This is a genomic window from Campylobacter concisus, assembly GCF_015229965.1.
Classification (GTDB): domain Bacteria; phylum Campylobacterota; class Campylobacteria; order Campylobacterales; family Campylobacteraceae; genus Campylobacter_A; species Campylobacter_A concisus_BD.
The window spans coordinates 1-57671 of record NZ_JAAKZB010000011.1 but is presented as its reverse complement, the minus strand read 5'-3'; the positions used below and the strand labels follow the sequence as shown (position 1 = coordinate 57671).

The following is a 57671-nucleotide window of genomic DNA, read 5'->3' as shown; positions in this document are numbered from 1 at the left end:
AGCACGGACTAAAGCAAGAGCGCTCACTCTTTAGATCAGTCGAAAAAAGAAAACCATATCTCATAGGTGACTTTGAGGTCGAGTGGATACACATCACGCACTCTATCATCGATGCCTCAGCACTTGCGATCACGACAAAGGCTGGCACGATCATCCACACAGGCGACTTCAAGATCGACCATACGCCGATAGATGGCTACCCAACAGACCTTGGCAGACTAGCGTATTATGGCGAGCGTGGCGTGCTTTGTCTATTAAGCGATAGCACAAACAGCTACAAAGAGGGCTTTACGAAGAGCGAAAGCAGCGTTGGCAAGACCTTTGACGCGATATTTTCAAAGGCAAAAGGTCGCGTCATAATGAGCACATTTAGCTCAAATATCCACCGCGTCTATCAAGCGATCGAGTGGGGTCTAAAATACAACCGCAAAGTCTGTGTCATCGGCAGATCAATGGAGAGAAATTTATACACTGCTATGGAGCTTGGCTACATCAAGCTTGATAAGAAAATTTTTATCGATGCAAATGAGGTTGGCAAATTTAAAGATGACGAGGTGCTTATCGTCACTACTGGCAGCCAGGGCGAGACTATGAGCGCGCTTTACCGCATGGCGACAGATGAGCACAAATATATAAAGATAAAGCCGACCGATCAGATAATCATCAGCTCAAAAGCGATCCCAGGCAACGAAAACAGCGTCTCAACGGTGCTAAATTTCTTACTAAAATCAGGCGCAAGCGTCGCTTACCAAGACTTTAGCGAGATCCACGTCAGCGGCCACGCAGCGCAAGAAGAGCAAAAGCTGATGCTTCGCCTCATAAAACCAAAATTTTTCTTGCCAGTGCATGGCGAGTACAACCACATCGCAAAGCACAAAGAGACGGCCATTAGCTGTGGTGTGGATGAGAGAAATATCTATCTAATGAGCGACGGCGATCAGATGGAGGTTTGTCAAAAGTACCTAAAACGTGTAAAAACAGTAAAAACCGGCAAAGTCTTCATAGACAATCAAATAAATAAACAAATCTCAGACGATGTCGTCATCGATAGACAAAACCTTGCTGAAGCAGGTGTCGTCATGATAATCGCTCAAATTTCACGTCACGGCGCAAAACTCATCAACAAGCCTCGCGTCATCAGCTACGGCCTTGTGGGCGACAAGCAAGACGCTGAGTTTAGAAAAGAGATGGAAGGCGTGCTAGAGCAATACCTAAGCAACGTCAAAGAGGAGCTTTTGAAAGATAGCAGACTACTCGAGTCACAAGTGCGTCAAGTTATCAGAAAGCACATATTTAGAAAGGTCAAAAAGTACCCAACTATCGTGCCGATCATCTATCTAATGTAAGGAAAATTTATGCAAAAAGCCAACCAAATCGCTGCTGAAGTCTTAGAGATAGAAGCAAACGAGCTTTTAAGACACGCTAAAAGCGTAGAGATAGAAGATGCCGTAAATTTGATATTTAATGCAAAAGGCAAAGTCATAGTAACAGGCGTGGGCAAGAGCGGTCATGTGGGCGCAAAGATCGCTGCTACGCTTGCAAGCACTGGCACGCCAAGCTTTTTCTTACATCCGACAGAGGCCATGCATGGTGACCTTGGCATGATAGAAAAAGACGACATCTTGTTAGCCATTAGTTTTAGTGGCGAAAGCGATGAGCTTATCAAAATTTTGCCTCACGTAAAGCGCTTTGGCGTAAAAATAGTCGCCATGGCAAGAAGCAAGACAAGCTCGCTTGGTAAATTTAGCGACGCTTTTATAGATATAAATGTAGAAAAAGAGGCGTGCCCACTAAATGCCGCTCCAACGGCATCAACCACGCTAACGTTAGCTCTTGGCGATGCGTTAGCTGTTTGTTTGATGCAAAAGAGAGGCTTTAAAAAAGAGGACTTTGCAAATTTTCATCCAGGTGGCAGCCTTGGCAAGAGGCTATTTTTAAAGGTCAAAGATGTGATGAGAAGCGAAAATTTACCGATGGTTCGCTGGGATGCAAGCCTAAAAAGTGCGATCGATACGATGACGCATGGCAAGCTTGGCACGGTTTTAATAGTTGGTAAAGATGGCGTGCTAGACGCTCTTTTGAGTGATGGCGATCTTAGGCGCGCGCTTATGAGAGAGGACTTTGACTTAGACGAGCCAGCGATGAAATTTGCAACACTGCATCCAAAAGAGATAAATGACAAAGAGATGTTAGCCGTAGATGCGTTAGCTTTAATAGAAAAGTATAAAATTCAGCTTCTAGCTGTCGTAGAAAATGGCGTGCCTGTGGGTGTTTTACACATCCATGACCTTGCAAATTTAGGACTATAAAATGGAAAAAACAAGACTAAATAAATTTATCTCACATAACACAAACTACTCACGCCGTGAGGCAGATGAGCTGATAAAAGCTGGCAAGGTTAGCATAGCAGGGCGTGTGGTTAGCGACCTTGCCACAAGCGTGGATGAAGATGACAAAGTGCGTATAAATGGCCGTTTGATAAAGCTAAAAAAGGAATTTACCGTTATCGTTTATCACAAACAAAAGGGCGAGCTAGTTAGCAAAAAAGATGACCGCGGACGAAAGACGATCTACGACACGTTAGATAAGAAATTTGCAAAATTTGTTAGCGTGGGACGCCTAGACTACGCAAGCGATGGGCTACTTTTACTAACTGACGCTCCAGCGATCGCCACAGCACTCATGAATAGCGACTTAGAGCGCGAATACTACCTAAAAGTAAAAGGCGAAGTGACAAAAGAGGTGATAGAGGCGATGACAAATGGCTTTTTCGCCAAGGACGCCACCAAAGGCGCGCACGCAAAAACCACTATAAAATCAATGGAATTTAAGCCATTTCTAGCCTATAAAGTCTTTGGCTCAAGCGGCGGCTATACAAAACTAAAGGTCATCATCAACGAGGGTCAAAACAGAGAGCTACGCCGCTTCTTTGGCTACTTTGACCTTGAAGTGATGGATCTAAAACGTGTTAGCTTTGGGCGTGTTAGCCTTGATATGCTAAAGCCTGGTAAATGGCGCTACTTCGAAAATAGCGAATACGAAGACTTAAGAGACTTTTTGAAAGTCAATAACATTAGATACTAACATTAGGCTTGTTTCTATAACAAAGAGACAAGCTAAATTTATAAATTATGAAAGAGAAATGAAAAAGATTGTTCTTTTATCCGTGATCTTACTAACTACTGGCTTCTCTAAAGATCTTTTCGAGCTTGGGCTTGAAGCTTACGACAAGGGCGAGTTTGATAAAGCCGCCAAGCAATGGCAAAAAAGTTGTGATGGTGGGAATATTGATAGTTGCACTAATTTAGGAACTTTATTTGAAAACGGTCAAGGTGTGGCACAGAACTATAATAAAGCAGCCGCCTTATATAAACACACTTGTGATAGTGGAGATACTACTGGTTGCCATAATCTAGGCGTTCTTTATGAAAGAGGACAAGGAGTAGAGCAAGACTATACCAAAGCTGCCAAACTATACAAACAAGCCTGTGATGATGGAGTTAATGATAGTTGCTCTAATTTAGGACTTTTATACGAAAACGGTCAAGGCGTAGAGAAAGACTATTATAAAGCAGCTCAATTATGGCAAAAAGGTTGCGGCGACAAATTTAGCATGAGTTGTTACAACTTAGGGACTTTATATAATAAAGGTCAAGGTGTAAAACAAGACTATTATAAGGCGGCTCAGTTATGGCAAAAAGGTTGTGATAGTAGAGATGATATGAGCTGTTATAATCTAGGAATTTTATATGAAAATGGTCAAGGCATAAAACAAGACTACCACACTGCAAAAGAGTATTTTGGTAAAGCATGTGATTTGGGGCTTCAACAAGGATGCGATGCCTATAAAAAACTAAACGAAAGAGGCTTTTAATACCAAAAACAACTTAGCGAGCTCTAACAAATTTAGAGCTTCTCTAAATTTATATCTTATTTTCTGAAAGTAGGATGTTTATGTATGGATTTAGCAGCGTTTCGCCGCGTGCTGCGTAGAGCAAGACCTCTTTAAAGTAGTTGTCGTTTATGCCATACGTGTGAAACTCATACGCCCCTATGCCGTATCCCATGGGAGTTATATCGACCCTCGAGTACCAGGCATTTTGTGCTGGGATGTAGCGGTTTGTATCTCTTGAATAGACATATAGCTTGATCTTATCTTTGCTCTTTTGCGCCATATACCAGATGAAAGAATTTGTGATGTCGTTAAAGAAGTAGATGTCGCCATTTGACATGATCGCCTGAGCTGTGTCGTTGTTATCAGCGATGAGCGTTCTACTCTCATAACATATAAATTTATTTGGCGTAAGCTGCTCTATGGGCTCAGACTTGCCGTTATTTAGGACTAAAATTTTATCATCGCTTATGTCGGCATTATAGGCTAGCACAGCTAAGACTAGAGCCAACAAACAAAGAGAAAAAATTTGCTTTATCAAAATAAAAATCCTCTTAATAAATAGTATTTGAGCACGTAAAGCGAGCAGATCAGCACGCAAACACTCAGCCAGATCGATGAAAATTTGAGCTTGTGCGAGTAGTTTGTCTTTGTGATGATCTCCACAAGATATGGCATAAGGCCGTAAAAAACACCCAAAAACAAACTGCCCCAGATAAGGTAGCCAACGTAAAAATAGTCGCTTCTTAGCATGCAGTATGGGCACTTGTGATTTGGCTGCTCATAAACGTAAAGACCAAAAAAGTAGGTGATAGCGTAGTAGCTAAGCACTAAAAATAGCAAATTTGCCACAAAGCTTGCCATGCTTTGCTTTAAGAAATTTAGCACCAAAATGACAAAAAATAGCACGAAAAATACGCTCACTAAGCCAAAATTTGTATAGCCAAAAGGGAGCTTTGGAGCTTGAAAAGTGACAGAGCAGCAAAAGACTGGCACTTTTAGCGGGATGTTATAAAAAAACGAAATTTCTATGCCAAGCTCGAGCAGTATCATCACAAAAAGGCAGATGAAAATGGCATATTTTTTCTTTAGATATGGGAAATTTAGAGCCTGTAAGTCGAGTTTATTTATAACCAGCCAGATACCAAGCCCAAAGATCAGCAAAATTTTAGTGAGCATCAAGATGCCGCCAAATTTATTTGAGCCAATCACGCCAGCTGAGCACATAGCCCCTGGCACGATGTCAGAGAGCTCGTTTAGACAAAGTGCGAAAAATATAAACAAAACGATCTTTGTGCAGACACTAAAGAGCAAGATCGTATTTACAAGGTAGTTTTGCTTTTCAAGTGAGTATTGAAGCGATGTTAGCGCGTTATAGTCCCATGATCTTACGATCCTAACGACATAAAATAGCGAAATACCCATCAAAACTAACAGCACAAACTCCGCTAACAAAAAGGCGATAACGGCGTTTGATAAAAATACGCTCATACTATCTCTCCGTTTTGCAAGCTAACCACCCTATCTGTGGCGCTTAGCTCGTCAAAAATGCTATCGTGAGTGGCGACTATGACGCTTTTTTTAAGCGCTTTAAATGACTCGAGTAGACCTAAAAATGCACGCGAATTTTGCCTATCTAAATTTGCCGTTGGCTCATCAGCCAAAATGATATCAGCACCCATTGACAAAGCCCTAGCCACCGCACATCTTTGGCGCTCGCCACCGCTTAAATTTGATACATTTTCATCTCTTTTGTGAGAGATATTTGCGAGGTTTAGAGCCTTTTTTATCATCTCTTCACGCACGTTTGCTTTGAAATTTGTTAGAGCAAACGGAGCTAACAAATTTTCATAGACGCTTAAACCCTCAATGAGGTTAAAATTTTGAAAGACAAGCCCAAGCCTTTTGTGTCTAAACTCAGAGCAAAATGCGTCAGGCAACTTTGCTATGTTAGTGCCATCTATCAAAATTTCTCCGCTAGTTGGCTTTTGAAGTAGGGCTATGAGCGAGAGCAGTGTGCTTTTACCACTTCCGCTAACGCCTTTTAGTATCACTAACTCGCCGTTATTAACGTCTAAATTTATATTTTTTAGAGCGCAAAACTCGTTTTGTTTGCCTTGGTTATAGACTAGGCTAACGCCTCTTACATTTATCATTTTAGCCCCTCATTTATGTCGCCACACGCCACACGCCACGATGGGATAAGGACAAACGCCAAAAATGGTATGACGCCAAAGACAAAGATCAAAAAGAGCTTATCAAACTCCAAAATAGGCGTGAAATTTGTAAAATTTAAAAGCTCGTCGCCTAAAAATATCCCCTTTAAAAATGGAGCATTTAAAACAAACACAAAGAGATAAGCTAACATAACGCCAAGCAAAAAGGCGCTAACGCTAACGATGAAATTTTGTATAAATTTTAAAAAGATGATCTCTTTTATACTAAAGCCGATACTTCGCAAAATAGCTATCTCACGCTTTTTACTGCCATAAGCAAGTGAAATTTGGTTTTTAAGTAGCACGAAAAATATCAGCATAACGCTAACATAGATGCTCATAAAAATTCCGCCCTTATAGTAGTAAAGATGCCTAATGTTTGCCACCTCATCTTCTATACTAACGGCAAATGAGTTTGGATATAAATTCTCTATTTTCAAGGCCACTTGGCTGATCTCTTCGCTATTTGGCACATCGACATAGAGCTTTGTGTACTCTTCGTCTTTTAAATTTAAGATAGCTCGCAAAGTTTTTGGATGCAAAAATATCGCATTATTTGTGATAAGTCCGCTTTGTTTTGGCATGGTTTTTAGAATTTTTACCGGTATCATGCGCTCTTCAGTTAAGAAGTTAAAGCTCTCATCGTAGTAAAGCTCGTTCATAGCAGCTTTTACGCCCTCGCCAACGATCATCTCGTCCTCTTTTAGGCTATCATCCTCATATAGATGAAACCAAACTCGCTTTTGCACGAAGTAATACTCCCCATCAACCACGCCCCTAACGTCAGCCACGCCATCGATCTTTGAGATGTCGTAGATGTAGCCAGGGTGCATGAGATCGTTTTTACCAGCACGAAAGGCGCTAACAACGATGCTTGATCTATCTTTTACCAAATTTATAAGATCATGCTGGATCGAGCTAGAGATGAAAAGCACAGAGCTTAACACGAAGATAATGAGCGCAAATAGATAAAAGCTAAAAAGGTGGTCCTTTTTGTCTTTAAAGAGCAGGACCACAGCGTAGTTTATGAAATTTCTACTTATCATAGACAAAGCCTTTTTGCTCTTTTAGGCTAAAGCTAGAAGCTAAATTTGCCCTTGTTATCTTTGAAATTTCTCTTAGCTCATCTTGCTTTGCTTTGCGGTCAAAGCTAAGGTAGTGCGCCGCTAAAAGCGTGTAAGAGAGTCCAAAAAATAACGCCAAAAATGCTAGAAATTTCACTTTATTTACCGATATAAGTCTTTATCTCGTCAAATTTTATGACACCTTTGCCAGCGTGATCTTTCATAAAGCTATTTGCCTTTGCTTCGTCTTTAAACGGGATAAACTCCTCGCCCATTGGTCCAAAAACGTTTGAGCCATGAACGTAAAACGCCTCTTTTGCATCAAGCTTTTCAAGTGTGTAATAATCACTCACGTAAGCCTCTTTCGCCACCTCATCAGCAAAGTAAAAGTGCGCCATATCTTTTACACCGTCAAAGTAATAATCCTTACCACCAGCTTTTATAAGTGTCGCCCACTGCTTGTTTTTTATAGGCATACCACACACTGCACATCTTGCATCCTTTGGTAGCTCGATGCGCTCTTTTGCCCCTTTATAGGCATTTATGTTTGCCTCACTCGTTAAATTTCCAGCCCACAAGGCAAAAACCGCACTAAGCAACAAAGCTATAAATTTCATCTTATCTCCTTTAGTTTCTCTTTTTCTAACTCGCCCTTTTCATAGAGCTTTTTTAAGATCTCATCATCAAAGTCTATCTCGTAGTAGCCCTTTACAAACTCGCTAAATTTCGCAAAATCATCAAAGGCATATCCAAGCAGCCAGCGTCCGCCGTTATTGCCACCGACTAAATTTTGATGCTCCGCCCCGTCATACCAGATAAAAAAGGTCGTCTGCTCTATCTCATCTGACAAGAAGTAAGAGCGAAATTTAGCAGCCTCGCCACTATAAATTTGCTCTATCACGCTTTTATCTGCCATGCTAAGCGCATTTAGCTCATTTTCATGGTCAAACCCTCTAACCAGCACCGTCTCACGCGTAAATATAACGTCGAGTAGATCGCCCTGCCCGTTATCTACCACGTATCTTAGGATATTTTTATCCTCTTTTTTAGAAATGAGCCGTAGATACTCTTCATCTGGCTCTAAAAAGACACTATCTAGCAGATAAAGCGCCTCTAGGCTTGCCTCTTTATTGCCCCAGTTTTTAAAACTCATCAATTCTTTCCTAAAATTTCTAAATTCTCACACGCCTCTTTTAGGCCATTTTTACAGCTTTTAGTGAAAATTTCACGTGCTTTTTCCACATCTTCTTTCACGCCTTTGCCTTCAGCTAGCATGATAGCGTAGTTGTTGCAGCCTTTTTCATAGGCGTATTTGCACGCTTGCTCGTAAAGTTTTGTCGCTTTTGTTAAATTTTGATCGACGCCTTGGGCATAGACATATAAAAAGCCAAGGTTGTCACATCCTATGCCAGCTTCGTTCGCACAAGCCATCTCGTAGTTTGCTTTAGCTTTTGCGTAGTCTTTCTCGACGCCTTCGCCCTGAGCGTATAGGTAGCCAAGGTTGCTACATCCCATGCCATCGCCTGCTTTGCAGGCCTTTTCATAAAGCTCTTTTGCTTTTTTTAGGTCTTTTTCCACGCCGGTGCCGTTTGCATAAAGCAAGCCAAGCTCCGTGCAGCCCTCGTTGTCGCTACATGCTTTTTCATAAAATTTAGCTGCTTTTGCTAGGTCTTTTTCTACGCCTTTGCCCTTTTCATAGACGTAGCCAAGGTTGCTGCAAGCCATAGCGAAATTTTGATCGCAAGCCTTTTCATAAAGCATAGCCGCCTTTGCCTCATCCTTTTTGACGTTGCCATCACCCCTGCTGTAAAGCACAGCTAAGTTGTAGCAACCTGATGCCTTTTTCTCTTTGTCACAAGCATCTTCATAAATTTGCGCTAGTTTGTTGTGATCATCTTTTGCACTTAAAGCCTCTTTGATGTAGCCAGCATTTAAAACGCACAAACTAGCAGCCAATAAAACCAAACTCTTCATCATATCTCCTAAACTACTTTTATATCTCTACCGCGGTAGGCTAGGGCGATCAGCAAGGCAAGAGCTGCTAAGATCAAGTATATCAGCCCAGAAACGCCAAAGCTCTCACCATTTGCGTATGAGTGAAGTCCGCTAAGGTAGAAATTTACTCCAAAATATGTAAAAAGCACCGAAGCAAATGATAGCACGCTAGCTGTTAAAAAGGTAAAAACGCCCTTTAGCTTTGGTATAAACCTTAGATGAAGCACTATGGCATAGACGATGATCGTGATGTATGACCAGCTCTCTTTGCTGTCCCAGCCCCAGTATCTGCCCCAGCTCTCATTTGCCCAGACGCCACCTAAGAAATTCCCGATAGTTAGCAAGCTAAGACCTATGATGAGGCTTAGCTCGTCGGTGGCGGCTAGGTATCTTATCTGCTCGCTAAGCTTTTGCTCATTTTTGTCATTTTTTAGAGCCATTAATATAAGTCCCACAAGACCTAGCACAAAGCCAAAGCCCAAAAAGCCGTAGCTTGCGGTGATGACGCTTACATGCACGCTAAGCCAAAATGACTTTAAAACTGGGACCAAATTTGTTATCTGTGGGTTTATAAAATTTAGATGAGCTACCAGCAAGCTAACACTTGCAAAGAGCGAAGCAGCGCCTAGTGCGAAGCTTTGATGCTTGAAAAATAGCACTCCAGCTAGCACGCTTATAAGCGAGATATAGACTAAACTCTCATAAGCATCGCTCCAAGGTGCGTGACCTGAGATGTAAGCGCGTAGGGCTAAATTTAGAGCATGCACCGCAAAGGCAGTGAAAAATGCAAGGCTAAGCGCTCTTTCAAATCTAAATTTCCTCCCAAAAAATAGCCTATAAAAGCCAAGAGCGAGCGAAGCAAGAGCTAGGATCATGTAAAAATAGATAAGAAATTTAAATATCTCCATTTGGTTATAAAGCACTTCAAGCTCCACCTTTGCCTCGCTTGGCGCAAGAGAGCCTAGAGTGCTTCTTTGATAGTTTGAAATTTGCTCCAAGCATTTATTGGCGCTCGCGCACTCGCCACTTTTTACGCAAAGGCTTAAATTTTCTATGTAAGCGCCTAAAACGCTTTTAAACTCGTTTGAAATTTCATCTTTGCTAAAGGCTTCATTTACGCCTAGCCACTTGATCACTTCACCTTTTTTAGCGGGGATAAATTTTAAAATTTCGCCCTTTAGCGCAAGGTATAAGACATTTAGCCTCTCGTCAAATTTAATGACGTCGTTATCAAATTTATCTCTTTTTGAGGCGGATTTTTCATTGGCAGCTTCTACAAATTTAGCCAGCTTATACTCGCCATTTTCGTTAAAAACGTCATTAAAGCTAGCAAATTTCTCACTAACGCCAAGAAGCTCACCCACGCGCTCACTCGTGATCTTTACCATCCTTTTATCCATCCACTCTTGTGGCGAGATGGCAAAAGAGAGCATCAGCTCATCGCTACTAAGCCCAAAGAGTGTGGTTTTGGTTGAAATTTTGCTTATTACTGCCCTTGTGTAAGAGCTAGCTGGGGCGATCCTGCTATCAGTTTGAACTAAAATTTTGGCAAATTTATCTGCGTGAGCTTTAAAATTTATGGCTTCATCGCTTGCGAAATTTGGCGTGGCGTTTAGCAAAAGCAGGGCTAAAAGTGCAAACTGCGTGCCTTTTATGAAGTTACAAAGTCTAAAAAATCGGCTCTTTTTGCTAAATAAATTTCCCACAAAGCCAAGGCAAAGCAGAAAATATCCGATGTAAGTTGGCACTTTGCCAGGATCAAAGCTGATCTCAAAGGCGCTTCCAAGCTCGTCAGCATCGTATGATGACTGAAAAATTTTATAGCCCATGATGCTTATTGGGTGATTTAGCGAAATTTCATGCTCGCTGCCTGCGATGCTTACTTTGCTCGTGTAAGATGATGGGCTATTTAGCCCTGCGTAGCGCTCTAGGATAAATTTATCAAGCCTTAGCGAAAATGGTAAATTTATAGCCCTTGAGCTAAAGTAAAATTTCGCCTCTTGTCCATCAAAGCTCAAAATGCTTGGCTCAAGATCGTATCCAGCGCCACCTTTTAGCTTGGCGGTTTTGCTCTTTTGCCCAGCAAAGCCAGCCTCTATGCTAAGCGTGGCTGGAGCGTTTTTCTCATCTTTTTTGTAGCCAACTATCTTTATAATAAATTCTTTGCCGTTTATATCTTTTTTGAAGCCAAAGTCGTTTTTGCCAAGCAGGCTAAGTTTTAGTGGATATTCAAAGCTTTCATTTGAAATTTGCACTCTTAAATAGGGCTTTGTGCTTTGCATAGAGTTGCCACTCTCGCCTACTCTAAGATGCATAACGCCCTCTTCGCCAAAGTATCTTGTAAGAGCAGCACCGATGAAGATCAGAATAAAAGCAAGATGTATCAAAAATGCGCCAAATTTCTTATACATCTTGGTTTTTACGATGCTAATGGCTAAACAAATAGCACAAGCTGCCATGACGCACTCGTACCAGAGCGCTTCATAAACAAGCACTCTAGCCGTCTGTGTGTCATAAAAATTTTCCAAAAAGGTCGCCACCCCTGCACCAAAAGCAAGGATAAATAATAATATTAAAGACAAGCGATAAATGTTTAAAATTTTCATCACCTGCCCTTAAGCCTTAAATGCTATAAGTCTGTCCTGCATAAAGTATAAAAACCCTAAGCAATAAAACGCCAACGACTGCTGCAAACGAGCCAAGGTAGAAGCTAAATTTCATCTTGCCAAGCGCGAAATTTAAAACAAGAGGCAAGACAAAGCCAACTAAAACAACCCCAAGCCAAAAGAATTTAGCCCAAACGCCACTATAAAATGCAACTGCTGCTTCTTGCTGATAGCTTGAGCCAAGCAAAAGTGAGACAAAAAGCATTAAAATGAGTAAAATTTCAGCGCATAATACGTAAAACTCCACGCCATGAAGCGAGCTAAGGTCGCTTGAGTGTGGATCTTCTTTGAAAAATAGTGCCGCTATCAAGCTGCTACCACTTATGCCAGCACTAAGCCCTGAAGCTATGAAAAGCGCTGGTAAAACGGCGGTGTTTAAAAGTGGAAATCTAATGAGCACCGAGATCAAAAAGCCTGTATATGCGCAAATGATAACCGCAAAAATCAGGCAAAGCGCGCTTAAGAGCGGATAAAGTGGCGATAAAATTTTCATCACGCCATCAAAAAAGCCACAAAATGACTTTAACTCCGCATTAAAAGCATATAGACACATCAAAAAGCTAAGCGGTATAAACACGCAAAGCGCGGCTACACCGATAGACATAACCGATGTGAAGTTGTAATTAATCAAAATTTTCCAAAACAAAAGTGGCTTTTCAAGGTCAGCTATCAAGCAAACCATACCAAGCATGATGCTAACAAAGGCCAAAAGCGAAGCAGCCTTGAAAAATGGACTAAAGCCATCTTGCCTTTTGTAGCGCTTTAGAACTATAGCAGCTATTAGCGCTCCGCCACTCATACCAGCTAGCAAAAGATAAACAGCGATCGGCCAGCCCCACTCAACTGCGTGCGAAAATGTCGCAGTGAAATTTAATGCACCATCCATCTTACACCCCCGCTTTTACTTTAGGAATATATCTAAGGCTTGGTTTTGTGCCAAGTTCTGCCCTTAGCCTTATGCTATCTTTGACAGCTAGAAGCTGGCTAATGTGCGAGCTCTCATCGTTTAAATCGCCAAATACCAAAGCCTCATATCTGCACGCCTCGACGCAGGCCGGATCTTTTTTATCCTTTAAATTTGTATCTATGCAGAAGTTACAGCTTTGGGCTGAGTGATTGACTTTGTCGATATATCTCACGTCGTAAGGACAGGCTACGATGCAGTATTTACAGGCGATGCAGTCATCTATGTTTGTAGTCTGGATGCCAGTTTTTATGTCCTTGTGACAGGCTTTTGTTGGGCAAACAGCCACACAAGGCGCATCCTCACACTGCTGACAAGATACTCTTACATATCTTTTATCAAGCAAATTCTTTGGATCAGTCTTATCCTCTACAAAAAGTCTCATCTGTCCTTTTGGGACTAAATTTACCTTTTTGCATGCCACTTCGCAGTCCGTGCAGCCAACGCATTTGTTTTGGTCAAATATCATGCCAAAATGTGGTTTTTTCGCACTCTCTTCACTCTTAAAAGCAAAACCACTACTTGCCACGCTAGCACCAGCAGCCACAACTGCCATGCGTTTAAAGAAGGCTCTTCTGCTATTTTGATTTTGCATTTTTAACTCCATTTATGCCTTAATGAGGCTTTTTAATGCCCTCATTTTGCTCTTTTTCATGAATTTTTCTTGCCGCCTCAGCTAGTTCGCCAGGCTTTAAGACCTTAATAAGCTCTATCTCAAAAACGATAGTCTCGCCACCAGGTATCCCCTCCATGCCGCTATCGCCGTATGCAAGCTCAGGCGGGATGACAAATTTAAACTTCTCGCCCTCTTTCATAAGCATAAGTCCCTCTTCAAGACCAGGGATCAAATTTAGCATCGAAAGATGAGCTGGAGCCTCTTTTGTCTCGTCAAAGACCTTGCCACCAGCAAAGCTTGCTTTATAATTTACTATGATGATGCTCTCAGGCTTTGGTGTAGCCCCTTTTGAGCTACTTTTTATGATCTCATATTGTAAATTTGATTTTGTTGTTTTTACATTTTTGTTTTTTGCATTTTTTTCCATATAGGCTTTGCCTTGGGCTAAATTCTCTTTTAGCTTGGCAGCCTCTTTTTCTTTTACTATCTTCTCTAAGCTTTCAGCTCTTTTGTTTAGTAGCTTTGCTATCTCATCATCACTTAGTTTTAGCTCGCTCTTTAGCGCATCGCTAAAGCCTTTTATCACTGCATCAGCGTCATAGCCAACACCTAGTTGTTTTTGATCTAGCAGTCCTTTTAAAACATATCCGCCACTTGTTGCGCCTATGGCATAAGAGTCGTTTGTATCGACATTTGCTAAGAGGCTAGCCACGCTTAGGCTAAGAAGTAGCGAACATTTTAAAAACGCATTTTTCATTTCAAACCCTTAAGATTAAAGGGGCTAAAACTAGCCCCTAAATGCTATAAATTTTTGTTTAGAATTCTCTGAGCTTCTTTTATATACTCTTTAGATGCATCTAGTCTTTGTTTAGTAAATTTAAATCCGTGCATACCCCACGAACCATCTTTTTCGACCATATCGATGATCTCTTGAGCGTTTTGGACAAGCTCATAAACTCTTGCTTTATCACTTGGATCTAGCTTTTTAGTCTCTAGTAGTGAGTAAATTCCCTCGATGCCTATTTTGACCTCTGAGAATTCATTTTTAACTGGAGTTTGCCATCCCATAACCTCATCATAAACTTGTTTTTGGTTTTTAAAATGAAGTGTTGGTTTTAGCTCAGATAGCACTGGGCTATGGCAGCCTTTATTATCTTTCATGTCTTTATCAGCCCAAGATGTTCTAGCGCATGCCCACATCAAATCAACATAGTTGTGACCATTTTTATCTCTCTCAAAGTGCCAATCTTTAGCATCTCTTGGACCTTTAGCAGCGTCGCCTGGGACAAGAGATTTCTCTTTTGGATCGACCATGATCTTCCAGATGTGAGAGCGTCTTTGAGTATCAAAGCCAGCGTTGTCTTGGAACTGAACAGCGTAGAAATTCTCACAACTCATCATAAATGGCATGTGGCAAGATGCACAAGTGTTGTTTTTGTGTGTATCTGCTTTTGATGCGATATATGCTTGAGTTTCGTGACAATCTTTACAATCTTTTTTGATCTTTGGTTTAGTGTAGAATGCACTTAGATAGCCTTGATCTGGGTTATAGTTCATACCAGTTACGCTCTTATCACCTACAACGTTACCTGTGTTGTCGTGTGGATCGTGGCAAGTGACGCATCTCATGCCTTTATCGTAGTGAGCGGTAAAGTATGATTGTGAGCCTTCTGAGCCGCATCCTGGTCCCATTGATTTAAATTTAGAGCTTAGTGAGAGATCAAGCTTGCCGTTATTAAGTGGGTTAGCTCGCATTAGATCTGGGCTAAAGTTAAATCTTTGGTGACAGCGTTCGCAGTTTGATGTTCTAAAATTTGTAGCTCCATCAAGGTGACCGCCAGCTCCGTGGCACTCCTCACAGCTTACGCCTTTTGAGATAGTGTGTTTTTGAAGCTCTTTGGCGTTACCAAGTGCTGCGTAAAATTCTGCTTTTGACTTAAAGTCAAATTTAACTGGGTGGCAAACCTCACAATATGATGAGTTTGCTTGGAAAAACATCGACTTTTTATGTTTTGCAGCGTATGAGGCAAGACCACGTACGTATCCGCCATTATCGCCATACTCTTCAAGAGTGCCAGGAAATTCTGGGACGAGCTCTTTTATCTTTTTAACAGTTGCGTCGTCTAAATTTAACGCCCATGTTCTTTGCCATTGGTTACCGCCAGCTACGATCTGACCTGTGCCATCTCTTAGCAAACCACCCTCAACGTAGTAAGTACCACGAAGTAGCCATGCATCGACGTAGCCCATCTTGGTTCTTAAGTGACCAACGGTTGCATAGATGACATCTGGAGTGATACCTTTTGGAAGGATAGACGCTGTATCTTTGTCAAATACTGGCTCAGTTAGGTTGTTATTGACCTCTGGGTGCTCGCCAGGGAAGCGCATAGTAGTTGCGTGGCGAGATCTGCTCCAGACCTCATACTGAGCTGGGTGACACTCACCGCACTTTTCTGGTCCTACAAATTTATTAGGAAACTGAAGCGATGAGGTGGCTGGAATTCTATACATCATAGAGCTATAGCCCTTACCACCATCTCTTTTACTAAGCTTTGACATATCAAAGCCATGTCCCTCGGCAAGCCACTCTAAGCCACGGTCATGAACGACCATTTTGCCGACGGTTTTGCCACCATACTTTGTAAAAATAGGGTGGTTTTTAAATAGCCAGTTATACATCTCTTGCTCTTCTACGACGTAGTCTTGCAAGGAGACAACACCTCTACTTTGCAGTGTGCCTTTAGGATTTGCGATAACATCACGTGCTTTATCGGACATCTGCATATTATGCTCTTCGCAACAGGCTTGTGAAGCAAAGATACTAACACCCATGAGTAAGCCTGCTAAGGCTTTGTGTAAGTTTCTCACGTCTCCTCCTTTGAATTTTTATCCTAAAATCAAAATGATTTCATACTGATAATCTTAACACCAAAAAAGGGCAGAAAAGGGGGAAAATTAACAAATTATAAATTTTCGAAACTAATTGTAAATGCAACGTGGTTTTCATCCACATTTTTAGCAAAGATTAGGGCGTTGTTTTTGCGAGCGATAAGGCGGCTCATATATAGCCCAAGCCCGCTACCGCTCTCTTTTGTGCTAAAGTGTGGCTCAAAGATGACCTTTAAAAATGAATTTTTTATCGCTCCTGCGTTATTTTGCACGCATAAATTCTTGCGATCATCTTTTAAAAAGGCGCTTATCTTTATCACTCTTGGCTTTGTGTAGCTTTGCTTAAATGCGTCTTTTGCGTTGTTTATGATGTTTATTAAAATTTGGATTATCTCATTAAAATTTGCAAATACCTCAAAATTTTCTCTCACGTCTAACTGCACTTCGATCTGATACTTTTTAAGAGTTGCGTTTAAAATTTTTATCGTTTGATTTATTACTTCAAGCACTTTAAACTCTTTTCTCAAAGTATTTGGACTAAAGAAATTTTTAAAGTCATCAACGGTTTCTGACATGAAATTTATCTGCTTGCTAGTCTCTTCTATAAATTCATAAATTTTCGCCTCATCAAGCTTTTTTCGCTCTTGATAGAGTTCTAAATTTATCAAAGATGAGCTTATCTGCGCTAGCGGCTGCTTCCACTGGTGCGAGATATTGCCTATCATCTCGCCCATAGAGGCTAGGCGGCTTTGATGTATCATCAGCTGCTCAGTCTGCTTTTTGCTCTCTTCGCCTCGCCTATGCATCTTATAAACAAGTAGCAAAAATAGCCCAAAGATAAGCGTTATAGCGCCCATTATGACGATGACCTCTTGCAAGTGGTAGGTAAAAATGGCGCGGATTGGGATCTTAAAAGAGATCATCGCAACCGTTTCATTCACATCTGGGATCTCTATGCCCTCCATGCCGTATTTTTCTAGCATTTGTTGTGGGGCATTTGCACTGCTATGACAGGCTAGACAGCTTGGACTTTGGTTTTTTATAGGCAGACCCACAAAGAGCTGTGAGCCATTTTCATCTTTTATTATCTTTACAAATTCTTGAAATTTATTCTCTTTAAAGCCATGCAAGACGCTCGATTCAAATTCATTTGGCTCGTGAGCTTTATTTAGCGGAGCGATAGCAACTAGCTTGTAGTCAAATTCAAGGTTGTATTTTTTCTTTTGGATGTTGTAAATTTCACGGCTTATATACGAAGATGATAGAAGTCTCTCGTCAAAAAAGTCCTCTTTTAAGATGCCCTGCTCTTTTAACTGCTCGATTAGTGGGCGCTGAACTCCAGCTATGTACTCTCTTACAGAATTTATGCCCTCTAAAACATAATACGCCTCTTTTTTAGCGTCTTTCATCGCAAGATCGTTGTAAAAATTTAAAACAAGTGCTGAAACTAGCAGATAGACAAAGATAAAAGCACCGACAATTAGCTGAAATTTATATCTCACAAAGATAGCCCACGCCGTATAAATTTTTGATCACATCTTTACCTAGCTTTCTTCTAAGCTCTTTTACGATCGTCTTTATCGCCTCTTTTGTGGGCTGCTCGTAGTCCCAGATGTAGTCAAAAATTTGCTCATAAGTGATAGTTTGGTTTTTGTTGTTTAAAAAGTACTCCAAAAGCTTGCTCTCGCTCTTGCTTAGATGAGAAATTTCGCCATTTACATAAAGCGCTTTTTTGCCAAAATCATACTCAAGCTCGTCATTTAGCCTGATAGTTGGCGTGCGTCCAACTAGCTCAAAAGCCACATCTTCAAGCGCTTTGATGAAAGATTTTTTATCGTATGGTTTTGCAAGATATCTTGTGATCTTTAGCTCAACCGCGCGCCACAGATACTCTTGCTCGACGTGGCTTGATAAGATCACGATAGGGATTTTTTGATTGATAGCTCTTACTTTTTTAGCGATCTCAAGACCATCGATATTTGGCACGCTGATATCAAGCACTAGCACGTCATACGCCCCACTCATTGCAAGCTCAAGCGCATCAAAGCCATCCGTTACGCCTTTAACCTCTGCAAAAAAGAGCTCCAGCGAGGCGCAGATATTTCGCAAAATCGCCTCTTCATCCTCTAGGCAAAGGACCTTTTTGTTTGATAAAACATCTAAAATATCATACTCTTGCATACGTCATCTCATCTCTTAAGCCAAAATGCCGACTTAAATAACACAAAATAAAAATCATTTCATAAATTTACATAATGATCGTAAGATTAAAGTAAAAAATCAGCTCGCTACTTAAGTGATAAAGTTAAAAGATAAAGTTAAATTTAGCCAAAGATTTGGCTAAATTTATCAGGTTCTAAATTTTGAAAGGCTAGTGTTTAGGTTGTCAGTCATCTTTGAAAGATGAGCGGCTGCGACTGAAATTTCATCCATGCTTTTTGAGTTTTGTTTTGAAATTTCATCAATATTTACGATGCCTTTTATCAGCTCCTCGACCTTATTTCCAGTCTCTATATAGTCCTTCGTAGAGGTCTCATTTAAGCTAACGCTCTCGTTCATTAGCTGGTTCATATTTTCTATTTTTTCATTGATTTGGGCTGATTTTTTACAAAGCTCACCAGCTTTTTTGGCATTATCACCGATGGTTTGGCTTGAGTTTGAGATCGCTTCAACGATTAAATTTATAGTTGCATTTATCTCGCTTAGGCTATTTTGCGTGCGTTCAGCTAGCTGTCTAACCTCATCAGCCACAACTGCAAAGCCACGTCCATGCTCTCCTGCACGTGCTGCTTCTATCGCAGCATTAAGGGCAAGTAAATTTGTCTGATCAGCGATGTCATCGATGATATTCAAGACATCTTTTACATTTTTAGCTTGATCAGCTAGGCTTTTCATCGAGCTAGCGAGTGAAATTTCGCTATTTGCAGCCTCATCTACATTTTTGCTAAGCCCCAAAACATCGTTTGAGACCTCATTTATATATAGACAGGTTCTTTCAAGATTTTCTTTGCTCTTCTTAGCCTCTTCAAATGAACTCTTTATCTCTTCTGACATGGTTTTTGCCATGTTTGTCGTATCTGTGACGATTAGTGAAGATTTGCTGGTTAAATTTGTAGTTTGAGCTGATGTTGAAGAGAGTTGCTCGGCGATAGAAGAGTTCTCATGCGCTAGGCCTTTAACACTTTCTATAACAGATCTTAGCTCGCTTGTTAGGTCATTTATTGAGCTTTTGATGTTTGAAATTTCATCTTTACCGCTAACTTCAAGCTTTTTAGTAAGATCACCTCTGCCACTTTTTATCTCATCTGACATCTCGGTTAAATTTGCAACGATATTTTTTATAGGTTTGATGATCGCCCTACTTAAGATAAATAACACGACAGCTATCAAAACAACCGTGATCAGGGCGCAAGCGATGATAAAAGTTTTTGTATTTTGGCTATTTTGCTCGTTTAGCACGACCTTTGTCTTTTCTATCTCATCAGCCAAGTCATCGACATATACGCCACTTCCTAGCATCCACTTATATGGCTCAAAATTTGCAGCATAGCCAAGCTTCTCCACTGGCTCCTCGCCCTCTTTTTTCGCCCAGCCAAATGTGACAAAGCCGCCGCCTTGTTTAGCCTTTTCGATGAGCTCTTTTATGAGAAGTAGCCCTTTTGGATCTTTTAAACCGATTAGGTTTTTACCCACAAGAGATGGCTTTTCAGGGTGCATCAAAACAACGCCGTCGTAGTCGTAGATGAAGATGTAGCCGGTCTTGTCGCTAAAGAATTTTAGCTTTGAGACGACTCTAAAAATTTCTTTTTTTATCTCATCGTCGCTTAGCCCTTTTTCTTTGCCGCCATTGTAAATTTCACGCATCATTTGATTGATCGTCTCGACGTCATCTTTTAAATTTTCTTTTCTGGCATTTACCATCTCGTCGTAGGACTTATGGGTGAAAAACTGGGTTAGATCGCTTGAAAATTTGCTATTTAAAAAGATGAGCAAACAGCTGACAAGCAAAACTGAGAAAACAAAAGTGAGAATTATCTTTGTAGATATTTTCATAGCACACATCCTTGCATTTTGGGATCTCCTAAAAATTTACGTGCCATTTTATACATTCAAATCTTAATTATAAATTAACTTTTAAAATTTAAGGAAAAAAGAGAAAATTTGATGAGAGAATTTACTCAAAGCCCAAAATAACGAATAAGTTACAAATATATTATTTTAAGCTTTGAGTGTTAAATTTTATAAATTTTAGTTGCCTCTGCTTCCAGGCTTAATAGCTTTGCTACCGCCTTTACAAAGCGGACAGCGCTCTGGCTCGTAAATTTCAAATTCAAAATTTCCTAAAGCGAAAAATGGCTTGTCGCTTGGCAGTTTTGCATTTGCCTTAGCTTCATTGCCCAAATTTGCAACCTTACAAAAACCGCGGTTTGCAAGTGCCGCAAAGCCAACCACCTCACCACCAAGGCTCTCTATCACGTGGGCTGCTTCAAGCGCTGAGCCGCCAGTTGTGATGATGTCCTCACAAACTATAAATTTCTCGCCTTTTTTCACTTCAAAGCCGCGCCTTAAGCTCATCACTCTATCAACGCGCTCTGTAAATATAAAACGCTTTTTCGCCGCACGAGCTAGCTCATAGCCAGCTAAAATTCCACCAAGTGCAGGAGAACAAACGCTATCAAATTTAATGCCAAATTTCTCTATCACAGTGGCTAGCTCATCTGCTAGCTTTGCTGCAAGAGCAGGATCTTCAAGCACCTTTGCACTTTGTAGATAAAACTGCGAGTGGTTGCCACTGCTTAGCAAAAAGTGTCCCTCTAAATATGCCCCAGCGTCCTTATAAATTTTCTCTAAATCCATCGCTTTTTCCTTTTAAAATTTGCCAAAAATCTTAACACATACCCACTTAAGCCACTCTTTTTAAAATTTAATAAGCCCCGCCCTTGTATAATTCTTGCACTCATACAAAAAGGACACTCATGCTTCTCTTTAACCCTGTTGTTTTTAGCATTTTGGTGATGACGGTGCTATGTTTGCTGCGCTTTAACATCCTGCTTTCTATCCTCGTTTCTGCGCTTGTTGCTGGGGTTATGTATAAGCATGGTTTTAGCGGATTTGAAAGTGGTTTGGCAAGCGGTTTTGAGAGCTTTTTTACGGCCTTAAAAGAGACCACGCAAAGCCTCATAAGTGGCATGCAAGGCAACCTTGAAACCTCTCTTAGCTACATCTTGCTAGGTGCTCTTGCAGCTGCCATCGCAAATACAAATTTAACAGCCATTTTGATAAATGCAATGAGTAAATTTCTTAGCTCAAATAAGGTGATATTCACGCTAACCATCGCCTTTATCGCTTGTTTGTCTCAAAACTTGATCCCAGTTCATATAGCCTTCATACCTATCTTGATCCCACCACTTCTTGCTCTTATGAATAAGATGGGCATAGATAGACGCGCGGTGGCTTGCGCTCTTACATTTGGACTGCAAGCGCCTTATGTGAGCATTAGCGTTGGTTTTGGTCTGCTTTTTCACAATATCCTTAAAAAAGAGCTAGCCAACAACGGCATAAACACAACCATCTCAGACATCTCATCAGTCATGTGGATAGGCGGTGCATCGATGTTTGTGGGGCTCATCTTAGCCATACTTTTTTATAGTAAAAAAAGGATTTATAAAACTTCTAAATTTGAAAAAGCCGAGCTTGATGAGATCGAGCGTGCAAAAAGCCTTGAGATGACTAAAAAAGAGTGGGCGGTCTTAGCTGGTGCGGTTGTCGCCTTTGTCGTGCAAATTTACACTTCGCTCTTGCCACTTGGCGCGTTACTTGGACTTTTGGTCATGGTCGTTTTTGGCGGTATCGAATATAAAAAAGTAGATAAGATCATGGATAATGGCCTTGCTATGATGGGCTTTATCGCATTTATCATGCTTGTTGCTGCAGGATATGGCACTATTTTAAGAGAGAGTGGCGGTATAGACGAGCTTGTAAAATACGCCAGCTTGGTCTCTGGCGGCAAGATAGGCGGAGCATTTTTGATGCTACTTATCGGACTTTTAGTCACGATGGGCATAGGCACTAGCTTTGGAACTATCCCTATCTTAGCCTCTATCTACGTGCCACTTTGCCTTAGCCTTGGCTTTGGCGTGCCAGCTATCATCTTGCTAGTTGGTATAGCAGCAGCTCTAGGCGACGCTGGAAGCCCAGCAAGCGACAGCACACTTGGGCCAACGAGCGGTCTAAATGCTGATGGTGAGCACAACCACATATATGATACTTGCGTGCCTACATTTATATTTTTTAATATCCCACTAATCATCGGTGGCGTCGTAGGTGCGTTGATACTTGGATAAATTATGATAGATAAAAAACAACCAAAATTATGTAAGGAGTAAAAATGATAGGTATGCTAGTTGCCGAAGAGACACCACAGATAACTCAAATTTTACAAAAAGCGTTTCAAGAGATAAAACGAATAAACCCTCATGCAAGGGTTGAATTTGTAGATTATAACGACTACTACGTAAATAAAGAAAATGAACAAAATTTGAAAGAACTGATTGCAAAGCATAGACGTGGCGAGCTTAAATATTGCACTCTTGATGATGTGATCGCTGAAACCGATGCCGTAATAGAAGGCAAAATTTAAGATGAAAATTCTTTTTACAGATGATTTTAAAGAGAATTTAAAAGAGATATTAAAATTTATAAAACAAGATAGCAAGGATCGTGCATATAACTTTCGCGATAGTCTAAAAAATGAAATCATAAAAATCCCTGAAAGACCATACTCTTACAGAGAAAATCTAACTATGAAAGATACCCAAGTAAGAGACTTGATCTTCAAGGGATATGTTGTTGTATTTGTCATAGATGAGGGCGAACAGACTATCACTATCATATCAATCTATAAACACAATCTACCAAATTTAAAATATCCTCAGTAACTATTATTTTTTGCCGATATAAATTTTGGAACATCTTTTGCTTTAGAAAGATTATAAAAATTTTAAAACGAGAAAAAGGATAAGCTCATGATGAGATCACTTTGGTCTGGTGTTTCAGGCCTACAAGCCCACCAGATAGCCATGGACGTAGAAGGCAACAATATCGCAAACGTCAATACTTATGGTTTTAAATACAACCGAGCAAATTTTGCTGATATACTAAGCCAAACTCCAAGAGTTGCTACCGCTCCACAAGGTCAGCTAGGCGGTCAAAACGCTATGCAAATAGGTCTAGGAACGACTATAAACTCAACTACAAGAATTTTCTCACAAGGCACACTAACAGCCACTGATAAGCAAACCGACCTTGCTCTTCAAGGAAATGGCTTCTTTGTCGTCTCTCCAGATGGCGGAACAACAAGATACTATACAAGAAACGGCGATTTCGTCCGTGATAAGGCTGGTAACTTCGTAAATAATAGCGGTTATATCGTTCAAGGCTGGACTAGAGATGACGAGACTGGCACTATCGACTCAACAGGCCCTATAAGCAACATCGTCATCAAAGAAGGTCTTACAACTCCAGCAAGAGCGACAACAGAAGTTAAAATAAAAGGCAACCTTGACTCAGGTAACAGCATCGGTCAAAGAAGCACGCCTATATATGCACTTGACTCAGTTGCAGGCGGACGTGACTACAATAATGATGGAATTTTAAATGCCAACGAAGTTCACAACGAAAATGATACAAACAACGACGAATTTTATACAAACTCAAGAAACGAGCAAATTTTAACAGAGCGTGGCGTCGATCTTGGTGTTACATTTGACGAGCTTGGAAACGGACTTGCACTAAGAGATGGACAAGGTATCTGGGTAAGCTACGCAAATGCTAAGACTGAAAAATTTAGCGTAGGTAGCGCTCTAGCACAAAACATCGGTCAGATCAACCCACCAGCTACACTTGATATAACACTAAATGGACAAAATATCAAAACTCAAGCTGGCACGATGACAAGTATCAGTGACGTTGCCGCTGCTATCAACGCTCAGTACAATAAAACTGGCGTTAGAGCTGAAATTTCAGAGGGCAACAAACTAACACTTATAAACAGAAACAACTCAGGTACAACTGAAGAGACAAAAAACATCCACCTAACAGTAAATGCTGGAAACACAGTTGGCGGTCTAGCTAGTAAAGATATCATCACAGCTTATCAATATGTCTATACAAGCTCACAAACAACAGCTGTTCATCCAAACAACGACAAAATCGCAAGACAAATAACAACAACAGAAGATCTTCGCGCTGCTATGCAAGAGGATGCTAGAAACCACGTTGATTATAACGGCGATGGTCAGATCAATGCAAATTCTGACGCACTTGATGCAGCAAAACTTGCAACTGCTGCTCACAAGGTAGCTCCAGGTACAGGTGGCGCAGCTATAACAAATCCAGCTTATGCACTAGCATATAACAACGCTTATGCAGCAGCAGCAGGCACACCTGATCAAAAACACGCAGCAGGTATCGCAGCACTTCAAGCAGCAGCTGGAGATGATACAAACGACGGCGTAAAGATCACTGTAAATAAACTAGGTCAATTTCAACTAGAAAACCCTACAAACGAAATGGCTGATCAAGCCCTTTATATGACTACAACTGGTCTTACAAAACCAGCTCAAGGCACAAACAACGCAGCAGTAAATGAAAACGTTCGCTTTACAAACATCATGAAAGCACTTGATGGCGCACTAAGCCCAGGTCAAGCACTAAGAGCGAGCGGTAAGATGATGATGTCAAGCCACGGCTCAACGGCTGAAATTTTTGACTCACTTGGCTCAAAACACACAGTTAGTATCAGATGGGCAAAGACAGGCACTACAACAGATGGTGGTACAGAGTGGAATATGATCATCCAAGTGCCAGAGCCTGCTAAGATAAACTACACAGGTGAAGGTCCAGATAACGTTGTCACTGGTTCATTGAGATTTAATTCAAACGGCTCACTTGCTAGCTTTCACCCAGCTACAATAACATTTTCAGCTAACAACGGCTCACAAAGTGGTCAAAATGTTAGTTTAAATTTTGGCTTGGGAACAGACTTTAACGGACTAACAAGCTTTGATAAAGACTCTTCAACTGAGTCTATCTCACAAGATGGCTACACAGGTGGCACACTAAACGACCTAAAGATCGACGAAACTGGTACGATCATCGGTGCATTTACAAACGGACAAAGCTTTGGTCTAGCTCAAGTGGCACTTGCTAGCTTTACAAACAACGAGGGTCTTCAAAGTGAGGGCGGAAACGTCTTTTCACAAACTGCAAACTCAGGCGAAGCAGTCATCGGCGCAGCAGGCACTGGCGATAAAGGAACGATCGCAGCTTCAAAACTAGAAGCTAGTAATGTCGATCTAAGCCGTGCGCTAACAGATCTTATCGTCATCCAAAGAGGCTTTCAAGCAAACTCAAAAACGATCACAACAAGCGATGAGATGTTAAACACACTTCTTCAACTAAAACAATAATAAAGGGGGCGCTCGCTCCCTTTTAAATTTACAAATAAAATCAGCCTTCTTTTTGTAAAATGCTAAAAAATTTCACAAAAAGAGAAAATATGCAAGTAACACTACTAAATCACACTCCACTAAATATCTGCTCTCACGCGATCCGCACATGCTGGCAAAGCTTTGAAAAAGGCGATAATGGCGGCGAAAAAGACGTCGAGCTGATAGATAGGGTGGGTAATAAATTTAAACACGCTTCAACGCTAGAGCATCTTTACTACAACTTCTACATCCAAGGCATCTCGCGCGCACTACTTCAAGAGCTAGCCCGCCACCGATTGGCAAGCCTAAGCGTCAAATCAACCCGCTACACGCTAAAAGAGCTAAAAAAAGAGGAGAAATTTGAAGTAGGGCAGTTTGAGCGTGCGGCTAAATTTATCGTGCTAACAAATGACGAAATGGTCGATAACGCGAGCATAAAAGCGCTTGAAAATTTACGTGAAATTTTAGCCTCAACTACAAAAAGCCTTGATATAGTTAAATACTGCTTGCCAGAGTGCTATAAAACCGAGCTTACATGGAGCATAAATGCTAGAAGCTTGCAAAATTTCATCTCTCTAAGAAGCTCAAAATCAGCCCTTTGGGAGATAAGAAATTTAGCAAATGCTATCTACGACGCCTTGCCAAATGAGCATAAATTTATCTTTGAGAAGTGCTTGCCAGAAGAGGAGGGTTAAAATTAAAAGTAGTTAAATAAAGAGAAAGAACTAAAATTTTATGCTTGGTAAATTCTCTTTGTAGATCAAAAGTATAGTTATAGTCTCTTTTTCTTTATCGATATAAAATGGAACAACATAACCATGAAATATCAAGTCTCTAACATCATCATCGTTTATATCTAAATTTTTACGAAAACGATACGGCATATATTTTATCTCTTCGATCTTTGTTATCAGATCATTGTAAAAAAGTACCGCCTTCTCAACACTATCTTTAGCTATAAATTTAGTGATCTTATTAGTAGCTTGCTCAAATTCATTAGAAAATTTTACTCTCATTTGCACCAAGTCCTATGAGCAACTCTCTTTTATGGCTTTTAAATTCATCTTCTTCAACACATTCAAGCTCACTATTTTTAGCCTTAAAGGCTACATCTTTTAGATATTTTGCATCCTCTTTGCAAAGTCTATATCCATCATTTTCCATCTTAAACTGAGGGTCGATCTTTTTTATAGCTTCGTAGGCATCTTGTAAAATTTGGGCTATCTGAGGCGTTATATCACCTTTAAAAATTGTAGTTGTCATCTTATATCCTTTAAATTTACTTTTTTAAAACGTAAAGAAGCTCGTCTACGTGGATGTTTCTAGCTTTTAAATTTCTGCTGCCGCGGTAGGCGTTATACTTTTGGCGAAGTAGATGAACTTTGCCCATTTTATTTAGGTTTTTGTCAAATTCATCTTGGTTGATAAAGCCCTCTGAGTTAAACGAGATGAGCACAAATTTAGCCTTTAAATTTGCTATCAGCTCGAAAAATGCCTCGCTTGCTGATGATTTTTTATTAAAAACTGACCTGTTCCAGTCCTTTGCGATGCCTGAGACTTTTGAAATTTTACTTGGCTCTTCATAGCTTGCGATGAGATTTAGCATGAAGTAGTTTGAGCCGTATGGATGCTGATTATAAGGTGGGTCAAGATAGACTAGATCAAGCCCATCAAGCTCTTTTGCCAGTAAATTTGCGTCCTTTTGATAGACCTCAAATGGCACGCTAAAATTTGAAAAAATAGGCTTAGTCAAATTTATATCAGAAGTGATCCTTGAGATGGCATTTTGCCCCCTGCCACCAAACTGACCGATGCCCTCTTTATTTTTATGAAAACCTTTAAAAATTCCACTCGTATTTGCATGCACGCTTGCGTTATAAAGTAGTGGAGCTATGAAAAATTTTCTCATTTCAGCTGGCAATATCTCATCTATGAGCCTTCTTGCGGTGTCAATAAATTTGGCATTTTTTTTCGTGTAAAAGACCCGCTCGCCCCAAGCGATATTTTCGTCATCTTGTGGGGCATAAAGCCTTGTTATAAAGCCCTCAGAAAGGTTTTCTTCTATCTCTTTTTCAAGCTTTTTTTGCCAGAAATTTATCTCATCTCTTAGCTCATTTGTGGCGTTTTGCAAGTAGCATGAGTTTGTGATGAGGCTATAAAGCTCCAAGTCGTTTGCGACTAGAAATTCGCTATTTTGTTTTAAAAACCTAGCCACTACGCCGCTTCCACTAAAGAGGTCGCAGCAGCTAAGCTTCTCTTTTTTAAGCTCGTCTTTTGCGTATTTTACGCCTCGCTCGATAAAGCCTAAAAGAGAGCGTTTGTTACCAAGATAGGTTAAAATTTGCTCTTTTAGATAGGCTTGATTTTCTTGTTTTGCTGGTTTCAAATCAGTGCTTTTTTAGTCCCATAGCATCAACGTCAAGCTTGATCTCGTCATTGTTTATGATGACTAGGCCGTGATCTAGAATTTTCTTTGCTATGGCGTGCGCCTCATCAAGTGAGTGCATCTTGTAAGTGCCGCATTGAAATTTATTTAGCTCTGGGATATTGTCTTGATCTTTGACCTCTAAGATATCTTTCATCGAAGCAAGCCATGCCTTTTTTACAGCTTCTTCGCTAGGTGTGCCGATCACGCTCATATAAAAGCCAGTCCTGCAACCCATAGGCGAGATGTCTATGATTTCTACGCCGTTGCCATTTAGATGGTTTCTCATAAAGCCAGCAAATAGGTGCTCTAAAGTGTGAGTGCCCTTTTCTGGCAAAATTTCTTCATTTGGCTTGCAAAATCTCAAGTCAAAAACGCTGATATCATCGCCTTTTGGGGTCTTCATACTCTTTGCTAGTCTAACTCCTGGGGCTTTCATCTTTACATGATCTACGCAAAAACTATCAAGTAGTGGCATATATTCTCCTTTAAATTTTTGGTAATTTTAGCGTAAAAAAGATTTAAAAATTTAAAGGCCCACGTAAATTTACATGAGCCTGGTAATATTTTAATAGTTTGAGATATTAAAATTTATTTTTTCTAACGTCTGTTAGTATGACCTTCGCCATGCCGTCTATCTCGCTAGTTACGTCATTTGTGTTACTAACAACGCTTCTATTTTCTTTTGTGACGTTATCTATCTGAGCAACACTTCTATTTATCATATTTATGCCCTCAGCTTGCTCTTTTATAGATTCGCTCATCTCGTTGATTGACTGAGCAAGGACATTTGTATTTGCCTCGATCTCGCCTAGACTTTTTTGTGTGCGCTCAGCTAGTTTTCTAACCTCATCAGCCACGACCGCAAAGCCACGTCCGTGCTCGCCAGCCCTTGCTGCTTCTATGGCGGCATTTAGAGCTAGTAAATTTGTCTGATCAGCGATGTCACGGATGATGACGATGATGTTTTTGATCTCTTCACTTTGTCTTATGACATCTCCTGTCTTTTGTGAGATAGCATTCATCGAGCTACTCATCTGCTCAACCGCAGCCGCGCTCTCTTGGATAGAGTCAGCTTGTTTGCTAGCACCATCAGTTAAATTTCTCATAGACTCAGCAAGCATAGTTGCTTTTTCTTCTAAAATTTGAGCTTGATTTAGGTTGCTATTTAGCATAGCGCTTATAGCGTCACCTGCATTATTTATGCCAACTATCATAGCTTTTAGATCAGCCTCTATGTCATCTCTTAACTCGATCTTAGCGGTGTAGTCATTATTTGAGTAGGCTTTTAGGATATTTATGACGCTGCCTAAATTTTGACTGATAGAGCTAAAGAAGGTATTTAGCAGATCTTTTAGCTTGATAAGCGATGGGTTGTTTGGATTCTCACTTAGTTTGACGCCTAAATTTCCTCTTATCATGTTATTTGCAGCTACATTTAGCTCTTCAAGCATGGTGTTATCTTTCTTGATGCCAGCTATGACTTTGTCGATATTTTTATTTATCTCTTCACTCATCACGCCAAATTCATCAGTCGTGTGGATATCTAGCTTGCTTGGGGCGGTGCTGCTCTCGTAAGTGATAAATTTAAATGTATCAGAGAGCTTCTCTTGGATAACTCCGATAGGTTTAAGTGAGCGTTTTAGTAGCACGAAAACAATAGCTGAGAGTATGACTATAAAGAGCACTGCAAGCATTAGCTGAGCTTTTAAGATAGGCATAGTGTGGTTTGAAAAGGTATCCGCACCTATGGCAACGGTTGCAAGCCAGCCATCATCGTTGATAGGCAAAATTTTAGCCGTTACATCTTGGTTTTTAGAGTTTTTATATGAGATCAGACCATTTTCGTCAAATTCTTTATTGGCATATTTTTCTGAGACGACCTTTGTAGCTGGTAAGATAGTGCCAACCTCTGAAGCTACGTCAGAAAAGAGCATAGTGCCATCTTTTCTCATCACATAAGCATATCCGCCATCGCCAGTGTTGCCTATCTCGATGATCTTGTCGCTAACTTTCTTTACATCCACATCTATGCCAGCAACGCCAACAAATTTACCATTTTTAGTAACAGGAGCAGTAAAACTCATAACAAGATCATTTGTAGAAGTGACCCTTGGCTCGGTATAAATTTCTTTATTTTTCTCTTTTGTGCTCTTATACCAGCCTCTAGTTCTTGGGTCGTAGTTATCAGCTACGGTTGTTCTTTTGCCGTCTGACTGAAAGAAGTGTCCATCCTCATCGCCGTAATAGACATATTTCACCGCAGAGTTTGCGACCTTTTTTTCTGATAAGACAAAGTTCATTATCTCATCGCCACTTTGAGCGCCTTCAACGACTGATGAAATTTTCTTGATATGCTCTAAATTTTCATCAAAAAAAGTGTTTGCAACACTCTTTATATCTTTGAGAACCTGATCCTCTTTGCCACTGACAAGCTCAACGATCTTGTCCTTTGAAGTAAAATAACTAACCGCCGAGATAGCGCAAAACGAGATGATGAGTAAGATCATCAAGGCGAGCGCTATCTTATTTGTGATAGAACGAAACACCTCTGCTCCTTTAAATTTTGTTTGAAATCCATTTGAAAAACAAAATCGGAGCAAAAGTATAAATGTTTATAGTGTTCTCATAAATTCGGTGCTGTAAATTCCCTCGATGCGTCTTTTCATATCATCATGCCAACCATTTGTAAGAGTAGTGAGGGCGTTAAATTTCTCAAGTAAATTTAAATTTTCACTTGGCGCGTAAAAGAGTCTGTTTATCTCTAAAATGCTCATATGAACTGGGTCACTTTCTATAACCTCTATCACGTCGCCTGCTTTGCATGAGCCTGGCGTAAGGACGCGGTAGTACCAGCCAGTAAGGCCTGTTTTAAAGATGTGAGTAGCCATATTTTCATTGCCCCATCTTTTTGAAAGCTTAAAGCATGGCTTTCTAGGCTGCGAGACTTGAAGCACAAGCGAGCCTACCTTATGGATATCGCCCACATAAACGCAGCTCTCATCAAGCCCATCAACGCATAAATTCTCCCCCATCGCCCCATAAGCCATGTTTTTTAATCCTAAAAATTTCTCCCACTCGGCGTAGTTTGCAAATGAATTTGCAAAAACAGCCTTTTCAGGGCCACCATGGTGCTTCGTATCAGCGACGCTATCGCCCTCAAAGCCAAGCTCATTTGCGAAAATTTCGCCATTTTGAGCCACTTTAAAAATAGCTGAGCTCCAAGGTAAATTTAGCTTATCAGTCGCATTTTGCGAGCCGTAGTTTTTCACATCTCCTATTAGTAAAGCTTTTAGTGTTGCCATATTTTTCCTATCAAATTTAGTTTATTCTTAAATTATTCGCATGAGTTAGCGCGATCGCGATAGCATCGGTGATATCAAGCGGTTTTATCTCTTTATTTATGCCTAAAATTTTCTTCACCATAAATGCCACCTGCTCTTTGTCAGCCTTTGCCTTGCCAGTGACCGTTTTTTTTACCTGAAGTGGCGTATACTCGGCAAAATCCCCATGTAGCTGCAAAATTTTAAGACTAAGTGCCCCGCGAAACTGAGCTAGCTTTAAGACCGTTTTTGGGTTGTAGGCAAAGAAGATGTCCTCTATCGCGACCTCATCAAATTTATGGTTTTTAAAGATGAGATCAAGCCCCTCGCAAAGCTCTGTTATTTGGTATTGAAGCGTATTTGGCTTTATCTTTATAAGCCCAGCTTCAAGAAGAGTAGTTTTAAATTTACTCTTTTCAAGTACCGCGTAACCGCAATTTTTCGTGCCTGGATCGATTCCTAAAATTTTCATCACAATCTTTTCAATACTTTTTCACGACTTTTTCACGGCGTGAAAAAGTTTGTCGGAGTTTAACAAAGGTTTTATTAAATTTAAGATAAAATCGCTAATAAAATTAATTACTTCAAAAGGGTTTAAATTTGCTAGCAGACGAGATTTTAGAGCTTTTACAGACAAAAATATCCGCTAATGAATTTGACTGCTACATCAAACAATTAAAATTTAACGAAAAGGCTTCAAACGAAGATTTTATAGTTTTTAACGCCACGAGTGAGTTGATGGCTAAATTTATAAAAACTAGATACGCTGAAAAGATCGCCTACCTTTACGAAGTAAAAACCGGCAAAAAGCCAGAAGTCGAGATAACTAGCCAAACAAAGCTAAAAAACATAAAGCAAAACCAAGTAAATGTAAAGCAGATCAAGGCGCAAAGTAGCATTTTAAACCCTGGATATACATTTGAAAATTTTGTCTGCGGCGACTCAAATCAGTTTGCATTTCTAAACGCAAAAGCAGTCGCAGACAAGCCTGGCGTGCTTTACAACCCACTTTTTATCTATGGCACAACTGGCCTTGGCAAGACGCACTTGCTTCAATCAGTTGGTAATTATTGCCTAGATCAAGGCAAGGTCGTTATCTGCGTGACGAGCGATCAGTTTATGATTGATTTTACCACGCATCTAAATAGCCACTCGATGACTAAATTTCGTGAGAAATACCGAAACTGCGATGTTTTACTAATAGACGACGTGCAGTTTCTTGGCAAGACCGATAAAATTCAAGAGGAGTTTTTCAACACCTTTAACGAGCTCATCGCCAAAAAAGGTCAGATCGTCATGACCTCAGACCGCCCTGCAAAGATACTAAAAGGCTTTGATGAGAGGCTAAAGTCTAGGTTTGAACAAAGCATAATGGCTGATATAACGCCGCCTGAGCTTGATACAAAGATAGCTATCATCATCAAAAAGTGTGAATTTGACAAAATTTATCTAAACAAAGAAGTGATCGACTACATCGCTACAAACATGGGCGATAATATCCGTGAGATCGAGGGTGCTATCATAAATTTAAACGCCTATGCAAGCTTGATGAGAGTTGAGATAACGCTTGAATTTGCTAAAAATACACTAAAAGATCTCATCAAAGAGAAGCATGAAAATATAAATTTAGAGACCATTATAGAGATCGTTAGCAAAGAGCTAAACATCAAACCAAGCGACATAAAAAGCAAGTCAAGAGTGCAAAACATCGTCGAGGCTAGACGCATCATCATCTACCTTGCGAAGATGCTCACTACAAATTCAATGCCACAAATCGCAAACTATTTTGGTATGAAAGACCATAGCGCCGTTAGTCACAATATAAAAAAGATAAACGAGCTCATGGAGAGCAACGAAATTTTCAACCTCAGAGTGACTGAGATAAAGAACAAAATTTTAACAAAAGGATAAAAATAGAATGAAATTCGTGAATAAATGTGAAGAAATGAAAAATTCTTTTCACATTTTAAATAACGATGCTGGCGTGAGAAAAGATGGTTTTCACACTTTCACGCTACCAACTAATACAACAAAAAGAAAATTAAAAATAAGAGGGAGTATTTAATGAAGGTTTTAATAAACAAAAACATGCTTGAGAGCATAGTAACAAACACTAATCCATATCTCGAAAAAAGAGATCTTAGTGCTATAACTTCTCACATCTATATCTCTGCAAAAGATGGAGTTTTAAACATAAAAGCGACTGATCATGAGATAGGACTAGCATATAAACTAAGTAACGCAAAGATCGTTGATGAGGGCTATGCGACTGCAAATGGTAAAAAGCTACTTGATATTATCAAAAGTCTAAAAGATGAAGAGGTAACGCTTGAAACTGTTAATAACTATCTTTACATCAAGCAAAAAAACTCAAAATACAAACTTCCAATGTATAAATTTGAAGACTTCCCAGAGTTTCCAACGATAGAAGGCAAGGCTAAATTTGACATAGACGCCATAATGCTAGGCAGAAGCTTAAAGAAAATTTTACCTTGCATCGATAGTAACAACCCTAAATTTGAGCTAAATGGCGCCTTACTAGATATAAAACAAAACTATATAAATATAGTAGGCACCGATACAAAAAGGCTAGCTGTATTTAAATTTGCAAATGAAGCTAGCAATGAGTTTTCACTGATCATCCCTAAAAAGGCGATAAATGAAATTCAAAAGCTATTTTTCGACAAGATAGAAATTTATTATGATGAAAACGTCCTCATCGCTCAAAGCCAAAATTTTGAGTTTTTCACAAAACTGATAAATGGTAAATTCCCTGACTATGAGCGCGTTATACCAAAAGATATTGCTATAAGATTTGAGCTAAGCAGAGATAAGATGGTTGAGGGTATCAAGACTATTTCTATGCTAAGTGATCAGATGAAGATAACTTTTTCAAAAGAGAGCATCACATTTGAGAGCATCATAGAGGATAACTCTGAAGCAAAAACGATGATAGAATTTCAAACTGGACTTGAAGAAGATATCAGCATAAATGTAAAAAATAGAAATTTAATAGACTTCTTACAAAGCATAGAAGATGAGAAATTTGAGTTTGGATTTAAAGATAAAAATTTACCTTTCGTTGTTAGCTCAAAAGAGCTTCTAACGGTTATAAGTCCATTAAATATATAAGTTAAAAAAGGTTTATGATGGAAAATAATTACGGCGCAGAAAATATTAAAGTACTAAAAGGGCTTGAGGCGGTCAGGAAGCGCCCAGGCATGTATATAGGTGATACTAACATAAGCGGTCTTCACCACATGATCTACGAAGTCGTTGATAACTCTATCGACGAAGCGATGGCAGGATACTGCGATACGATAGATGTTGAGCTTACACGTGAGGGCTCAGCGATCATTAGCGATAATGGCCGTGGTATCCCAGTAGATATGCACCCGACTGAGAAAATTTCAGCTGCGACTGTTGTTCTAACTGTGCTTCACGCCGGTGGTAAATTTGACAAGGACACATATAAGGTCTCTGGCGGTCTTCACGGCGTTGGTGTATCTGTCGTAAATGCCCTTTCTAAAAAGCTAGTCGTAAATATCAAACGCGATGGCAAGCTTCACAGACAAGAATTTGCAAAAGGTATCCCTCAAAGCGATCTTGAAGTGATAAAAACTACAAACCGCACAGGTACGCAAGTCGAGTTTTGGCCAGATGACAGTATATTTGAAGTGACTGAATTTGACGATGAAATTTTAGTAAAAAGATTTCGCGAGCTAGCATATCTAAACCCAAAGATAACTATAAATTTTAAAGATCAAAGAAATGGCAGAAGCGAGAGCTTTCACTTTGAAGGTGGGTTAGAGAGCTTTGTAACTGATATGAACAAGGCAAATGCTGTCAGCAAAGCAGTCTCATTTAGCGGCGGCGAAGATGATGTTATGGTTGATTTTGCACTGCTTTACAACGACACTTATAGTGAAAATTTACTAAGCTTTGTAAATAACATCAAAACTCCAGATGGCGGTACGCACGAAGCTGGCTTTAGAGCGGGTCTTACAAGAGTTATCACAAACTACGTTCAAGCAAACGCTGCTGCACGTGAAAAAGATACAAAGATAACTGGCGAAGATATCCGTGAGGGACTTATCGCAGTTGTGAGCGTAAAAGTGCCAGAGCCGCAGTTTGAGGGACAAACAAAGGGCAAACTAGGCTCAAGCTACGTAAAACCTATCGTTCAAAAGATGGTTTTTGACGTGCTTACAAAGTATTTTGAAGAAAATCCTATCGAAGCAAGAGCGATAATGGATAAAGCTCTAATGGCAGCTCGTGGTAGGGAAGCTGCTAAAAAAGCTAGGGATCTAACTCGCAAAAAAGAGAGCATGAGTGTAGGCACACTCCCTGGCAAACTAGCTGACTGCCAGAGCAAAGACCCAGTTATCAGCGAGCTATACCTAGTGGAGGGCGACTCTGCGGGCGGTTCTGCAAAGCAAGGACGTGATAGAGTTTTTCAAGCGATATTGCCGCTTAAGGGTAAAATTCTAAACGTTGAAAAGGCAAGACTAGATAAAATTTTAAAATCTGATGAGATAAAAAATATGATAACAGCGCTAGGATGTGGTATCGGAGATGAATTTGACGCTGAAAAGCTTAGATATCATAAGATCATCATCATGACCGACGCCGATGTCGATGGTAGCCACATCCAGACGCTGCTTTTAACATTCTTCTTTAGATTTTTAAATAAAGTTGTAGAAAACGGCCACATTTACCTAGCTCAGCCGCCACTTTACCGCTATAAAAAAGGTAAGAAAGAAATTTATCTAAAAGATGAAAAGGCACTAAACGAATTTCTTATCGAAACTGGAATCGAGGGCGTTGATATAGAGGGTATCGGCAGTGCGGATCTCATCGACTTTTTAAAGATCGTTGCAGCTTATAGAAGCGTCTTAAAAGAGCTTGAAAAACGCTTTAACGTCCTTTCAGCGATCCGCTATATGATAGAAAATCCAGACATCGTCTCAAAAAGCTACAATGAAATTTTTGAAATTTTAAGAGACTTCTTAAAAGCTGAGGGTCACAACATCCTAAACCACTACGTTAGCGAAGATGAGGTTAGAATTTATGTCCAAACTGAAAGCGGCCTAGAAGAGCTTGTGGTAAATGAAAATTTATTTACAAATCCACTCTACGAAGAGGCGCTTTACATCAGCCAAAAGATAAAAGAGCGCGGTCTAGACTTGCATAGCGACGTTATAGACGTGCTTGATGAAGTAGAGAAAAATGCGAAAAAAGGTGCATATATCCAGCGCTACAAAGGTCTTGGTGAGATGAACCCTGAGCAGCTTTGGGAGACTACGATGAATCCTGAGAACAGAAGACTTTTAAAGATCGATATAAACGACGCTATAAGCGCTTCTGATACGTTTAATCTCTTTATGGGTGATGAGGTCGAGCCAAGAAGAAACTACATCCAAGATCACGCAAAAGACGTTAAACACTTGGATATATAAAAGAAAAAAGGATAAAGAATGAGCGAAGAGATGAAGTATGGTGAGAAAATTTTAAAAGAATTTGACGTAGAGAGTGACCTTGAGGTCTGGGAAAATAAGCAAACAAGGGACTATGTCATAAAGATCACTCTGCCTGAGTTTTGCTGCCTTTGCCCTCGCTCTGGTTATCCTGACTTTGCGACCATATACCTTGAGTATATCCCAAATAAGCTAGTTGTTGAGCTAAAAGCGATAAAGCTTTATATAAATAGCTTTATGAACCGCAACATCAGCCACGAAGATAGTATAAATGAAATTTACTCTGTTTTAGAGAAAAAACTTGAGCCTAAATTTATGAAGATAGTTGGTGACTTTAACCCACGTGGAAATGTCCATACGGTTATCGAGATCAGCTCTGATCTAGTGGTAAAAAAGCCAGCTGAAGAGAAAGAATACGCTCCAAGAAGTAGGGAGAGAAGCTTTAGTGACAAAGCGCGTGAGAGACGTAGCAGAGGCAGCAGAGATGATAAATTTAAAAAAGATGACAAGCCAAGAAGAAGCTCAAATAAAGAGGGCTTTAGAAAGATAAGCTACGCCGATGATAAGAAGCCAAAAGTAGTCAAAAAGGATAAATAATGATAAGTGCTAAGCTTATAGAACATATCTTTAAAGCAGCATCTATATCACGTTGGAACGACTATCCAAAGATGACAAATTTAGTTGAGCTTGACAAGCAGGCTCATAAATTTATCATCGCTTATTTTATAGCAAAACAAGAGCAAGACGCCGATATGAACTACATCATAGAGGCTGGAATTTTTGAGTTTTTAAGCAGGGTCGTAGTCACAGACATACGCCCTGACGTCTTTCACCACATCCAAAAGACAAAAAAAGAGCAGATAAATAGTTGGGTTTTAAGTAACCTTGAGACGCTCATCTTAGATATCGAAGGTGGCGAGTTTTTAGAGAGATTTAAAAACCACTATAAAAACGACAAAAGCCACGAAAAAGAGCGCCTTATACTAAAAGCAGCTAGCTATCTTGCCACGAGGTGGGAATTTTCTATCGTCTATCAAACGAGCCAGTTTTTAAGCGACATCGACGAGCTTAAGGCGAAGGTTGAAGAGGAGATGGAGGATTATTACGAGTTAATTGGCGTTAGAAAGATCGCTATAAACCAAAAACTAGCCCGTCTTGTTGATCTAAGTGGCAGGCTAAGGTTTCAAAAGCGCTGGGCACAAACGCCTCGCATCCCTGAAACTGCGGTCTTAGGACATATGCTAGTTGTTGCGATACTTAGCTACTTTTACTCACTAAAAGCAAAAGCTTGCAAAAAACGCTTGGAAAATAACTTCTTTTGCGCGCTATTTCACGACCTGCCAGAAAGCCTTACACGCGACATCATCAGCCCTGTAAAATACGGCGTAAAGGGGCTAAATGAGATCATAAGCGAGTATGAGATGAGGCTTATTGATGAGAGGATTTTGCCATTTGTGCCTGAAAAGATCAGAGATGAGTTTAGCTACATCCTTGGTATCAGAAAAGATGGCGAGAAATTTATAAAAGATGAGTTTGAAAATAGAACATTCGAGCGCAAGATCATCTGCCACGAAGGGACTATGGAGAACGTAAATGAGGATAAATTTAACCCGATCGATGGCAAAGCGCTAAAATACTGTGACAAGCTCTCAGCCTACATTGAAGCTGGAATTTCTATAAGCTACGGTGTCAAGTCAAAAGAGCTAACTGATGGCTTTAATAATATGTATAAATTTTTTAGCGAAAAACCTAAGATCGACGGAGTTGATTTTTTAGAAATTTGCGATGATTTTAATGAGCATTTTGGTTTAGAAAGACCCCCTCTCAGATGACTGCGGCACACACTTAATACAAGTGCTCTGCTGTGTTCCCACCCTGAAGCGGTGCTCATAAAAAGCATTGCACAGGTCTAAGAAGGAGCTTCGCAATCATACAAAAACTATACTTAAATTTAGTTTTATAGTTACATTTTTAAAAATTTAGCTTTAAGAGTATATAATCTCACATAAATTTCACCAAAAGTAGGGCAATGTCAGGAAAGATCAAACTTCGTTTTTTATCGGCCTTTAGAGATTTTTTTGTCTATCATCACAAGTCTTTAGAGTTTCGTGCCAAAATTTTTGCTGCGATTATCTCGGCTAAATTTGACCCAGATGAGGATGATTTTTTCATCTTAAATGACATCGTAAATGAAATTTATGAAAACGATCAGACTAGAAAAGACTTCTTAATCCAAACCGTTAGAGAGTACGTGGCAAGGGTCAAAAGAAACGATAGGATCACGCTTGACACACTTCTTTTAAGCATAGATAAAGATATGAAAGATCACAAAAGATATGCTAAAAAGATAGACTTTTCGCACCTTCGCCGCTTGATGAGTGGCTGCGAGGAGGAAATTTTAGTGCAGCAAAGAGTTTATGAGTTTTTGATAAACGAAGTCAAACTCTACTCACAAAGCGCTTAAATTTCATCTAAATTTAATCAAAAATTTTTCGTGGCTTGTAGCTAAATTTCTTCATTTTTGACCTTGATTTTTCTCTATTTATCTCGCTAGTTTAGGCGATTTATGACCAAAAATTTGAAACAACAATTCATCAGCTAAATTTACATTATTTTGTGATAAAGCGACTGAAATTCTGTGCTTATAGACTTTGCTAACCATAAAATTTAAAAGCAGGATGATACAAAAATAAAAATAATAAGTGCATAGATTAGCCATATTATGATGATGGGTGCGGGTTGTAGCTTCTTAGTGGTGCTTGCTACCCTGCAAAGGACAAGAGATATAGGGCTTTTTAAAGAGTATATCTGCTCTATTATAAAAAAAGAGTATCAACACAAAGCTAGGCAAAAACCGCCTACTTTAGCACAGAGCGAAGTAAATTTAAGCTGTTTTTTGCACGGCGGCTGAGTGGGTTATGATGTCGTGTAAATTTAGTTTGTCTTTTCTAAAAAAGCAAAGGCAAAGTCCGATGATGCTAAAGCCAGCAAATGCAAAGCAAATTTGGCGCAAGATCGCGTGAAAAAGGCTTAGTTTTTTGCCGGTTTGTAAATTTATGAGATAAATTTCTTGCGCCTTGTAGCCTGGAGTTTGCGCCTTTATGCTAAAAAAGAGGCACATTATAAATGATATGATGCTATTTACCACAAAGATTGCAAGCTGGTTGTTTAAAAAGTCCTCTTTACCGCCAAGAACAAGATATGTGCTGATGTAAAATACTGGCATACCGATGATAAAAAGATCGATGATAAAGGCCTTTACTCTAGCCCAGATCGGTGCGATTTTTGCCTTTTGCTTTGACAAGTTACTTTCCTGTATTTATAAAAATTTGGCTAATTTTCTCGCCGTTATCATGCGTGACACAAAGCATAGTAGAGGTGCGCGAGACCTCGCACCAGTGATTATAAAGATCAAGCTTTTTTATCTCGCTCTTTAGCACGCCAAAATAGCCTATATAAACGCTAAGATCAAAAAAACTTTTATTTTTGGTTTTTAGCAGGCGTTTTTTGCTAAATTCTTGCATCAAACTAGCTCAACGCCTTTGCCACTTACCACTTCGCCGATCACGTAGCCATCGCTATTTTCTAGCACAGCATCAACGTTTTCTTTAGGCACAACAAGGATCATACCAACGCCCATGTTAAACGTCCTCATCATCTCGCTGTCTTCTACTTTTTGAGCGATGATTTTAAAAATTTCAGGCGTTTTTATAGCGCTTTTTTGCACCTTCGCACCAAGTCCAGCAGGGAAGACGCGAGGTAAGTTTTCAACTATGCCACCACCTGTTATATGTGCCATCGCTGTGATATTATCTTTTAAGTTTAAAAAGTCGCTCACGTAAATTCTAGTTGGCTCAAGAAGCACGTCGATAAGTTTTTTATCGCCCACTTTTTCATCAAATTTTAGTCCAAGCTCGCTTACTACTTTTCTTGCAAGCGAAAAGCCATTTGAGTGCAGGCCACTACTTGGAAGTGCGACTAAAACGTCACCAGATTTTACAAATTTGCTTCTATCGATCTCGTCAGCCTCAGCGATACCCACGGCAAATCCAGCAAGGTCAAAGTCGCCCTTTTCATACATCGACGGCATCTCGGCTGTTTCACCGCCGATCAGCGCGCACTTCGCCTTTTTGCAGCCATTTGCGATGCTTTTTACCACCTCTTTGGCGCTTTCTATCTCAAGCTTTGCAGTCGCGTAGTAGTCAAGGAAAAAGAGTGGTGTGGCGAAGTTGCAGATGAGGTCATTTACGCACATAGCGACTAGATCCTCGCCCACGCCTTCAAATTTCTTAGCGTCGATAGCTAGGCGAAGCTTCGTGCCAACGCCGTCTGTCGCGCCTAAAATGGCTGGGTTTTTATATCCGCTTGGCAGTCTGACCGCACCTGAAAATGATCCGATACCGCCTATGACGTTTGGTGTTTGCGTAGATTTTACGAAAGGCTTGATTGCCTCAACAAAGCTATTTCCAGCATCTATATCGACTCCGGCATCTTTATAACTTATCATTTTCACCCTTTTGGTTATTTTTTAAAACTTTAGCCAAAAGTTGCTAAAATTGTTATCAATTTTCAAAAATGGAGCGAGTTTGCAGAAATTTCCAAACGCCTACGTCATCACAGGCTCGATCGCTAGCGGCAAAAGCACGGTTGTAAATTTACTAAAAGAGCGAGGTTTTAGCGTGATAGATGCGGACCTCATCGCCCACGAACAGCTTGAAATTTGCAAATGTGAGATAGTAGAAGCTTTTGGCGAGCAAATTTTAGATGAGGCTGGCAGGATAGATCGCAAAAAACTGGGCGCTATCGTCTTTAACGAGCCAAAAAAGCTTAAAAATTTAGAGCAAATTTTGCACCCAAAGATAAAAGCTGAAATTTTTTTCAAAGCTTCGCAGCTTGAGCGATTGGGGCAAGTTTATTTTGTCGATATCCCTTTGTTTTTTGAAAAAAAAGAGCGTTACGCTGAGTTTAAAAATGTAGCTGTGATCTACGCGCCAAAAGAGCTTTTGCTAAGCCGTCTAATGAGCCGAAATGGGCTAAGCTTAAATGAGGCAAAAGCTAGAGTAGGGCTTCAGATGGACATCGAACAAAAGCGAAAAATGGCAAAATTTGTTATAGATAATAGCAGCGACATGGAGCATTTAAAGCTTGAGCTAGAGAAATTTCTAAAGCAAATTTGCGCTATTTCTTAATAAATTTACTAGTAAATTTATATGTTTGCAAAACCTCTTTACTATTCAAATCCCAGCTATCAAGCTCGGCTTTTACTAAATTTGGAAATTTCTTGCTTATATCCTTTAGAGCATTGCCAACCGACTTTCTAAGATACTCGCTCTCGTCTTCTTTTAGGCTGGCTAGGCGCCTAATGGCCTCATCTGGGTTATCTTTAAAATAAGGTCTGTTTGTCCATATTCTAAGGCCCTCTGTTACGGCTCTTTTTGCATTTGCGTTGCCGTTTTTTAGCCACTCATCGATAACAAAAAGTGCCTGCTCGTAGCCAACTTTTTTACAAAACTCGTCAAACGCCTTTGCTAGCACCTCTTGAACCCTCCAGTTTTCGTCTTTTGAGACTTCATCTCTCATAAACGCCAAAATTTCTTCACGATCTGATAGGTGTCCAAAGAGAAAAACCGCATACATCCGCACTTGATAGAGCTTCGAGCCGTATGCTAGGTATGCAAGCCCTTTGCAGTACTCAGCTCCCTTTGCTTTATAGTCAGCTAAGGCCCTTCTTTCTTGCTCTTTAAAGCCATTTTCTATTAAAGAAAACTCTTTTTCTAAATTTAAGATGTAGCTCTTCAAAGTGGCTCCTTTAAAATCACTAATAACTCTTATCTAAATTTTAGTAAAATCACGCAAAAAATAGAAGGATGGCTCATGCAAGTCTCAAAATATAACGCCAGCGGCAACGATTTTGTCATATTTCATACATTTTTGAGCAAAGATAGAAGCGAGCTTGCAAGACAAATTTGCAGCCGAACAAACGGCGTGGGAGCTGACGGGCTCATCGTGCTTTTGCCTTACGAAAAGGGCGTGAAATGGGAGTTTTACAACAGCGACGGAAGCTACGCTGCGATGTGTGGCAACGGCTCGCGTGCGGCTGCTAGATATGCCTATCTAAACGGCCTTGTGAGTTCAAGCGAATTTGCTCTGCTAACTGGTAGCGGCGAGGTGATGGCAAGCGTGAAAGATGAGTGCGTCGAGGTCGTGCTAACAAATCCAAAAATTTTAAGCGAGCCACTAAATGAAAACGGCAAAACTTGGTATTTTTACGATACTGGCGTGCCACACCTTGTAAATTTCACGCAAAATTTAGATGAATTTGACGTCAAAGAGTGCAGGGTGCTTCGTCAAAAATACAATGCAAATGTAAATTTAGCCAAATTTGATGGCAGAGTTTTAAAAGTAAGAACCTACGAAAGGGGCGTGGAGGACGAGACGCTAGCTTGTGGCACTGGCATGGCGGCTTGCTTTTACGGTGCTACTTTAAATTTAAACGCAGCGCAATGCCTAAAAGTCTATCCAAAAAGCGGCGAGGAGCTTGGACTTAGGCTAGAAAATGGCAAAATCTTATTTAGCGGAGCGGTGAAACACTGCTTTGATACGAGTATCGAAATTTAGCTTTTAGAGCGAGTTTTTGTGCTTGCTTTTGGTTAGTCAGAGCAAGCAAATTTTCAAATTTATATTATTAAATTTTACGCCCAACAGCTAGCTAAATTTATAGCGGTACTGATTTGAAATTTGATAGTAAAAACGTTTAAGAGTTTAGCTACTTAAATATCTCAAGAATAAATTTATATGAAATTTAGTGAGGTGTAAAAATCTCCGCCGAAATTTTATTTACTGAAGCTTTTAAACACTGCTTTGATACGAGTTCTAAATTTAGCTATTTGGCTGCTGGTAGTTAAATTTGGCTAATAGTTTGTAAAAGTCACGGGTAGTAAATTAAAACAAAGAGTTTATAGAGTTTTTGTTATTAAAATTTAAAGTGTATAAAAGAAGATCTCCGCCGAAGCGGAGAAAAGGTGTTATTTCAAAGCATCTTTTGCTTGTTTTGCAAGTGCCGCAAATGCCTTCGCGTCATTCATAGCTAGATCAGCTAAAATTTTTCTATCAAGTTCGATCTTAGCTTTGTTTAAGCCGTTGATAAATCTTGAATAGCTAATGTCGTTTAGTCTGCAAGCTGCGTTTATACGAACGATCCATAAACGTCTGAAATCACGTTTTTTCTGGCGTCTGTCGCGGTATGCATAAACTAAACTTCTCTCTAGTTGCTCTTTAGCTTTTCTAAAGTGTTTATGTCTAGCACTGAAAAAGCCACGTGCTAGCTTTAAAACTTTCTTATGGCGTCTTCTTCTAACTACGCCTGTTTTTACTCTTGCCATATTTATCCTTTTACAAATTGGCGCTCACAAAGTGAGTCTTGCCCCTAAATTTGGGGGAGTTTGAATGACTTTTTTGTCAAAAACTTAAATCTACGCTGCTTTATACGCCGAGCATTTTGCGAACGGCTGAGATGTTTGTGCTGTCCACGTATTTTGGGCCACGCAAATCTCTCATACGCTTAGTAGGTTTTTTTGTTAAGATGTGGCTTCTAAAAGCAGAGCCTCTTTTTATCTTATTTTTACCTACTTTAAAGCGCTTAGCAGCACCGCGAACGGTTTTCATCTTTGGCATGCTAATCCTTTTTGAAATTTTATACGCAAGTGCGTAAGATTTGGATTATAGCGAAAAATCCTTTAGAAAATTTAAATTTCACTTAGACAAAATTTGCAATAAATTTACATTAAACTTAAAAGAATTTTAAAATTTATAATTAAATTATTAAATTTGGCATATAATTACATATAAGAAATTTTATTTTACTAAAGGAGTAAAAATGAAAGGCAAAATTCTTGCATCAATCGTCGCTATGAGTGCGATTTTAGGCACAAGTAGCTTGGCATGCACTACCATTTTAGTAGGAGATAAAGCCTCAAATGACGGCTCTATGCTAGTGGCTAGGAGCGCTGATAGCAAGGCTATAAAGGCTCAAGTCTTTTTGATACATCCAGCTACGAAAAACCAAACTGGCATGCACAGCTCAAAGGCACATGACGGCGCAAATGACTTTACATATCCGCTCCCAAAAGATGGCATGAGATACACAACTATCGCAAACTCACACACAAAACTTCACGGAGCAGTCGGCTACAACGAGGCTGGCGTTGGACTTAGTGGCACTGAGACCATCTATGCAAAAGATGAGCTTTTAAAGATCGACCCATATAACGAAGAGACCGGCATCACAGAAGATGACATCCCAGACGTGCTTTTGCCGCGCATCAAAAGCGCAAAAGAGGGCGTTAAGCTTCTTGGCGAGATAGTTGAGACAAAAGGCGCTGGCGAGGGCTTTGGCGTGGTATTTGTCGATGCAAACGAGCTTTGGTACTTTGAAACTGGCACAGGCCATAAGTGGATTGCTTCAAAGATCCCACAAGATGAGTATTTTGTCACTGCAAACCAAGGCAGACTTCACGCTTATAAAGAAAATGATCCAAATTTCATGGGAGCAAAAGATGTCATCAAATTTGCGATCGACAACAAGACTTATGATCCTGCAAAAGATGGCGAATTTAACTTTACAAAGGCCTATACAAGGGATGATGAAAGAGATGTGACTTACAACTACCCACGTGTTTGCTGGGTGCAAAGTATGTTTAATCCAAGCCTAAAACAAGACTTCGCCGATGGTCAGAAATTCCCAGTATTTTTAAAACCAGAGAAAAAACTAAGTGTAGAAGATCTAAAAGCTGCGATGAGAGCCCACTACGACGGCACCCCGTTTGATAATTACGCTAGCAAAGATGAAGATAAGAAAAACATCTACCGCGCTATAAGTGTCTTTAGAACATACGAGTCTCACGTCATGCAGGTGCGCCCATGGCTACCAAAAGAGATCGGCCGTGTGACATACGTCGCTCTTGGTATGGCTGATCTTAGCGTTTATTTGCCGTATTATGAGGGGCTTGATGGCTTTATAAAAGGCTACTCAGATGGCTCATACGATGCTGATGATACTTCGATATACTGGGTTTATAGAAAGCTTCAAACTCTTGTGATGACTGACTATGAGAAGTATTCGCCAGTGGTTAAAGAGGCCTACGCTAAATTTGAAAAAGAGTTGGCGGTAAAACAGGCTAAATTTGAAGATGAGTACGTAAAACTTTACAAAAAAGATAAGAAAAAAGCGGACAAACTCTTAAATGAATTTAGCCAAAAGACTATGCAAGAGGCTAAAGATCTAACACAGGATCTTACAAACAAAGTCTTTACTATGCTTACAGCTGATATGGACGCTAAGCTAAAATCCCTAAATAAAGGCAAAAAAGACTAAAAATTCTGGGCGTGAAATTTAGTAGCGCCCAAACTTTAAACAAAAATTTGGCAAAGAGCGTTTATAATGCGACAAAAATTCACTACAAAGGAAAAACGCTGATGCCTTGTCCCATGCGTAAAGCTCATTAATCTCGGCAAAAAACATATCAGCGATTTTCAAAAAACACGCAAATTTTTAAATGATTTTACATTTTTTCACATTGAGATAAATCCATTTTTGCTAGCAGGTCCGCTGCATTGTAACTGCATCTTTAATAGTAAAGCTAAGCAGTGCCTAAAATTTGGCAAGGATCTTTTTAGTAGGGTTTTTTATAAATTTTACTTTAGTTTAAGAAGAAGCGGGTGTCATCCACCATGTTTTGGGTGACCTAGACTTGTGCGCAGCGCAACAACATTGAACGTGCTGGGGGGGGGTTGGGTCGCAGGGATATACCTGCATAAAAATATTCAAGGTGGCTGTGCTCTGCATAGTTTTAATTTAAAAAGAAATTTAAAAAGGATAAAAATGATAAAAAGTTATGTTTTAGGTTTTCCAAGAATCGGAGAGAAAAGAGAGTTAAAGCGCGCGTTAGAGGGCTTTTGGGCTGGTAAAGAGGGTTTTAGCGAAGAGAATTTGCAAGAGACTGCAAAGACACTTCGCCAAAGACACTGGAAATATCAACAAGACGCTGGCATTTCGGCTATTAGCGTTAATGATTTTTCATTTTACGACCTAATGCTCGATAACATCATCGCTTTTGGCGCTACGCCTCCAAGATTTGCAAATTTAAGCGGCTTGGAGCAATATTTTGCTTGCTCAAGAGGCAACAAAAATGGCGTTGCGATGGAGATGACAAAGTGGTTTAACACAAACTACCACTACATCGTGCCAGAGCTTAGCAGTGAGAGTAAATTTAGCCTAAAAGCGGATAAAATTTTAAATGAATACAAAGAGGCGAAGTCTAACGGCGTAAAAGGCAAGGTAAATTTGATCGGCCCTATCACATTTTTGGCTCTTTCAAAGACGACTGACGGCAGCTGCCCATTTAAGCATCTTGACGCGCTTGTAGGCGAGTACAAAAAGCTACTTGAGCAAATTTCTAAGCTTGATGATGAAATTTTAGTGCAGTTTGACGAGCCGATCTTCGTAACTGACAAAAACGAAAGCGACCTTTTACCACTTATCACAAAGGTTTATAACGAACTAACAGGCGTTGCTAGCAACATCAAGATCGTGTTTGCGACATATTTTGAGCATGCGATCAAGGCAGTTAGTGAAGTGGCTAAAACTAAAATTTATGGCATCGCACTTGACTTCATCCACGGCAAGAGAAATTTCGAAGTCCTTGAGACTATCAAAAATAGCCATTTAACGCTATTTGCTGGTGTGATCGACGGTAGAAATATCTGGAAAAGCAACATCGATGAGAAGGTAAAACTTGTTCGTGAAATTTCAGAGAAAATAGGCGGCAAAGACTTTTACATCGGCACTTCATGCTCACTTCTACATGTGCCATACACTCTAAAATATGAAGAGAATTTAAACCCTGAGATCAAAAGCTGGCTAAGTTTTGCGGTTGAGAAGCTTGATGAGATCAAGATCATCACAAAACTAGCAAATGGCGAGAAGCTTGATGAGAGCGAAACAAAAATTTATGAAGAGAACAAAAATGCTGTTAAAACTCGCGCCACTTCAAAGCTCATCCACTCTGAAAGCGTTCAAAATCGCGTTAAAAATTTAAGCAAATTTGAGCGTGACGAGAAATTTGAAGATCGCATCAAAATTCAACGCGAAACACTAAAATACGGTATCTTGCCAACAACAACGATAGGCAGCTTCCCTCAAACGGTTGATCTTCGCGTACTTCGCCAAAATTTCAAAAAAGGCGAGATCGACGCGGCCGCTTATGAAGCAGGCATCAAAAAATATATCGACGAGTGCGTGAAATTCCAAGAAGATATCGGCCTAGATGTGCTAGTGCATGGCGAGCCAGAGAGAAACGACATGGTTGAGTACTTTGGCGAGCAGATCAGTGGATATGCATTTAGCCAAAATGGCTGGGTACAAAGCTACGGCAGTCGCTGCGTCAAGCCACCACTTCTCTTTGGTGACGTAAGCCGCCCAGAGCCGATGACTGTTAAGTGGATGAAATACGCTCAAAGCATCACAAAACACGTAATGAAGGGCATGCTAACTGGACCTGTAACGATGCTAAACTGGAGCTTTGTGCGTGACGATCTTCCAAGAAGCGAAGTAGCAAAACAGCTTGCACTTTGTATCTACGACGAGATCGCAGACCTTCAAAACGCGGGCATCAGAGTGATCCAAGTCGATGAGGCGGCGTTTAAAGAGGGCTATCCGCTAAGAGCTGAAAATATCCCAGCTTATGAGAAATTTGCGGTTGATTGCTTCAAGCTTTCAGTAAGCTCAGCAGAGGCAAAAACTCAGATCCACACGCATATGTGCTACTCTGAATTTAACGATATTATTAAGACCATTGAGGCAATGGATGCTGATGTTATCAGTATCGAGACTGCAAGAAGTGGCAACGAGCTACTTAAAATTTTCAAGGCCGTCGGCTACAAACAAGAGGTAGGACCTGGCGTTTACGACATCCACAGTCCACGCGTGCCAAGTGTCGAGGAGATCGTCGCTCAGATCAAAGCTCTGCTTGAAGTCTTGCCAAAAGAGCAACTTTGGATCAACCCTGACTGCGGCCTAAAAACCAGAAAATGGGAAGAGGTCGAGCCAAGCCTTAAAAATATGGTAGAAGCCGTCAAGATCGTAAGAGGTCTATAAAATTTAATTAAAAAGGATTTGAAAAATGAAAAGGATTTTTCTATTTGTAATATTAGTTGTATTTGCGTCCGGATGTAGTTCTGGACGCCACTCTATACCACTCAACAAAGGTGCGTACAAGCAAACAAATATCTATAGTATCAGCGAGACTTTAAATTTAGAAGCTGCCAAAAAAGAGCTAGCAGGCTTTGAAAATGTGAGGCTTGAATTTGGCTCAAACGACCAAAATAAAAGCGTAATAAAGGCAAATGTAAAGGTTCAAAGATTTATCACTGATAGCGGAGATATAAAGGGCTATTGCCAAGAGGCTTTTGTCGCCGTCATAAAAAGATATATGATAGCTGCTAAAAAGCAAAATGCTGACGTGGCAAATATCGTAAGCTTTTGGCGAGCCGATGCAAAATACCTAAAAGACGAGTTTGTCTGCATGTCGTCAAAAAGTTCTGTTGGCGTGGTGATGAGGGCTGATCTAGTTCAAAAGTGAGAAAATGCTAAAAGAGAAAATTTTAAATAAAGAAAAAGGGCTCGTGCTATATGGCCTTACGCCGCCAAAGGCTGAATTTGAAGAGGCAAAGCTGCGTGAGATATCAGAGCGCTGGAGCGGGCGGGTAAATGATATCAAGGCCGACGGGCTCGTGCTTTACGAGGTGCAAGACGAGAGCGAGCGAAATGATAGCGAGAGGACATTTGAGTTTAGTGGGATGTTAAGCCCAGAAATTTACTACAAAAAGTACCTAAACGTCGCAACACCTAGTATATTTTACCGCGTGGCTAGCGGATACGGTGAGGATGAATTTCGCGCAGCGCTTAAGGCTCAAAGCTCAAATTTAAACGTATTAGTTGGGGCAACTTCTAGCACGCAAAAAGTGAGGCTAAATTTAGCTCGCGCCTATGAGATCGCTAGCGAATTTAAAGAGTTGGCAGTGGGCGGTGTCTGTATCGCAGAGCGTCACGGCAAAAAGGGCGATGAGCCACAAAGGATGCGTGAAAAGATCGCAGCTGGGGCTAAATTTTTCATATCGCAAGCGATATTTGACGCACAGCTAGCGAGTAAATTTTTAGAGGATTGCGCGGCTGCAAAGATAAGCGAGCCGATATTTCTTACATTTAGCACAGCGGGCAATGCAAAAACGCTTGAATTTATCAAATGGCTCGGAGTGAGTGTGCCAAACTCAGTCGAAGAGAGGCTAAATTTAAGCTCTGACTACCTAGCTAGTAGCTGCGAGATCATCAAAGAAATTTGGTGCGAGCTAAAGAAATTTGGCGATGAAAATGGGCTAAATTTAAGCATAAATATAGAAAGCGTAATGGCAAAACGCGCCGAGATAGAAGCGAGCTTGGAGCTAACGCATAAGATGAGAGAGTTATTATGATCTAGTGAGTGAAGGTCATCAAATTTATCTATTTAAAAGTGAGTTTTTGGTTTAATTAAATAAAATTTTTAATATTAATTTAAAGTTGAAATAAATTATGACTAATATATTATTATGCGGTGGTTCTGGTACGCGACTATGGCCTATTAGCAGGACTTTGATGCCAAAACAATTTATTAAATTATTTGATGATAGGTCTCTTTTTCAGCTAACAGCACTGCGAAATAGTGAAATTTGTGATGGGACATTTGTTATAACAAACATTGATCATTACTACTTAGCAATGGATCAGATAGAAAATTTAAATATCACAAATTTCAAATATCTGCTTGAGCCAGTTGGTAGAAATACTGCTCCAGCGATCACATTGGCTTGTCTCGCACTTGATCCAAATGAAGTGGTTTTAGTAACGCCATCGGATCATTTGATAAAGGATATTAAAGAGTATCAAAAGAGCGTAAAGGTAGCAAAAGAGCTGGCTGAACAAAATTTTTTAGTTACTTTTGGCATAAAACCAAGTTCGCCTGAGACTGGATTTGGTTATATTGAGAGTTTTAGCGGTGATGTAAAGGCTTTTTATGAAAAGCCAGACTATGAAAGGGCAGTTAAATTTCTAAAAGATCAGAATTTCTACTGGAATTCAGGCATGTTTGTCTTCAAAGCAGGTGTTTTTCTGGATCAGATGAAAATTTTTGCCCCTGAGATACTTGAAGCATGTAAGCTAGCTTTCAATAACGCAAAAAAAGACGAATTTGATATTAAAATAGACACTACCGATATGCAAAATATCCCACAAAACAGCATAGATTATGCTGTGATGGAAAAATCAGATATCGTAAAAATGGTAGCTCTAGATGCGTCTTGGAGCGATCTTGGAAGCTTTGATAGTTTGGATGAGCAGCTACTAAAAGATGCCAATGGCAATACAATAAATAGCGATCTGGTGCAGATAAATTCTCACAATAATCTAGTCTTATCCAGTGGCAAAAAAATAGCCTTGATAGATGTTGATGATCTAACTATAGTTGATACAAAAGATGCTCTTTTAATATCTAAAAAGTCCTCTAGCCAAAAAGTAAAAAATGTGGTGGAAATTTTAAAAAAGGAGAGCTCCGAGCTTTGTAATGCTCACCTTACTACAAATAGGCCTTGGGGAAACTACACTGTTCTTGAAAATCAAGATGGCTATAAGATAAAAATAATAGAGGTAAAGCCTGGTAAAAGGCTATCTTTGCAAAAGCATTTTCATAGAAATGAGCACTGGATAGTACTATCAGGTAGTGCCACTGTGACTATCGGTGAGATAACTAGACTTGTTTGTCCTAATGAGTCTATCTATATAAAAATGGGTGAAATTCATAGGCTATCTAATGAAGGTAAGATCCCTGTGGTTTTAATAGAAGCTCAAGTCGGCGAATATACAGGCGAAGATGATATAATTCGCCTAGATGATGATTTTAAAAGGTGATTTATGGATAAGAAAGTAGCGTTAATAACTGGTATAACGGGTCAAGATGGATCGTATCTGGCGGAATTTTTACTAAAAAAAGGTTATATAGTCCATGGTATAAAAAGGCGAACAAGTCTTTTTAATACAGATAGGATAGATCATCTTTATCAAGATCCACATGTTGATAATAGAAACTTTTTCTTACACTATGGTGATATGACGGACTCTATGAATTTAACAAGGATCATCCAAGAGGTACAGCCAGATGAAATTTATAACCTAGCTGCCATGAGCCACGTGCATGTAAGCTTTGAGACTCCAGAGTATGTCGCAAATGCTGATGGCACAGGCACTCTTAGGCTTCTTGAAGCTATAAGGATACTAGGGCTTGAGAAAAAGACAAAAATTTATCAGGCATCTACATCTGAGCTTTACGGAAAAGTGCAAGAGACACCGCAGAGCGAGACTACGCCATTTTATCCAAGAAGCCCTTATGCTGTCGCAAAGATGTATGCGTACTGGATAACGGTTAATTATAGAGAGGCTTATGGCATTTTTGCTTGTAATGGTATATTGTTTAACCATGAATCACCAGTTAGAGGTGAGACATTTGTAACTAGAAAGATCACAAGGGCAGCTAGTAAGATAGCGCTTGGGCTTCAAGACAAGCTTTATCTTGGAAATTTAGATGCCAAAAGAGACTGGGGTCATGCAAAAGACTATGTGAAGATGATGTGGATGATACTTCAAGCTCCAGAGCCAGAAGACTGGGTAATAGCAACTGGCCAAACAACAGCGGTTAGAGATTTTGTAAAATTTGCATTTGCCTATGCTGGTATAAATTTGAGATTTGAAGGAGCCGGCGTAGATGAAGTAGGAGTCGTGGACTCACTAAATTTTGAAAAGGCAAAAGAGTTAAATTTAAATTTATCTCATTTAAGTGTTGGTCAAACTGTGGTTTGTGTGGATCCAAGATACTTTAGACCAACGGAGGTTGATTTGCTACTTGGAGATCCTAGTAAGGCAGAGAAAAAACTAGGCTGGAAGAGAGAATTTAACCTTCAAGATCTAGTAAATGATATGATGAAATCAGACTTAAAGCTCATGACAAAAGACGTCTATTTAAAAGATGGCGGATATGAGATAATGAGCTATTTCGAGTAAAAAATGGATAAAAATAGCGAAATTTATGTAGCAGGACATAAGGGACTGGTAGGCTCTGCTATAGTGAGAAATTTAAAATCAAAAGGCTATGAAAATATAATCACAAGAACTCATAGCGAGCTTAATCTTATGGATCAAAAAGCTGTTTGTGAGTTTTTTGAAAAAGAAAAACCTGAGTATGTAGTACTGGCCGCTGCAAAGGTTGGCGGAATAGTGGCTAATAGTACGTATAGGGCTGATTTTATATATGAAAATTTACAAATTCAAAATAATGTGATCCATCAAAGCTATGTGCATAAGGTAAAAAAACTATTATTTCTGGGAAGTACTTGCATATATCCTAAAGATGCTCCACAGCCAATGAGTGAGGAGGTGCTTTTGACATCTCCACTTGAATACACAAATGAGCCATACGCGATCGCTAAAATAGCTGGCATGAAGATGTGTGAGAGCTATAATCTGCAATATGGTACAAATTTCATATCTGTAATGCCTACAAATTTATATGGTCCAAATGATAACTTTGATCTAGAAACTTCGCATGTATTACCAGCACTTATAAGAAAGATACACTTAGCAAAGCTTTTAAGCGAAGAAAAATTTGATGAAGTGGTAAAGGATCTAAAAGCAAGAGATATAAATGAAGCTATGGCTTATCTTGATAAATTTGGTATTTCAAAAGATAGAGTAGAAATTTGGGGTACAGGAGAGCCTAGACGGGAGTTTCTGCACTCAGAAGATATGGCCGATGCCTGCGTGTTTTTACTGGAGAATAGAGACTTTAAAGATACTTATGATAAAAATAGCAAAGAGATAAGAAATACGCATATAAATATAGGCACAGGCAAAGATATCTCGATAAATGAGCTAGCAAATTTGGTTAAAAATATAATTGGCTTTAAAGGCGAGCTATACTTTAATGATAGTAGGCCCGATGGAACGATGCTAAAACTAACGGACCCATCTAAGCTCCACTCTCTTGGCTGGAAACATAAAGTAGAGCTTGAAGATGGGATAAAGACACTTTATGAGTGGTATTTAAATGGCTAATCCAAAAAAGCTGTTAGCAATAACAACAAGACAAGAAAAGAAAAATTTTATAATTTTGATTTTTATGAGTATTGATTTGTCGATCATTGAAACTGTTGGAATATCTGCTATTATGCCATTTATCACTTTGGCATCAGATCCATCAAAAATAGTTAGCAATAAATACTCAAAAATGGTTTATGATTTTTTTGAATTTTCTACCGCTACAAATTTTATGATTTTTTTTGGACTTTTTTTAATAGGTTTTTATATTTTTAGAGCTATTTATTCGATGCTTTATAATTATATACTTAATAAATTTGCATTTGGAAGATTTCATGCTTTTGCATTTAGGCTTTTTAAAAACTATACAAATTTACCTTATAAAAGATTTGTAAAAAGAAATAGTGCTGAACTAATAAAGACTATCGTAAATGAAGCTTCAAATCTTTCTTTCTATATGCAAAGCCTACTTTTGATATTCTCGGAATTTTTTACTGTAGTATTGCTGTATGTCTTATTGCTTTTAATGGATTGGAAAATGACTCTAGTTTTAACTATTCTTTTGGGGGCAAAAGTATTATTTTTATTGTTTTTTTTAAAAAGAAGAATAGAAAAAGAAGGTTTAAAAAGGTCAATAATGCAATCAAAATTTTACAAAATTTTAAATGAAACATTTGGTAATTTCAAAATTATAAAACTTATACAAAATGAAGAAAAACTTTATAGTGAATTTTCAAACATAAGCTATGGTTATGCTAGGGCCAATATTGTAAGCAATACCTTAAGCCAACTGCCTAGGCTTTCTCTGGAAACGATTGGGTTTAGCGTTCTTATAGGAATTGTTGTTTATGTTCTTTTTCAATATAACGATGCAAACTTTGTTTTGCCAATTATTTCTATGTATGCCCTAGCTTTATACAGAATTCTTCCAGCATTAAACAGAATACTTTCTAACTATAATACTATTTTGTTTTTATCTAACTCTCTTGATATTGTATATAGTGATCTTAGCTATACTCCGCAGATAGAAGGTAAAGATTTTATAGATTTTAAAAACAAAATAGAATTAACAAATGTAAGTTTTGAGTATAACAAAAATAAAAAGGTTCTAGAAAATATCAATATAATTATAAACAAAGGCGATAAAGTTGCTTTTGTGGGAGAGAGTGGAAGCGGAAAGTCTACTCTAGTTGATTTGATTATTGGATTATATAAGCCACTTAGTGGTGAAATAGTTATAGATGATAAGAAATTAACCTCTGATAATGTAAAATCTTATAGGTCAAAAGTAGGTTATATACCACAATCAATATACCTTTTTGATGGCACGGTTGGAGAAAATGTGGCCTTTGGCTACGAATATGATAAAGAAAAAATTACGGAAGTTCTAAAAAAGGCCAATATATATGATTTCTTATCTTCTAAAGAAGGAATAGATACTTTGGTTGGGGATGGTGGAATACAGTTAAGTGGTGGGCAAAAACAAAGAATAGGAATAGCTAGAGCTCTATATAGTGACCCAGAAATTTTAGTACTAGATGAAGCAACAAGTGCTTTAGATAATGAAACAGAAGCAAAAATAATGGATGAGATATACGAAACAAGTCAAGATAAGACATTGCTAATCATTGCACACAGATTAAGCACAATTGAAAGATGCGATAGAAAAATAATGCTATCTAATGGAAAAATAATATGAATAATATCTTAAGCTTAATAGGACGCAGGAAAAATCTCTTTGAAGATGACATAAATGCGCTTGATAAAGACCTAAAAGAGATAGTCTCAAGCTCAAACTTTCTAGTTATCGACGGTGCTGGCTCCATAGGCTCTGCTGTGACAAATAGTGAGATAGTCAAACGGTACTTGGCGAATTTAGGCTACGAGCCATTTTTGTGTGAAAATGAGGAGGAGGCCAGAAAGCTTGCGAAAGTGCTTCCAAAAGATGGCTTTTATCCTTGTCTTTTTGCGCCTAGCGATACGGCTGAAGAGAAGGACTATGCTAGATTTGTTCATCGTTTAGTGTTTTTGAAAAACTATGAGCGTTTAAAAAGATATTAATTGCGTAAATAAAATTAACAGTAGGACGAAAAAGTACCTTTATAATAGCGATTTGGAGTTAGTGTGATGGCTGAGGTCGATACAAAAAGAGTAAATTTATTAAAAAAAGAGATTGTAAATTTACAAAAAAATGTGAGGATAAGGTTTTGCAAATTTATATCTGTGATGTAACTTCTATTAACGAAGTTATAATTTTATTAAGCTCAAAGTATAGCCATATAGACTTATTATTAAATAATATCTATCCAAAAAGTAAAAATTACGACAAACGATTTTTCGAGATCGATATGACTGATTTTAATGACTTTTAAAATTTACTCCTTAGTGACAACTTTAATATCTCACAAAATTTCATCAAGTACTTTTTAGAACAAAGTCATGGCAATATCATAAGTATCTCATCCATATTCATAAAATACGATCTTCTTGGTGCGATAAAATATATAGCAGAGATGTTAAAAAAAGATAATATTCGTGTAAATGCTATAACTTCTGGATAGATTTTAGACGGATATCATGAGCCATTTTTAGCCAGTATAAAAGAGATATGGTACAAAAGGTACGCTTGACGCAAATGATATCTGTGGAGCTTTAGTATATCTACTAATCGACAATTTAAAATATGTAAATGAACAAAATGTCACAGTTATGATGTATTATAAAAGTCTAAATTAAATTATGATATAATTATAAGATCAGATAAAAAGAGTTGACTTAAATGAAAAAAAAAATTATCTTAATTGATTTAGACTGTAGCGTGATACATTCTGTAGCTAGATCTAATGTTTTGCAAATTGATACATTAATAGTTGGCTCCGAAAGTAATATTGTAAAAATACAAAAAAAATACAATATACCTATTGTTTTATCATGGTACGATGTTAATGAATATTTTACTAAAAGGAATATTACATTAGACTATTCGATAATTGAGATCTTTAGAAATACACAATTAAAAGTGGAACATTTTTTTTCTAGAGTAACAAGTGATTTAAATACACAAGAATATTTATACTATTGTGCTTTATCTTTTTGGCTAGATAGGTTTAAAAAAGAAAAAATTGATGCAGTCTTTTCATCCTCTTTAGAATTTGGAGGCCTTTTTGATTCAGTGATTTTTGACGTTGCACAATATTACAAGAAGCATGTTTTTCTTCTTGAGATAAGCTTATGCAATGGAGATATTGTTTCTAATTCCGTATTTGATTACACGAATAAAAGATATGTCAAAATAGATATAAAAAAATATAATCTAAAAAAAATTAATAAAAATGATTTTCTATTTAAGGCCAAGTTAATCTCAAGTAATAATAGTATTAAAAAAATATCATTAAAAGAAATGGTGTTAACAATATTAGAAAAAATCGGTGGTTTTTTACTTCCATCTTTGATGTTGTGTCTATTTGGTAAATATAAAAT

56 protein-coding genes, 1 other RNA gene and 4 pseudogenes (1 of these 61 running past the window's edge) are annotated in these 57671 nt (G+C 39.2%); 28 read left to right on the top strand and 33 right to left on the bottom strand.

Translation table 11 applies throughout. The annotated features are described in order from the left end of the window. The 4 genes in view from G6W43_RS06200 to G6W43_RS06185 are tightly spaced (at most 58 nt apart) and all read left to right on the top strand, a layout consistent with a single transcriptional unit that may run on beyond the window. Window positions 1-1346 carry the 3' portion of a ribonuclease J gene (locus G6W43_RS06200; protein WP_196783741.1) on the top strand. Its footprint begins 808 nt before the window's first position, so the window shows 1346 of its 2154 coding nt (coding positions 809-2154); the start codon falls outside the window, past its left edge; it ends in the stop codon at window positions 1344-1346. Window positions 1347-1355: 9 nt separating this feature from the next. Further along, on the top strand, window positions 1356-2309 hold the full coding sequence (locus tag G6W43_RS06195; protein ID WP_194169372.1) for a KpsF/GutQ family sugar-phosphate isomerase: 954 nt from the start codon (window positions 1356-1358) through the stop codon (window positions 2307-2309). Window position 2310: 1 nt separating this feature from the next. Next, complete coding sequence (locus G6W43_RS06190) at window positions 2311-3084, top strand: pseudouridine synthase (RefSeq protein ID WP_194169371.1); 774 nt, start codon at window positions 2311-2313, stop codon at window positions 3082-3084. A 58-nt stretch (window positions 3085-3142) separates the two neighbouring features. Then, entirely contained in the window at window positions 3143-3874 is a 732-nt protein-coding gene (locus G6W43_RS06185; protein WP_103649923.1) for a tetratricopeptide repeat protein, read from the top strand. Window positions 3875-3923: 49 nt separating this feature from the next. On the opposite strand, the gene G6W43_RS06180 is transcribed toward G6W43_RS06185, so the two are convergent. The 18 genes and pseudogenes from G6W43_RS06180 to pyrE form a co-directional block, all read right to left on the bottom strand. Next, the gene (locus tag G6W43_RS06180; protein WP_103617795.1) at window positions 3924-4433 is read right to left on the bottom strand and encodes a hypothetical protein; all 510 of its coding nucleotides are present in this window, start codon (window positions 4431-4433) and stop codon (window positions 3924-3926) included. Beyond that, complete coding sequence (locus tag G6W43_RS06175; protein WP_103617796.1) at window positions 4430-5383, bottom strand: hypothetical protein; 954 nt, start codon at window positions 5381-5383, stop codon at window positions 4430-4432. Before G6W43_RS06175 ends, G6W43_RS06180 begins: the two co-directional genes overlap by 4 nt. Further along, window positions 5380-6048, bottom strand: a complete 669-nt coding sequence (locus G6W43_RS06170) for an ABC transporter ATP-binding protein (RefSeq protein WP_103617797.1) — start codon at window positions 6046-6048, stop codon at window positions 5380-5382. Before G6W43_RS06170 ends, G6W43_RS06175 begins: the two co-directional genes overlap by 4 nt. Beyond that, window positions 6045-7154 carry an ABC transporter permease gene (locus G6W43_RS06165; RefSeq protein WP_194169370.1) on the bottom strand — a complete coding sequence of 370 codons (1110 nt, stop codon included), beginning with the start codon at window positions 7152-7154 and terminating at the stop codon, window positions 6045-6047. The genes G6W43_RS06170 and G6W43_RS06165 overlap by 4 nt, the downstream gene beginning before the upstream one ends. Then, window positions 7144-7329: a hypothetical protein gene (locus G6W43_RS06160; RefSeq protein ID WP_021092472.1), complete on the bottom strand. Its 186-nt coding sequence runs from the start codon at window positions 7327-7329 to the stop codon at window positions 7144-7146. The genes G6W43_RS06165 and G6W43_RS06160 overlap by 11 nt, the downstream gene beginning before the upstream one ends. 1 nt (window position 7330) lies before the next feature. Next, window positions 7331-7789, bottom strand: coding sequence for a nitrous oxide reductase accessory protein NosL (locus tag G6W43_RS06155; RefSeq protein ID WP_103617799.1), 459 nt, complete (start codon window positions 7787-7789; stop codon window positions 7331-7333). Continuing rightward, window positions 7786-8325, bottom strand: a complete 540-nt coding sequence (locus tag G6W43_RS06150) for a hypothetical protein (RefSeq protein WP_194169376.1) — start codon at window positions 8323-8325, stop codon at window positions 7786-7788. The genes G6W43_RS06155 and G6W43_RS06150 overlap by 4 nt, the downstream gene beginning before the upstream one ends. Next, window positions 8325-9146: an SEL1-like repeat protein gene (locus tag G6W43_RS06145; protein WP_149712372.1), complete on the bottom strand. Its 822-nt coding sequence runs from the start codon at window positions 9144-9146 to the stop codon at window positions 8325-8327. The genes G6W43_RS06150 and G6W43_RS06145 overlap by 1 nt, the downstream gene beginning before the upstream one ends. Window positions 9147-9154: 8 nt before the next feature. Continuing rightward, on the bottom strand, window positions 9155-11773 hold the full coding sequence (gene ccsA, locus G6W43_RS06140) for a cytochrome c biogenesis protein (RefSeq protein ID WP_194169369.1): 2619 nt from the start codon (window positions 11771-11773) through the stop codon (window positions 9155-9157). A 16-nt stretch (window positions 11774-11789) separates the two neighbouring features. Then, window positions 11790-12719 (bottom strand): NrfD/PsrC family molybdoenzyme membrane anchor subunit, encoded by a 930-nt coding sequence (nrfD, locus tag G6W43_RS06135; RefSeq protein WP_103617803.1) that lies wholly within the window; start codon window positions 12717-12719, stop codon window positions 11790-11792. Between the two features lies 1 nt (window position 12720). Next, window positions 12721-13392: a 4Fe-4S dicluster domain-containing protein gene (locus G6W43_RS06130; protein ID WP_180999507.1), complete on the bottom strand. Its 672-nt coding sequence runs from the start codon at window positions 13390-13392 to the stop codon at window positions 12721-12723. Window positions 13393-13411: 19 nt separating this feature from the next. Further along, entirely contained in the window at window positions 13412-14170 is a 759-nt protein-coding gene (locus G6W43_RS06125; RefSeq protein ID WP_107848015.1) for an FKBP-type peptidyl-prolyl cis-trans isomerase, read from the bottom strand. Window positions 14171-14214: 44 nt separating this feature from the next. Next, complete coding sequence (locus G6W43_RS06120; RefSeq protein WP_009295151.1) at window positions 14215-16281, bottom strand: cytochrome c; 2067 nt, start codon at window positions 16279-16281, stop codon at window positions 14215-14217. 95 nt (window positions 16282-16376) lie between these two features. Continuing rightward, window positions 16377-17804 carry a c-type heme family protein gene (locus tag G6W43_RS06115; RefSeq protein ID WP_194169368.1) on the bottom strand — a complete coding sequence of 476 codons (1428 nt, stop codon included), beginning with the start codon at window positions 17802-17804 and terminating at the stop codon, window positions 16377-16379. Then, entirely contained in the window at window positions 17794-18483 is a 690-nt protein-coding gene (locus G6W43_RS06110; protein WP_103568661.1) for a response regulator transcription factor, read from the bottom strand. The genes G6W43_RS06115 and G6W43_RS06110 overlap by 11 nt, the downstream gene beginning before the upstream one ends. Before the next feature lie 485 nt (window positions 18484-18968). Further along, window positions 18969-19158: pseudogene (locus G6W43_RS10880) on the bottom strand (methyl-accepting chemotaxis protein); the annotation flags it as partial. 351 nt (window positions 19159-19509) lie between these two features. After that, window positions 19510-20223 (bottom strand): annotated as a pseudogene (locus G6W43_RS10875) (cache domain-containing protein); the annotation flags it as partial. A 327-nt stretch (window positions 20224-20550) separates the two neighbouring features. Further along, a complete protein-coding gene (gene pyrE, locus G6W43_RS06100; RefSeq protein ID WP_194169366.1) occupies window positions 20551-21159 on the bottom strand; it encodes an orotate phosphoribosyltransferase in 609 nt (202 codons plus the stop codon). Window positions 21160-21278: 119 nt separating this feature from the next. Here pyrE and G6W43_RS06095 point away from each other — a divergent pair, with 119 nt between their 5' ends. The 5 genes from G6W43_RS06095 (at window position 21279) to thyX (ending at window position 26488) form a co-directional block, all read left to right on the top strand. Further along, window positions 21279-22646, top strand: coding sequence for a Na+/H+ antiporter NhaC family protein (locus G6W43_RS06095; RefSeq protein WP_148815531.1), 1368 nt, complete (start codon window positions 21279-21281; stop codon window positions 22644-22646). 44 nt (window positions 22647-22690) lie between these two features. After that, complete coding sequence (locus G6W43_RS06090) at window positions 22691-22942, top strand: hypothetical protein (RefSeq protein WP_194169365.1); 252 nt, start codon at window positions 22691-22693, stop codon at window positions 22940-22942. 1 nt (window position 22943) lies between these two features. Next, on the top strand, window positions 22944-23240 hold the full coding sequence (locus G6W43_RS06085) for a type II toxin-antitoxin system RelE/ParE family toxin (RefSeq protein WP_103594719.1): 297 nt from the start codon (window positions 22944-22946) through the stop codon (window positions 23238-23240). A gap of 87 nt (window positions 23241-23327) precedes the next feature. Beyond that, on the top strand, window positions 23328-25772 hold the full coding sequence (gene flgE, locus G6W43_RS06080) for a flagellar hook protein FlgE (RefSeq protein WP_103573372.1): 2445 nt from the start codon (window positions 23328-23330) through the stop codon (window positions 25770-25772). 89 nt (window positions 25773-25861) lie between these two features. Continuing rightward, a complete protein-coding gene (thyX, locus tag G6W43_RS06075) occupies window positions 25862-26488 on the top strand; it encodes an FAD-dependent thymidylate synthase (protein WP_103617813.1) in 627 nt (208 codons plus the stop codon). Window positions 26489-26518: 30 nt separating this feature from the next. Here thyX and G6W43_RS06070 read toward each other — a convergent pair whose 3' ends face one another. From G6W43_RS06070 to ruvC, 8 genes and pseudogenes are all read right to left on the bottom strand, one after another. Next, window positions 26519-26809: a type II toxin-antitoxin system RelE/ParE family toxin gene (locus tag G6W43_RS06070; RefSeq protein WP_103617814.1), complete on the bottom strand. Its 291-nt coding sequence runs from the start codon at window positions 26807-26809 to the stop codon at window positions 26519-26521. Then, window positions 26790-27056 (bottom strand): hypothetical protein, encoded by a 267-nt coding sequence (locus G6W43_RS06065; protein ID WP_103617815.1) that lies wholly within the window; start codon window positions 27054-27056, stop codon window positions 26790-26792. The genes G6W43_RS06070 and G6W43_RS06065 overlap by 20 nt, the downstream gene beginning before the upstream one ends. 16 nt (window positions 27057-27072) lie before the next feature. Further along, complete coding sequence (locus tag G6W43_RS06060; protein WP_194169364.1) at window positions 27073-28179, bottom strand: DNA adenine methylase; 1107 nt, start codon at window positions 28177-28179, stop codon at window positions 27073-27075. Between the two features lies 1 nt (window position 28180). After that, complete coding sequence (luxS, locus tag G6W43_RS06055; RefSeq protein ID WP_087583359.1) at window positions 28181-28696, bottom strand: S-ribosylhomocysteine lyase; 516 nt, start codon at window positions 28694-28696, stop codon at window positions 28181-28183. A 106-nt stretch (window positions 28697-28802) separates the two neighbouring features. Next, a pseudogene (locus G6W43_RS10870) lies at window positions 28803-29174 on the bottom strand (methyl-accepting chemotaxis protein); the annotation flags it as partial. An 822-nt stretch (window positions 29175-29996) separates the two neighbouring features. Continuing rightward, a pseudogene (locus G6W43_RS10865) lies at window positions 29997-30728 on the bottom strand (cache domain-containing protein); the annotation flags it as partial. Between the two features lie 105 nt (window positions 30729-30833). Beyond that, entirely contained in the window at window positions 30834-31523 is a 690-nt protein-coding gene (locus G6W43_RS06045; protein ID WP_194169362.1) for an MOSC domain-containing protein, read from the bottom strand. A gap of 16 nt (window positions 31524-31539) precedes the next feature. Further along, window positions 31540-32019 (bottom strand): crossover junction endodeoxyribonuclease RuvC, encoded by a 480-nt coding sequence (gene ruvC / locus G6W43_RS06040; protein ID WP_149712386.1) that lies wholly within the window; start codon window positions 32017-32019, stop codon window positions 31540-31542. 122 nt (window positions 32020-32141) lie between these two features. Here ruvC and dnaA point away from each other — a divergent pair, with 122 nt between their 5' ends. The 5 genes from dnaA (at window position 32142) to G6W43_RS06015 (ending at window position 38850) form a co-directional block, all read left to right on the top strand. Further along, window positions 32142-33452 (top strand): chromosomal replication initiator protein DnaA, encoded by a 1311-nt coding sequence (gene dnaA, locus G6W43_RS06035; protein ID WP_002940543.1) that lies wholly within the window; start codon window positions 32142-32144, stop codon window positions 33450-33452. Between the two features lie 153 nt (window positions 33453-33605). After that, entirely contained in the window at window positions 33606-34673 is a 1068-nt protein-coding gene (gene dnaN / locus G6W43_RS06030; RefSeq protein ID WP_021088742.1) for a DNA polymerase III subunit beta, read from the top strand. 17 nt (window positions 34674-34690) lie between these two features. Next, window positions 34691-37000 (top strand): DNA topoisomerase (ATP-hydrolyzing) subunit B, encoded by a 2310-nt coding sequence (gyrB, locus tag G6W43_RS06025; RefSeq protein WP_103581634.1) that lies wholly within the window; start codon window positions 34691-34693, stop codon window positions 36998-37000. Between the two features lie 18 nt (window positions 37001-37018). After that, window positions 37019-37615, top strand: a complete 597-nt coding sequence (gene queF / locus G6W43_RS06020) for a preQ(1) synthase (protein ID WP_012000960.1) — start codon at window positions 37019-37021, stop codon at window positions 37613-37615. After that, entirely contained in the window at window positions 37615-38850 is a 1236-nt protein-coding gene (locus G6W43_RS06015; protein WP_012000961.1) for an HD domain-containing protein, read from the top strand. Before queF ends, G6W43_RS06015 begins: the two co-directional genes overlap by 1 nt. Here G6W43_RS06015 and ffs read toward each other — a convergent pair. Beyond that, window positions 38837-38934: signal recognition particle sRNA small type (gene ffs / locus G6W43_RS06010), an RNA gene on the bottom strand. The two genes, G6W43_RS06015 and ffs, sit on opposite strands and share 14 nt — an antisense overlap. Window positions 38935-39047: 113 nt before the next feature. On the opposite strand from ffs, the gene G6W43_RS06005 reads away from it, so the two are divergent. Both G6W43_RS06005 and G6W43_RS06000 read left to right on the top strand, forming a co-directional pair. Next, the gene (locus G6W43_RS06005) at window positions 39048-39482 is read left to right on the top strand and encodes a hypothetical protein (protein WP_009295127.1); all 435 of its coding nucleotides are present in this window, start codon (window positions 39048-39050) and stop codon (window positions 39480-39482) included. A gap of 258 nt (window positions 39483-39740) precedes the next feature. Further along, on the top strand, window positions 39741-39929 hold the full coding sequence (locus G6W43_RS06000) for a hypothetical protein (protein WP_103617820.1): 189 nt from the start codon (window positions 39741-39743) through the stop codon (window positions 39927-39929). On the opposite strand, the gene G6W43_RS05995 is transcribed toward G6W43_RS06000, so the two are convergent. The 3 genes from G6W43_RS05995 to purM are packed head-to-tail and all read right to left on the bottom strand — an operon-like array spanning window position 39903 to window position 41525. Continuing rightward, window positions 39903-40322, bottom strand: coding sequence for an RDD family protein (locus G6W43_RS05995; RefSeq protein ID WP_149712389.1), 420 nt, complete (start codon window positions 40320-40322; stop codon window positions 39903-39905). The genes G6W43_RS06000 and G6W43_RS05995 overlap by 27 nt on opposite strands. Window position 40323: 1 nt before the next feature. Beyond that, a complete protein-coding gene (locus G6W43_RS05990) occupies window positions 40324-40542 on the bottom strand; it encodes a hypothetical protein (protein ID WP_149712390.1) in 219 nt (72 codons plus the stop codon). After that, the gene (gene purM / locus G6W43_RS05985; RefSeq protein WP_149712391.1) at window positions 40542-41525 is read right to left on the bottom strand and encodes a phosphoribosylformylglycinamidine cyclo-ligase; all 984 of its coding nucleotides are present in this window, start codon (window positions 41523-41525) and stop codon (window positions 40542-40544) included. The genes G6W43_RS05990 and purM overlap by 1 nt, the downstream gene beginning before the upstream one ends. Before the next feature lie 79 nt (window positions 41526-41604). On the opposite strand from purM, the gene coaE reads away from it, so the two are divergent. After that, window positions 41605-42207, top strand: coding sequence for a dephospho-CoA kinase (coaE, locus tag G6W43_RS05980; RefSeq protein ID WP_103645465.1), 603 nt, complete (start codon window positions 41605-41607; stop codon window positions 42205-42207). Here the strand turns inward: coaE and G6W43_RS05975 are convergent. Beyond that, entirely contained in the window at window positions 42197-42817 is a 621-nt protein-coding gene (locus tag G6W43_RS05975) for a DNA alkylation repair protein (RefSeq protein ID WP_148787050.1), read from the bottom strand. The two genes, coaE and G6W43_RS05975, sit on opposite strands and share 11 nt — an antisense overlap. A gap of 75 nt (window positions 42818-42892) precedes the next feature. Here G6W43_RS05975 and dapF point away from each other — a divergent pair, with 75 nt between their 5' ends. Continuing rightward, window positions 42893-43636 (top strand): diaminopimelate epimerase, encoded by a 744-nt coding sequence (gene dapF, locus G6W43_RS05970; RefSeq protein WP_103617826.1) that lies wholly within the window; start codon window positions 42893-42895, stop codon window positions 43634-43636. Window positions 43637-44043: 407 nt separating this feature from the next. On the opposite strand, the gene rplT is transcribed toward dapF, so the two are convergent. Both rplT and rpmI read right to left on the bottom strand, forming a co-directional pair. After that, complete coding sequence (rplT, locus tag G6W43_RS05965) at window positions 44044-44400, bottom strand: 50S ribosomal protein L20 (protein ID WP_004317321.1); 357 nt, start codon at window positions 44398-44400, stop codon at window positions 44044-44046. Window positions 44401-44500: 100 nt separating this feature from the next. Continuing rightward, entirely contained in the window at window positions 44501-44692 is a 192-nt protein-coding gene (gene rpmI, locus G6W43_RS05960) for a 50S ribosomal protein L35 (RefSeq protein WP_194169361.1), read from the bottom strand. Between the two features lie 202 nt (window positions 44693-44894). On the opposite strand from rpmI, the gene G6W43_RS05955 reads away from it, so the two are divergent. The 10 genes from G6W43_RS05955 to G6W43_RS05910 all read left to right on the top strand — a co-directional run. Then, window positions 44895-46391: a C69 family dipeptidase gene (locus G6W43_RS05955; protein WP_194169360.1), complete on the top strand. Its 1497-nt coding sequence runs from the start codon at window positions 44895-44897 to the stop codon at window positions 46389-46391. A 507-nt stretch (window positions 46392-46898) separates the two neighbouring features. Beyond that, window positions 46899-49172: a 5-methyltetrahydropteroyltriglutamate--homocysteine S-methyltransferase gene (gene metE, locus G6W43_RS05950; protein ID WP_194169359.1), complete on the top strand. Its 2274-nt coding sequence runs from the start codon at window positions 46899-46901 to the stop codon at window positions 49170-49172. A gap of 25 nt (window positions 49173-49197) precedes the next feature. Beyond that, window positions 49198-49656, top strand: a complete 459-nt coding sequence (locus tag G6W43_RS05945; protein ID WP_194169358.1) for a hypothetical protein — start codon at window positions 49198-49200, stop codon at window positions 49654-49656. Window positions 49657-49660: 4 nt separating this feature from the next. Then, window positions 49661-50545, top strand: a complete 885-nt coding sequence (locus tag G6W43_RS05940; protein WP_194169357.1) for a methylenetetrahydrofolate reductase — start codon at window positions 49661-49663, stop codon at window positions 50543-50545. Window positions 50546-50642: 97 nt separating this feature from the next. After that, a complete protein-coding gene (locus G6W43_RS05935; RefSeq protein WP_103640170.1) occupies window positions 50643-52013 on the top strand; it encodes a mannose-1-phosphate guanylyltransferase/mannose-6-phosphate isomerase in 1371 nt (456 codons plus the stop codon). A 3-nt stretch (window positions 52014-52016) separates the two neighbouring features. After that, window positions 52017-53159: a GDP-mannose 4,6-dehydratase gene (gene gmd, locus G6W43_RS05930; protein WP_103617830.1), complete on the top strand. Its 1143-nt coding sequence runs from the start codon at window positions 52017-52019 to the stop codon at window positions 53157-53159. 3 nt (window positions 53160-53162) lie between these two features. After that, window positions 53163-54209 carry a GDP-L-fucose synthase family protein gene (locus tag G6W43_RS05925; protein ID WP_103617831.1) on the top strand — a complete coding sequence of 349 codons (1047 nt, stop codon included), beginning with the start codon at window positions 53163-53165 and terminating at the stop codon, window positions 54207-54209. Further along, window positions 54202-55890, top strand: a complete 1689-nt coding sequence (locus G6W43_RS05920; RefSeq protein WP_194169356.1) for an ABC transporter ATP-binding protein — start codon at window positions 54202-54204, stop codon at window positions 55888-55890. The genes G6W43_RS05925 and G6W43_RS05920 overlap by 8 nt, the downstream gene beginning before the upstream one ends. Beyond that, on the top strand, window positions 55887-56252 hold the full coding sequence (locus G6W43_RS05915; protein WP_180997194.1) for a hypothetical protein: 366 nt from the start codon (window positions 55887-55889) through the stop codon (window positions 56250-56252). The genes G6W43_RS05920 and G6W43_RS05915 overlap by 4 nt, the downstream gene beginning before the upstream one ends. Before the next feature lie 718 nt (window positions 56253-56970). Further along, on the top strand, window positions 56971-57671 hold a 701-nt coding region (locus tag G6W43_RS05910; RefSeq protein WP_194169355.1), incomplete at its 3' end, for a hypothetical protein.

Coding starts and splice junctions, on each gene's coding strand:
- G6W43_RS06130 (WP_180999507.1), bottom strand. CDS start 13,392: ATGCAAAATCAAAATAGCAGAAGAGCCTTCTTTAAACGCATGGCAGTT.
- rplT (WP_004317321.1), bottom strand. CDS start 44,400: ATGGCAAGAGTAAAAACAGGCGTAGTTAGAAGAAGACGCCATAAGAAA.
- G6W43_RS05915 (WP_180997194.1), top strand. CDS start 55,887: ATGAATAATATCTTAAGCTTAATAGGACGCAGGAAAAATCTCTTTGAA.
- G6W43_RS05955 (WP_194169360.1), top strand. CDS start 44,895: ATGAAAGGCAAAATTCTTGCATCAATCGTCGCTATGAGTGCGATTTTA.
- G6W43_RS05920 (WP_194169356.1), top strand. CDS start 54,202: ATGGCTAATCCAAAAAAGCTGTTAGCAATAACAACAAGACAAGAAAAG.
- G6W43_RS06090 (WP_194169365.1), top strand. CDS start 22,691: ATGATAGGTATGCTAGTTGCCGAAGAGACACCACAGATAACTCAAATT.
- metE (WP_194169359.1), top strand. CDS start 46,899: ATGATAAAAAGTTATGTTTTAGGTTTTCCAAGAATCGGAGAGAAAAGA.
- G6W43_RS06150 (WP_194169376.1), bottom strand. CDS start 8,325: ATGAGTTTTAAAAACTGGGGCAATAAAGAGGCAAGCCTAGAGGCGCTT.
- G6W43_RS06190 (WP_194169371.1), top strand. CDS start 2,311: ATGGAAAAAACAAGACTAAATAAATTTATCTCACATAACACAAACTAC.
- G6W43_RS06145 (WP_149712372.1), bottom strand. CDS start 9,146: ATGAAGAGTTTGGTTTTATTGGCTGCTAGTTTGTGCGTTTTAAATGCT.
- dnaN (WP_021088742.1), top strand. CDS start 33,606: ATGAAGGTTTTAATAAACAAAAACATGCTTGAGAGCATAGTAACAAAC.
- G6W43_RS05990 (WP_149712390.1), bottom strand. CDS start 40,542: ATGCAAGAATTTAGCAAAAAACGCCTGCTAAAAACCAAAAATAAAAGT.
- nrfD (WP_103617803.1), bottom strand. CDS start 12,719: ATGGATGGTGCATTAAATTTCACTGCGACATTTTCGCACGCAGTTGAG.
- G6W43_RS06110 (WP_103568661.1), bottom strand. CDS start 18,483: ATGCAAGAGTATGATATTTTAGATGTTTTATCAAACAAAAAGGTCCTT.
- G6W43_RS06000 (WP_103617820.1), top strand. CDS start 39,741: ATGATGATGGGTGCGGGTTGTAGCTTCTTAGTGGTGCTTGCTACCCTG.
- G6W43_RS05940 (WP_194169357.1), top strand. CDS start 49,661: ATGCTAAAAGAGAAAATTTTAAATAAAGAAAAAGGGCTCGTGCTATAT.
- luxS (WP_087583359.1), bottom strand. CDS start 28,696: ATGCCACTACTTGATAGTTTTTGCGTAGATCATGTAAAGATGAAAGCC.
- rpmI (WP_194169361.1), bottom strand. CDS start 44,692: ATGCCAAAGATGAAAACCGTTCGCGGTGCTGCTAAGCGCTTTAAAGTA.
- G6W43_RS06005 (WP_009295127.1), top strand. CDS start 39,048: ATGTCAGGAAAGATCAAACTTCGTTTTTTATCGGCCTTTAGAGATTTT.
- G6W43_RS05945 (WP_194169358.1), top strand. CDS start 49,198: ATGAAAAGGATTTTTCTATTTGTAATATTAGTTGTATTTGCGTCCGGA.
- pyrE (WP_194169366.1), bottom strand. CDS start 21,159: ATGGATTTAGAGAAAATTTATAAGGACGCTGGGGCATATTTAGAGGGA.
- G6W43_RS06185 (WP_103649923.1), top strand. CDS start 3,143: ATGAAAAAGATTGTTCTTTTATCCGTGATCTTACTAACTACTGGCTTC.
- gyrB (WP_103581634.1), top strand. CDS start 34,691: ATGGAAAATAATTACGGCGCAGAAAATATTAAAGTACTAAAAGGGCTT.
- G6W43_RS06165 (WP_194169370.1), bottom strand. CDS start 7,154: ATGATAAGTAGAAATTTCATAAACTACGCTGTGGTCCTGCTCTTTAAA.
- queF (WP_012000960.1), top strand. CDS start 37,019: ATGAGCGAAGAGATGAAGTATGGTGAGAAAATTTTAAAAGAATTTGAC.
- G6W43_RS06015 (WP_012000961.1), top strand. CDS start 37,615: ATGATAAGTGCTAAGCTTATAGAACATATCTTTAAAGCAGCATCTATA.
- G6W43_RS06095 (WP_148815531.1), top strand. CDS start 21,279: ATGCTTCTCTTTAACCCTGTTGTTTTTAGCATTTTGGTGATGACGGTG.
- G6W43_RS06170 (WP_103617797.1), bottom strand. CDS start 6,048: ATGATAAATGTAAGAGGCGTTAGCCTAGTCTATAACCAAGGCAAACAA.
- G6W43_RS05925 (WP_103617831.1), top strand. CDS start 53,163: ATGGATAAAAATAGCGAAATTTATGTAGCAGGACATAAGGGACTGGTA.
- G6W43_RS06155 (WP_103617799.1), bottom strand. CDS start 7,789: ATGAAATTTATAGCTTTGTTGCTTAGTGCGGTTTTTGCCTTGTGGGCT.
- ccsA (WP_194169369.1), bottom strand. CDS start 11,773: ATGAAAATTTTAAACATTTATCGCTTGTCTTTAATATTATTATTTATC.
- purM (WP_149712391.1), bottom strand. CDS start 41,525: ATGATAAGTTATAAAGATGCCGGAGTCGATATAGATGCTGGAAATAGC.
- gmd (WP_103617830.1), top strand. CDS start 52,017: ATGGATAAGAAAGTAGCGTTAATAACTGGTATAACGGGTCAAGATGGA.
- G6W43_RS06045 (WP_194169362.1), bottom strand. CDS start 31,523: ATGGCAACACTAAAAGCTTTACTAATAGGAGATGTGAAAAACTACGGC.
- flgE (WP_103573372.1), top strand. CDS start 23,328: ATGATGAGATCACTTTGGTCTGGTGTTTCAGGCCTACAAGCCCACCAG.
- G6W43_RS06085 (WP_103594719.1), top strand. CDS start 22,944: ATGAAAATTCTTTTTACAGATGATTTTAAAGAGAATTTAAAAGAGATA.
- G6W43_RS06195 (WP_194169372.1), top strand. CDS start 1,356: ATGCAAAAAGCCAACCAAATCGCTGCTGAAGTCTTAGAGATAGAAGCA.
- G6W43_RS06175 (WP_103617796.1), bottom strand. CDS start 5,383: ATGAGCGTATTTTTATCAAACGCCGTTATCGCCTTTTTGTTAGCGGAG.
- dapF (WP_103617826.1), top strand. CDS start 42,893: ATGCAAGTCTCAAAATATAACGCCAGCGGCAACGATTTTGTCATATTT.
- G6W43_RS05935 (WP_103640170.1), top strand. CDS start 50,643: ATGACTAATATATTATTATGCGGTGGTTCTGGTACGCGACTATGGCCT.
- thyX (WP_103617813.1), top strand. CDS start 25,862: ATGCAAGTAACACTACTAAATCACACTCCACTAAATATCTGCTCTCAC.
- G6W43_RS06125 (WP_107848015.1), bottom strand. CDS start 14,170: ATGAAAAATGCGTTTTTAAAATGTTCGCTACTTCTTAGCCTAAGCGTG.
- G6W43_RS06070 (WP_103617814.1), bottom strand. CDS start 26,809: ATGAGAGTAAAATTTTCTAATGAATTTGAGCAAGCTACTAATAAGATC.
- G6W43_RS06065 (WP_103617815.1), bottom strand. CDS start 27,056: ATGACAACTACAATTTTTAAAGGTGATATAACGCCTCAGATAGCCCAA.